Source organism: Streptococcus parasanguinis (genome assembly GCF_016648855.1).
Classification (GTDB): domain Bacteria; phylum Bacillota; class Bacilli; order Lactobacillales; family Streptococcaceae; genus Streptococcus; species Streptococcus parasanguinis_L.
Genome location: NZ_JACLQU010000011.1, coordinates 1 through 57671 on the forward strand (window position 1 = coordinate 1; position 57671 = coordinate 57671).

Here is a 57671-nt window from a genome sequence, read left to right on the forward strand (position 1 = left end):
GGGAGTTTTGAGACCTTAGGCTCAAAACTAAGTCATGGAACTTCTTCGAAGTTCGCTGACGTCCGTACTCACCTAAGGAAAGTTTCTAAGATGGCTTTGTCATTAATCTAAAACAGGACCTCACACGGGGTCCTGTTTCTATAGATTGTCTGTTTGCAGGCCGAGTTGTTTGACTCTGGCGGTGTAGTAGGTCATGATCAAAAAGAGGTTCACTGTGATCAGCCAGATGGCCCATTGGTGAATGAAATGCATGAGGATGGCTACGCTAATAGCTCCTGCAACAAAGCTACCAACAACAATCCCGTAATTCATGGCCTGACGCCGATACTCGTCCAAATCTCCCTTTCCTCGAGTGATTCGGTACAAGGCCGTCAGCATCTTGCGGTAATTTCCAGAAGTCATAAAGATCACATAAGGGTGATTTTCGATGAGGCTCCCTGTAAAGGTCAACATCATCATCCCTGTCCCAAAAGCAATAAAGGGAACTTCTACAGGTGGTATGACAGACACCAAGGGAATCAGGAGTGTCACCATAAACAAAGGAATTAACATCTTGGTCCGCCAAAAGGCTGTCTTGCGATACTCTTTGATATGGAGGGCAACCACAAAGCCGATCGAGAAAAATAAAATAGATGAAAAACGCATGATGGTATTTTCTACACGGGGATCGTGCCAATCAGCGATGAGAAGCAGGAGGTTCCCCGTTTGGGTCGCGACCAAACTCCGGTAGTGCATGTGGCAAAAAACATCAAGGCCCCCTCCGATAAAACCAAGCAGAGCCCCCATCAGTCGTGTATTTTGTGGTAAAATTATTTTTTCTTCCATAGTCTTGTCTCTTTTGATCTCAATTATGTTTATTATACCACTTTGCACACAAGTGGAGCAGGAAAAATCAGAAAAAGCCCTTCCGTTACTATAAGTAAGGGAGGGCTGGTAGAATAAACCCCGCTCGATCTACTGTTTCAGGCGATAGGTCTTGCGTGGTTTTTTCTTAGGTACCCGCTTGACACCCACTTCTTCCACGAATTCTCCGAATTTTACGAGGAAGTTATTGCTAACGATGGGACGTCCAGGATTGATCAGATTGACCAATTCGGTTGCTTCATAAACGGTGAAAGGCTCCTCTAACAGATAGAGGAAGGTTGGATTCCAATCCAGACGCCCCTGAATCCGCTTGATCGATTCTTGAATAATCTGGTAGTGGTCAAAGGCAAAATCAGAAGCAGCTAAGGGTTCTCCATCAAGCAAACACTGGGATTTTTTGAAATCGACATCGAGAAAAACGACTTCCTTGGCATCGTCACCTGCATGGGCTAAGTCTACTGCTTCTGCTGGCAGATAGACCAGATGAGCGATGGTAATGACCCAGCCTCTGGGGTCCCGCCCAGGGGTGGAAACTGTCATGAGCTGTTCCACCTTATTCACTGGCAGATCGAGCCCGACTTCTTCTTTGACTTCTCGGATACAGGCATGAGCCGCATCTTCATCCTTGTTCACAAAGCCCCCCACCAAGGCGAGGCGGTGTTGATAAGGATGGGCCTTGCGGCGAATGGCCAAGAGCTTGAGCTGACCTTCAACAAAACAGTAAGCTACCATGTCCGCTGTGACACTTGGAGTTTCATAAGTTGGCAGGTCTTGCTCCTTGTACCACTTGAGAAAGTCTGCTTCACTAGCGACCGTCTCAAAATACTCTTTCTCCGTCATTCCTGCTGGAATTGAGAGACTTGCCATCTAAGCCACCTCCTTCTTGAGGGCTTTGGTCCATTGGTACCAGCCCACTAAACTATTGAGGGTGTAAACCCAGTACATCCCTTGAATGTGAAGGCTCTGATCCCACCAGAGATAGATACTAAAGACATTGGTCGCAATCCAGAAGATCCATTGTTCCCGGTAAAGGCGGGTCATTAGGAGCTGGCCGACCCCGTTGGTCGCATCGGTGATACTATCACGGAAAGGGCGAGCGCTATGGATGCTCTGATACGCGAAGCCCATACCGATCCAAATCACAGCACACAAGGCCAAGTAGCGCATCCACTCAATCAAGTTCAATTTCTTGGCTTCAAAGTGAGATTCTTCGACCTTACCTTGATCATTGATCCGATTAGAGAGCCAAACATAAAGACCGATCGGTTGCATGATGAAGAAATAAAGAGTTGTCAGAACTTCCCCGTAGAAGTTTTTATTGAGGGCTAAAACGAGGTAGATAGCGGAATTCACTGCTCCAAAGAGGTAGTTACTAGCACGTCCTTCTGCAACCAGAATAACGCAGACAATGCCTGTCCAAGAAGCAAACAATCCTAGCCAATCATGCTGTCCTGTCCGATTGGTCCATTCTAAGAAGAAGGGAACGCTGGAAAGAAGCAGGAGATAGATCCATTGAAAGGCTGTGCGTCCCACAAAAAGGTCCTTCCACAGTAGTTTCATAATATTGACAAAGCCTTGCTTTTTCGCTTCTTGGTGAACATTTCTAAAGTCTTGGCTAAAAGTTGCGAATTTTTGAGATAGGTTTTTCATAAGCTGCTCCTTAGTCGGCTTGGTAGATGGCATCGATCACCTTCTTGGCTTCTTCGTAGTTGCCGAGGTAGTCTGATGCGAGGAAAGTGGTCGGAATGTTTCCTAGGTATTGCTGGCGCAATTGGTCCAGGTAATTTGAAAAGCTGGTGCGGATTTCTTCGTCCGCCATGGTCATATCTCGGAAACCATCATTGACATAAGAACCGATCGGCTGGACAAAGAGGATCAAATCCCATTTTTCTTTGGAGAGAATACTGACAAAGAGGTTGTCAAAGGTATCGGTCATGCTGGTATCCTGGCCTTCGACTTCCATATAGTAGTCGTAGTAACCCTTGGTCACCAGGGAATTGGTATCGGCGATGACCAGACCTCGATTGGCACTACTATCGATGAGCTTAGAGGTTTGATCATACTGTCCTAAGAGTAGGTAATAGTAATCTTTTGGCGTGAGCTCATCATCTCGAACATTGTTCTTGATCTGGTATTCACGGGCATACTCCAGACTAACAGGTGCATCGTAAAAGCGGGCTAAGTCCTTTGCAAGGGTCGTTTTCCCGTTGCTGGCGCTCCCCATGATCAAGACTTTTTTCGTGAACTGGCGACGGAAGGGCTGGGCGATGTATTTCCAGTATTTGCTTGGATTTTCCCGGATCATGGTAGCAGAGATCCCGAAGCGACGCTCTTCTAAGTGAACTTCAAACCCTCTAGCTTCCAACTCTTCCTTGTAAGCTTTCTCCCCTACATAAAAGATCAACTCTTCTATCTCTGTTTGATACTGGATGGTGTCAAGGGCTGTCTGTAACCAAGGCTCCCAGCCCAAGGGATAACGAGGAAGTTCTGTCTCATCTAACTTATAGACTTGGGTCAACTCATCATTAGAGAAGGCTTCGCGGATATACCGGAAGCGTTTTTGTAAGGTCAACCCCACTTCTTCGCCACGATCCCCTTCGTAACCAGAAACGATGACACGAACGCGATCACACTGACGCTTGGCCCGCTGGATCAGGTCAATATGCCCTTGATGAAGAGGCGCAAAGGTTCCAAAAACCAGGGCAATTCTTTCTTTTTTCATATAAGCTCCTTTTTATAATTTTTTATAAATAGATTTTCTTTATGTTTTTATTATAAACTATATTTTCTATCTGTCAATAGTTTTTTATAAAAAAATATATTTTTCTTCAAATCAACAAAAAAAGATCTGAAAAGAGAAGCTTATCCTTTCAGATCTTTCGAATTTTATTCACGAGTGAGGGAGTGGCTAACACCGTCTTTAAGAACCGTCACACTAGATACAGAGCCATCTTTTCCAACTACGATATCTAGAGTCGCCGCAGACCCATCGCCTGCTGAGAGATTAGCATGGTAATGACCATCATCCAAGGTATAGTTATAAGCGCTGATACCATAGGCTACGGGTTGGCCCCCAGGAAGTTGGATGGTCACTTGACCACCTTGGCCAATAGTGACTCCAGTGTCGCGTTTGTCAGACCAATTCCCAGCTGCTGCAGAGAAATCCCCTGCTGCCACAGAATAGACTCCCTTGTATTGGGCATTCTCCGTAGCAGAAGCTTGCTTCTTAGCATGGGCATGGCCGTCTTCTAGACTTGGCAATTTTGCTTTCGCTGGTGTTGCTGGAGTGGCTACTTCTTTTGTTTCTTTTGTTACGGGTGCTGCTGGTGTTGCTTCTTTAGCTGGAGCAGGTGTTTGACTAGCTGCAGCTTGGTTATTTTTGCTACCAACGGTATGACTTTCTTCTGATTTGCTATCAGAGGATGAAGAGGCAATCGGATCTTTACTAGTGATCACTTTTTTCTTAGAAGAAGAACTTGTTTGTTTAACCTGACTGGTCTTTGAACTACTTGCTTCTGAAGTTTTTTCTTCTTTATTCCCACCACAAGCTCCTAGGAAAAGACTAGCTGTAAGAGCTAGCGCTGCTAGAGAAATGATTTTTTTGTTTTTCATAACAGAACCTCTTTTTGTAACATTTGTAATATTTTGTAACATTATTGTAACACTGTTATATGAGGCTGTCAATAGTTTCTCAAATATTTTTCTAATTTGAAAGAAGTTTTAAATAAGCTCCTAAACTTTAGCAAAAAAGAGGCTGGAACAAAAGTCCTAGCCTCTCAATTATTTTTGGATTGTCGAGCAAGACGCAGTGGTTGAGTGGGCTCTACTACGCTGACTTCATCAGCTTTTACAGCCCTACTCAACTGTGCGGAGGTGGGACGACGAAATCGAATTCTAACGAATTACCGATTTCTGTCCCACTCTCTTCTCATTATTTATACACTTCTTGATAGAATTCGATCTTGTCTCCTTTTTTAACGGTGGTTTCAGCAGCACCTTTTGGAGCCATCTCTCCATTAATCTTGTACATCCAGTAAAGGCCTTTGGCTTCATCTTGGCTGTGACCGTCAATCGAGGTGATCAGGCCATTTTTTTCTTCAATCTTGTAGTTGTCTTTGAGCACTTTCATAAGGTTGCTCTCTTCTGCTACTTTCAAGGTTTTTGATTGCGCTTTTTGACCTTCTGGCGTCACGCTAATCGTAATCAAAATTTCGTTTTTCTTGGCAACTTCTGTGCTAGAAGCTGTTGTTTGATGGTTTGTGCTATGAGACGAAGCGCAACTCGCTAAAAGAAGAGCTGCAAGTAAGGTCATCAAGCTAGAAATGGTTTTTTTCAACATAAAATCTCCTAAAGATTTGATAGATAATGGGATAGAAAATGATCGTCGACAGAGCATGGGCAAGGTTAAAACTAAAACCATTGACCAAAGCATAGGTCCACCAAGGAATATGGTATATCAAGGCATAAACACTATCGATCAAGACCCCATAAGCAAAGGACAGTAGGCCCACAAAAAGGATCTGAAGGACAAAGGGCAACCACTTGTAACTGATGCGCCAAATGAGCATCAAACAGCCAAAGGCGACAATCTGAAAGAACACAATCAGGCTCATCCCCAGGAAAAAGGCGGAGACAAACATGGTGATCATCATCACAAGAAAAGCAAAGCTATACCCTTCAAATATCACCAAGAGAAAGAAGATGGCAGAAATAGGTTGGACATTTGGAAAAGGGGCAAAAGCCTGACGTAGAGCGACACAAAGGGCCGCCAAAAGCGAAATACGGGTTAATCGCTGAAGCGTCATGACGTCCTCCTAGACAATCTCGAACTTGATCGTTCCGGCTGTTGTTCCAACCTTGATGGTTTGCCCTTCTTGGACTTGGCCTTTTAGCAATAGCTCTGCTAGTTGATCTTCCACTTCGGTCTGCAAAACGCGACGGAGTGGGCGAGCTCCCATTTCTGGATCGTAGCCTTTGGTTGCTAGCAACTTGAGCGCTGAAGGCTGGAATTTGAGGGTCATGCCTTGTTCTGCCAAGGTCGCAATGAGCGGTTTGACCATGACTTTCACCACCTGCTGCATGTCCTCGCTTGAGAGACTATGGAAGACTACCTTTTCATCAATCCGGTTGATAAACTCTGGACGATAGGTCTTCTTCAACTCTTCAAACATGCGTTTTTCCATATTGGCCTGGTCAAAGCGGATATCTTTGGCACCAAAACCAACTGTCTTATCATCCCGAAGAGCTGTTGCTCCCAGGTTTGAGGTCATGATGATAATGGTATTAGAGAAGTCGATCTTCCGGCCTTTGCTATCGGTTAAGACTCCGTCATCTAAGACTTGCAAAAGGACATTGAAAATGTCTGGGTGGGCTTTTTCCACCTCATCAAATAAGAGGACAGAATACGGTTTGTTGCGGACTTTCTCGGTCAACTCGCCCCCTTCTTCGTAGCCCACATAGCCTGGAGGGGCACCGTTGAGGCGGCTAGCGGCGAATTTTTCCATGTACTCACTCATATCAAAACGGATGAGGGCCGATTCATCATCAAATAAAACTTCCGCCAAGGCTTTGGCTAGCTCCGTTTTTCCGACACCGGTAGGTCCTAGGAACATGAAAGAACCGATCGGACGTTTATTGCTACGGATACCCGATTGATTGCGACGAATAGCCCGACTGATACTCGAAACGGCTTGATCTTGACCAATCACGCGCTTGTGCAATTCTGTTTCTAAGTTTAGGTACTTCTTGGCATCAGTTTGGGTCAGTTTTTGAGTTGGAATACCCGATAATTGGCTCAAGGTCACCAAGACATCTTGGTCAGTGACCTCTTTTTTGTAGACAATGGGAGCAACCTCTACTTGTAAGAGCTGGGCTGCTTTCTTCCACTTGCCATCCATCAAAGCCCGGTCCAAGGCGGTCAACTCTTCTTTTACGTGACCGTTGGAATCGCGGTTTTGTACGGTAGCTGCCGCTTCATCCAAGAGATCAATGGCTGAATCTGGTAATTGACGGCTGGTCAAATAGCGGTGGGAATATTTGACAGCTGTTTCGATCGCTTCATCGGTAATGGTCACATGATGGTGGTCCTGGTAGGTCTCTTTCAAGCCTTGGAGAATTTGGATGCTATCTGCAACACTCGGTTCTTCAATGGTGACTTTCGCAAAACGACGAGAGAGAGCCGCGTCTTTTTCGATATGCTTTTGGTACTCATCTTGAGTCGTAGCACCAACTGTGCGCAAGGTTCCTCGTGCCAGGGCTGGTTTTAGAATATTGGCTGCGTCTAAGGTCGAATCAATACCGGATCCTGAGCCCATAATGGTATGCAGTTCATCGATAAAGAGAATCACGTGACCGTCTTCTTCGATGTCCTGGATGATATTGTTCATCCGTTCTTCGAAGTCCCCACGGAAGCGCGTCCCTGCAACGACATTCATGAGATCCAATTCAAGAACACGCATTTGCGCGATTTCAGCTGGAACATTGCCACTAGCGACACGCTGAGCCAGACCTAATGCAAGAGCGGTTTTTCCGACCCCTGCTTCTCCCACCAATACAGGATTGTTCTTGGTCTTGCGGCTGAGGATTTGGATCATGCGTGAAATCTCTGCATCCCGGCCGATCACAGGCTCAAGCTGGCCTGCACGCGCCATTTCTGTCAAATCACGGGTATAATCTTCAAGACCTCCACTGGTGCTTGGGGGCATGCCCATCATATTTCCCATGGTTTGGCGGTTAGGGTTTTGGGCCCGGTAGAGGCTCCGGATGGCTTTGATATCATTCTTGTCCCAGCCTGCCTTGTCTTCTAAATTCTTGCGAAGGGAGGCAATAGGAACTCCCTTGTCTTGCTCTGTAAAGGCAAAGCCGGCAAACTCCATGACTTGGCTCGCCAAGGTCCCACGGTCTGCTAGAAGAGAGAGGAGCACATGCTCTGTTCCCAAGGTCTTGGCATGAAGGACCTGGGCAATCTCTCTTGCGTGCTTCATAATGGCTTCCATCCGATAAGAAAATGGGAAGATTTCATACCGATTGTCGCTTTGAAAAGCTTGGCCTGTAATATGCTCCGCCGCATCCTGAAACTCATCGATCTGCATAGGATAATCGTTAAGTACAGAACCTGCCACGCTATAGGGATTATTGGCCATAGCCGTCAGGAGATGCCAAGTATCTAAGGTATGTCCCTGATAGTGGCCTGCTAGTATTTGGGCCGCTTCTATACTTTCTAACAGTGCTGTTGAATAGTTCATCTAGTCGGTATTTCCTTTTCTATCTACTTGTTGAATGATTTTTTTCAGCATCGTTGCTCGTAGGATGAGAACATCTCGACCTAGGACCTCATCGGAGGTCGTCGCAAGCAAGAGCTGCGTTTCACGTCTTGTCAATAATTTTTCTTCATAGAGCATCTGGAGGATATCATTGAAGACCTGCTGGCTGATGGTTTCTCCAATATTGGCTGCCAAGTCTTGGAGCATCTGATGGTGATCTGAAAACTGGACCTTGCCAATGCGGATATAGCCACCCCCACCGCGTTTGCTCTCTACAATATAGCCTCGACTCTCGGTAAAACGGGTCTTAATGACATAGTTAATCTGACTGGGTACGACCTGAAAGACATCGGCTAACTCACTTCTTTTGAGCTCTGCCATGCCAGCTTGAGCCAGCAAGGCCTTAATATAAGCTTCGATGCTATCAGATGTGTTCTTATTTGCCATGATGCTCCTTTCTGGCTTGTTTTTTTCTAGATGGATGCTCTGCTCTTTGGCCCATAAAAAATGGCCTTGGAGTGTTCCTTCTCATCATTGACCTTATTTGACTATTATACAATTTTTACGGCTGTAAATAAAGCAAAGACTCTATGGAAATAGGAATCTCTTAAGGAAAGGAGAAAAATAAGGGAGTAGGAAAGAACTCCTGAAATTGAAAACGGTTGAAAAAGTTCCCAAAACCTTTTCAATTTTCCCACCCCACATAACTTCAACAGCCTGAGAGACTGTTGAAGGTTGAGATTGAAGAAAATATTGTTTCTGCCACCATAGGTCGTCTTTGGAACTTGAAAGGTGTACATAAACTTAGGAAACTTGCTTCGCAAGCCCTATCTGCCACCTCAAAAGCGGTGCTTTGAGCACTCAATCATTGCGTCATACAGTTATTTCTATCAAACAGTGAAGGCTGGACAGTTTTTGTCCAGCCTTCACTATCATGCATTTTCGGTTCTTGGTCATCCACTGCTTTGCGATTTTTTGGCAGCTAGTCCTCGTTCATCACTTGGACTGTCAGATCTGGAATAAAACCGACCAGGCTTCCCTGATCTGGATGCAACAATTTGACCTTAAAGTCATAGACATCGTTCGCTTTTCCAACAAAATCAAGGGTTGGGACTTGGACTGTTTTTTCCGTTTCGCCATCTGCGAACTCAAGGGTGACGTTGGTATCTTTGTAGACCTTGCCATGAACCCCTGTTCCTGGTTCTGTGATCAATTTAAGACTGGCACTTCCTTTATAGCCACCTTTTCTCTTGACGACGACTTGCGCTGGGTCGCCTTTCTTAACAGCTAGGGTTGGCTGAGCAAACTCAAAGAGACCCTTTTCTTGGTTATTGAGGGCATAAATCCCTTCCGTTGCGATCGCATCTCCCTTGCTATTGACCAAGGTCAAGGTATGGGAGCCTGCTGCCAAGTCCGGTGTTTCATAGACCTTTTGGCTACGTTTGCGGGTTGGGCTTTGGGTATTGACCGTCGCTAGCTTTTGGCCATCGACATAGATATCCATTTCCCCATGACCAGGGTCGACAGTTGCGACGACATAGGCCTTGGTGCCTTCAAACTGATAGGTCACCGAAGCTCCCTTTTCCTTGGTCCACATAGAGGTGCCTCGAACGCCTTCTCCCTCTTCATTCCATTGGCCATTGGCCCGCTCAGCTGTCCGGTCAGAATAATAAGTCAAACCAAGCGGATAGCCATCGGTTTCTTCAATGCTGGCTGGTGTCTTATAGACAGAGACTCCGTTCAAGATTGGAGTGGCTTGGGCATCGGTGATGGACACCCGGATATAGCGACTATCAACTGGTTGCCCTTTGATCAAACGGCGATACCCTACGGTTGAGCCAGCCCCATAAGGAACCCATTGCCCATTCACTGCCACATCAATGGTGAAACCAGAAATCCGTTGGCCTTTCTCGATGGTTTCTTTGAGCTCTACCACATCAAAGTGTTGCTCTTTTCCAAGATCAAGGACAAAAGAGCCGGTTTTGGCATCATCTGCAGGTGCCCAACTGGTCTTTTCATCGCCATCTGTCAAATGGCTGGCCTTGTAGAGAGGATTGCGCCGTGTCGAGTCAGCTTCTACCAAAGCTCCTGCCGCATAGTTCACACTGTAGAGTTGGTCCAAGGTCTGGCGGAATTCTTTCAAACGGGCCACATCGGCCTCCGCAAATTTTCCGTCTTGATTGGGTGGAATATTAAGCAGAAGCGGGGTGCCACGGCCGACCGATTTGAAGTAAATGTCCATCAATTCGCGCAAGGACTTAGGCTCTTGATTGTCATGGTAGAACCAGCCGGAGCGAATAGAAACATCGGCTTCTCCCACTGAGTATTGCTTCCCTTCCGGATCCCCGTGATTGAGGTAGCTGTTGGATGGATTGTTGCGGATCTTATCTGGATTGACCTTTTGCCAAACCGGATCTCCAGCAATCCCCTTTTCATTTCCAATCCAACGAACATTGGTCGGCTCAGCTGAGAAGATGGCAATATCCCCTTGGGCCTTGCGAATGGCTTCAAACCACTTGTCAAAGGTATAGGTGACTTTTTGAGCCCCATCGCCACGCGCACCATCCATCCAGACTTCTACGAACTTGCCTTTGTTTCCATATTTAGGATCTTCAAGGATTTCTTTGAGCTGGTTGAGGTAGTATTCATTGTATTGGTCCTCTGTATCCACATGGTAGAGAGGGCTGTGAGCATCCCAAGGTGAGAGATAGACCCCCATGTCCATGTCATACTTGCTGGCAGAAGCAGAAACCTCGGCTAGGACATCACCTTTTCCATCTTTCCAACCACTTTTGGCAATGGTATGGTCAGTGTATTTGGATGGGTACAAGAGGAAGCCATCGTGGTGCTTGACGACCATGATCGTCCGTTTAAAGCCAGCATCTTTCAGGGTTTTGATCCACTGATCGGTATCCAGATGCTCTGGATAGAAATAATAAGGATCTTCTTGCCCATCTCCCCACTCACGATCGTAGTAAGTATTCATCCCAAAGTGGATGAAAGCTGCTAGCTCTTCGCGGTGGTATTGCATCTGAGCCTTGCTTGGAAGTGGTCCGTAATCCGCAATCTCAGTCTCCTCGTCTAGAGAAGTGGCTGGTTGGCTTGCTTCTGTCCCTTGACTGACTGTGCGATTTTCTTTCTCACTAGTAGCTGCTGAGGACTGTTCTGATTCTTCTTGGTGCTCGTTCACAGTTTTCTCCTCCTTTCCTTGATCCCCTGCATCGCTCGTTTCAACCCGTTCTTCACGTGGTTCACTCCTCTCAGCTTGTTCCTCTGCGTAACTGGTAGTAGTTCCTAAAAAACAAGTCACTACGACTACCGAGCAGACGCCTACTGAGAGTTTACGAACGCCAAATCGATTTCTCTGATCAACTAATCTTTTTCCCATATTCTATTCCTTTATGTCATCAGGTAAAGAGGGTGGGCTTCCCCATCCTCCTTCTTTTTACCTGTGAACTTTTCACCGTTTTTAGCTAGTTTCTCTAGCTGTTTTATTTGGCCTTTTTGGCTCTTTTTTTCTGATCGTCCAGCACAGCACTGGCAAGGCCTGCCGCTAAGATTCCAGCAACGAGGCTTGCGACGCTTTCTTCCGTTCCTGTATTTGGTAATCTACCTTCGGAAACTGGAGCAGCTGAAACTGCTGGTGTTTGAGTTTCTTTCTCGACTTCCTTCACTACTGCATCTATCCCTTCCTGGCGCACCGCTTTGACCTCAAGAGATGCTTGAGGAGTTGCGATAGCTACTGGTCCTTCTGAAACATGAGGGCGCTCTGGGTTAGGAAGCGGTTGTGGTTCTGGTTCTGGTTCTGGTTGTGGTTGTGGTTGTGGCTGCGGTTGCGGCTGCGGTTGCGGCTGTGGCTCTGGTTGTGGAGTATCTGGAAGTACTTCTTTCGTGCCCACCTCTGTGATTTCTGCCACTGGATCTAGTTCTACAAAGGCATCTAGTTCCTTCCGGCTTTCCACACCATTTTCTTGAGAGACTTCCACCAAGCGCAATTTGCGACCTTTTTGACCTTCTTGAACCACACGTTTCTCACCTTTTGGAAGATCCGCATTTGGACGTTCTAAGCGTTCAAAGTCCATCTCTTCTGGCTCAATCACCAACTCTGGTTTGGTATGGACCAGATTCTTAACCCCTTCTTCAGGAATAGCTGAGCCTGTAGGTGATTTTGCAGAGAGAGAAAGTTGATATACTTTTTCGAGCTTGCCATCTTCTGAGACAACCTTGACAAGAACTGGAGCATTGACACTTTTAGCATCGATTACCGTAACGGCTGTTCCATTCTTGCCTTGTGCTGAAACGATTGGACGTTCTCCCTCATACTCTAGATGATAATCTGTCACATCTGGTTTAAAACCTTCTAGGTCTTTGCCATTCACTTGGATCGTAACGTCAGTTGTTGCCTGGGCCTCTTCTGTTGGAGCATAGGCGCTCAATTCAACGATTCCAATTCCTTTTAGATGTTCATCACGGACCATTCTTAAACGGATGGCTTTCGTTCTGGTTTCGTTGAAGCTGAGGTTAGAGATATAACCAGGTTCAAAGGCATAATCCAAGCTATACGGGATTTCTTCCCAGTTAGAGGCCTGGTTAAATGGATGATCTGGAAGATTTTTCAGATTGCCGTAATCATCTGGGACATCAAAGTCTGGACCAATGTAGCGTTCAAGAACAGTTTTCGTTGGCAGACCTGTTTCCTGATCTGCAAAGAAGTCGACCGCTACTTTATTGACCAAACGCTCTGTTACTTGACCATTTTTCTTGAAGATAAGACCAGCAAATACTTCAGTTTGATCCGGTTCTCTCTTCCAGTTGGTCCAGCGATAGTACTCGTTGTAGCCACCATCATTGATGTAATCGATATAGTCGATTTGATTTGGATCGAGATCATTGGTTTCACTAGCAAATGCCCTGGTATCTTCTGCATTGTAGTCACGGTTCACAGAGAGGTTTTCTCCTGTCTTTTCTGACACCCGGACGGTCAGCTGAGCTGTCAGATCATAGCCAATGACTTTTCCTTCCAGCGTGAAGCTACCTTCGTGAGAAAGCGCATCAGCTGGTAGAGGCTTCCAGTCCACCGTCAGTTCCTTGCGTTCATAGCCTGTATCCCCTTGGAAGTAGACACCTACGGTAGATGGTAGAACCAGATCTTGACCGACTTTCACAAAACGGCTACCTGCTTCCACTGCTACTGGAGTAGCTTGTTTCAGTTTTTCTGCATCGCTTGTGAGATGGAGACGGTATTCTTGTAAGATGGTCCCATCTTCCGCTTTATGGATGACACGGATTGGCTCCCCTTCATGGACGCTTGGCACAACCGTTGCAAGACCGTGATGGCTGGCTGTCGCTTCCACTTGTGGATAAGCCCGATCACGCGCATCGATGTAGTAATCGGTCACACTTGGGTTGACACCTGGTAATACATCGCCATTGACGCGAATGGTCAACTGGCTCTTTTCTTCTGCCGCCACCTTATTGGCAAAGATCTGAATCTCTGAAATAGAGCTTCCACGTTTGCCTTCTGGTGTCTTCATGCGGATCCGAACGGCATAGGTGTCGACTTTATCAAAACTGAAATGATTCATCTTACCAGCTGCTACCGGTTCTTCAACGGTTAGGTTGCTGACTTCTTTCCAGTTAGCTGGATTGTTAAATGGATGGTCTGTTTCGTCTTTAACACGATTTGGATTGCTTGGAACTGTTGGGATTTGTTCCCCTGTATAGTACTCAATCACATATTCACTTGGAGCCCCAACGCCGTGGTCTTCGTGGAAACCAACATGGAGGTTGTCCACTGCTCGCTTGGTCAAGATACCAGAGTCCCCAAACAAGATACCGACAGAATCTTCCGCATTGTCACGACCCCAGTTGGTCCAACGGTTAGCTGGAGCATCGGTAAAGGAGATGACCTTGTCATTGACCTTAGCAACTGGATCTGCATCGTTAGAGTCACTTGCAAAAGCGAGTGGCAAGACAGATCCTGTCCATTGCTCTGCTACATTGGCTCCCTTGACCGTGTTGCTAGAAACACGAATATGAAGACGGGTTGGAAGATCCGTTCCTTCTACACGACCAGAGAGAACAACTTCTCCTTCTTGGGCCAAGAGTTGCGGATCGACCGCATCCCAGGTCACCTTAGCTGTATAGGTCTTACCATTAGAGTGATAGGTCCGCACGCTTTCTGGAAGGGCTGGTTTTTCTCCGACTGGAGTGGTAGTGCTGACTTCTTCTACAGCGATAATGCCTTCAACCGTCACTTGAGCTTGGGCTTCTTTTTCCACACCCTCTACATGACCGGTGACTGTAAAGCTATGGTAATCCTTGACTTGATCTGCGGTTACAGCATCCCAGGTCACGCGTTTTTCTTTAGGGAATCCCTTATCATACTCGACCAAGACGGTCTCTGGAAGAGCTGGCAAAATGTTTCGATCTGTACTAATCCGTACAGGACGCACCTTGACAACCGTCTTTTCTTCAGGATTTGGTGTGATGGTAAAGCTGACTTCTCCCGTTTGTCCTTGGAAGTTGGCTTCTAAATGAACCAATCCTGCTTCTCGCAATTCCAAACCTTTATTGGTTGCGACGGCTTTTCCTTGGCTACCAGCTCTTGTCTTCACATCGATTTGATCTGCTTTGAGACTTGCCTGGCTACCATCTTGGTAATGGGCAATGACTTCAAGTGGTACCGTTTGGTCTTCCTTGAGTTCCTGTCCTTCTGGCAGACGCAATTCTAGGCGCTGGATCTGCGGACTTTCTTCTTGGAATTGAACTACATAGGTCTGTACAGCTCCCGTATCCTTAGCAGTCACAAAAATTTGAGCCTTCAAACCATTTTCACGATTAGCTTGTAGGACCGTCACTTGAGCATTTTCTGCACTTGCTGTGACTTGACCTGGCTCTTGACCATAAGCGAGGGAACGGAAAATGGTATGGTTGCCACTACCAAATTTTGGAAGAGCTACTCCATCTAGCTGAACCGTTGGTTTCTTAGCCTTGGTTACATCTCCTCCTGCAACCACTAGTGTCGCTTGGACCGTTTCCCCATTGCCTAGGAGTCCTGTCGCCTTCAAGCGTGCTCCCGGTGTAGACAATTGATCTTCTTGACCAGCTTCCAAGGTCCATTGATCGACCTCATAGTGGGCAGTGGTCCCATCAGTGAAGACTAATTGCACAGCCTTATCCACTGTTGCTAGATCTGCTCCCTGTGGGATTTGTTTGATGACTGGAAGGACTTGTTCCACGCCGATCACATCGACCAGAGCTTCGACCGTGCGTCCTTGAACATGACCTGTCACACGGACTTGGCCAGCACGGCTATAGTCTGCCGCATCCCATTCAACAGCTTCTTCTTGGGCCTTGCCATCACTATAGACCACATTGACCTTACTTGGCAAGGTTGGTTTTTCTCCTAGATAAGCACTTTGTCGAACAGGTTCCACACCTAATACAGTGCGTTCTGCTTGGTCCTTCTTACCTGTAAAGAGGCTGACCTGGTCTGATTGCAAGCGATCTGAGTCTGCATACAGAGTAAAGGCACCTGCCTGCTCAGTTGATTTGACAATCACAACCCCTTTGCCGTTGAAGGCTTTGCGTTGCCATGAGCCATCTTCCTGCGCTTTGTAGCGTTCACGGCTGGCTTGCTCCCCATTATCGACACCGACAATTTGGCCTTGTCCATGCAAATGGAAATGCACCAAATTATTGGCAGTTGGTACGACACGACCTTCTTCATCGACGATTTCATAGGTAATATAGGTCAAATCCTTACCGTCCGCTGCGATCGCGTGTTCTTCTTTCAACAAACGAACACCCGCAGCCTTGCCGGCTGTTTCGACTTGATCTTTCGCAATCACTTCTCCCGCTTCGTTGCGCGCAATAGCTTCCACCTTACCTGGTACATATGGGACCAACCACTCTAGATAAAGTTCATCCGGATTTGCCCCTTCTTGGTAGGTCCGGCCATCAGCTGTGGTCTTCTTGGTAAAGGTCTTCACTCCTTGTGATTCCCCATTGACAATCAATTCCACACTGTGGGCATTGGAGAAGGTCCGAACAGGAATCCGTCCTTCTTCATCCATGACACGATTGGCTAATTCTGGATTGTCCCAGTTCCAATGTGGCAAGAGATGGACCATTGGATGTTTCTCAGCTGACACCCATTGACTTTGGTAGAGGTAAAAATCATTCTTTGGAAGGCCGGCAGTATCGACAATACCAAAATAAGAACTTTTCACAGGTGTGTCATTTTGGTTGTGCCATGGGGTTGGCTCGCCAATATAGTCCGTACCAGTCCAGATGAATTGTCCTGCATAGCCGGCATGATCACGGTCAAAGGTCCAAGAGGCGGTTGCAGTCCGACCCCAACCAACCCGGTCATTGCCGTAGTCTGATTGTTCATAATGGCGGTCTTCTTGGTTGCTGCCGATCCATTCTCTTTCAGGGTGATAGTAAGAGCCCCGTGTCCGCGTTGCAGAAGAAGTTTCAGAACCATAAATGAGCCAGTTTGGATGTTTGGCCCGTAAGCTTTCATAGTTGGCTTCTGAATAGTTAAATCCAACCGCATCGAGCTCTGCTGCTACCTTTTCATGGCCTCCTGATCCATCGCCAAAGCGGAATTTATCAGCTCCCATGGTGACATAGCGGGTTGCATCCACGTCCTTGATGGTCTTGACCAAGCGACGAACAGTTGCGACAGATTTGTCTGAACCATCTGCTTCACCGACTTCGTTACCGATTGACCACATGACAATGGCTGGATTGTTCTTGCCCCGCTCTACCATGGTTCGTAGATCGTAATCGGACCAAGTATCCCCCTTACGAGCTTCTGGGTGAGTGGCATCCTTTTCAAAGAAACGACCGTAATCGTATTGTTTCTTACCACCATACCAGGTATCAAAAGCTTCTTCTTGAACCATCAAGCCCAACTCAGCAGCAATTTTTAAGGTTTGTTCACTGGCTGGGTTGTGGGTCGTCCGGATGGCATTGACTCCCATGTCCTTCATCTGTTTGAGACGACGGTATTCAGCCTTGTAATTTTCCTCAGCTCCAAGAGCCCCGTGGTCATGGTGAAGGGATACCCCGTGGAATTTCGTCGCCACCCCATTGAGGAAGAAGCCACCTTCTGGTGTCCAGTTGAGATAGCGATAACCAAAGCGTTCCTTTTGCACATCGACCAACTGCGAATCCCGATAAACCCGCGTATACAAGGTATAGAGAGCTGGATGATCCGTTTTCACATCCCAGAGGGTTGGTTTTTCAACATGGAGGGTTTGAGATAGGTTGATCTCTTGACCTGCTAGAACAGCTTGCGCTTCACTGCGCGTTTTTTCGCTCACCACTTGGCCATTTTGATCGACAATTTCATATTCCGCATACACACTATGGGCTTGATCATCCTGGTTGACAATGCGGCTCTTCACCACTGTATCTACTGCCCCATTTTGCTGTTTTTCTAACTGAGGGGTCGTAATCGTAGTCCCATACTGCGCTAAATGAACCTTGTCCGTTACACTCAGCTTAACATCCCGGTAAATTCCGCTACCAGAATACCAACGGCTACTTGGTTGTTGATTGACCACATGAACGGCGATGGTATTCTCGCTTCCATCCGCATTCAAATAAGGAGTAATATCATAAGAAAAGGCATTGTAGCCATTTGGATAATGACCAACGAATTGTCCGTTTACATAGACTTTGGAATCCATATAAACCCCGCCAAATTCCAAGCGGACCTTCTTATCTAGATCCTTGTCGTCCAAACGGAAGGTCTTACGATACCAAGCATCCCCTCCGTTTAATTGCCCCCCTTCATTTTGAGCAGGAGAGTTGTGATCGAAATCAAAGAAAATAGACCAGTCATGAGGAAGATCTAATTTTTTCCAATCCTTGACATCCACTTGACGCCCTTCTGCACCAGGAGCTGCATTTAATTTAAAATACCAATCTTTATTAAAATCACGTTCTCGATCTTGCACAATATCCTCCGCTACACGATTTTGATCTGGAGCAGCTGTTTCTTCCGTTCCTGTAGCACGCTCAGATGAAGCTGAAACGGGCTGGCCTTCGCCTTGAGGCGCCGGCTTTCCCTCAGCTCTGGTAGGGGTGATGACAGCTGGAGCTTCTGAAACCCTTGCACCAGCTTCAGGAACTTCCGTTTCTGAATTTTCCGTTACAACACTTGGTGTCTCCATCGAAGTCGGTTCACTTTCGAGGGCTGGCTTTTCTTCCGCATGGACCCTTGAAAGACCCAAGGCCGAAATCCCAATCACAACAGAACAAGCTCCAACTGAGAGCTTACGAATACTAAAAACAGGACGCTTTTCAAAAAAAGACTTTCCCATAAAAACCTCCTCTTAGGATTAACTATTCAATTTGTAAGCGCTTTCTTATACCTGCGAACGCTTACAGAAAATCACATATTAACTATACCAAAAAAATAGGAGCGATAGGCCTCGATTTCGCTCCAACTATAGTTAGATTAAGAATTCCTTTAATTAGTACAAACAAGCTTTATTTGTTACCTACCCGTAATAAAAATATGATAAAATGGTTCAACTAATGTAAAAAAATGAGGTTTACCTATGAGTGAAAAAATAGAATATAAAAAAGAAAAAATTTCTTATTCCTATTCTATCGTTCCTATAATCGTGATGATTTTAATTTTTCTATTTCAAGCAATCCAATCAGGTTCTCAAGTAAAATCAACTCCCCAAGGGACCTTCTCTAGTTCAAGGCAAGAACTTCACTACTCTTCAACCCAGAATCAAATCACGTCCGCAAGGAATACCGAAGCCTCTCAGCTTTCAAGTTCAAGAAATAATGATGATTTTCTTTTTCTTTTTCTTGTATTCACCGGATTTTCTATCGCTTCCTTCTTACTTATCGCCTGCTACAATGGGATGACAGCAATTGAGCCTCCCCTCCTCACTATCACTGATGATGCTATCTATACTATTGGAAATGCATATCGAAACCAGTTACAGATGAAATATAGCGACATCCATAAAATAGAATACAAAATAAAGACTAGCTCCGCTAACGATGTTACTTATACAGATCGCTTTCTTTATTTTTATGATAAGAAGGACAAACTACTCGACAAGGTGAATTTTTCAAATGCAGAAGGAGCCGATTTTAATACAATACAAAAGCAAATTAAAGAACGCGCACCTCACATCGAATGGATTTATCCTTCCTAAATAAATTTCTACTAATTTTTCCCACTAGAAAAAACACCAAAAAAATAGAAGCCAATGGCTTCTATTTTTTTTATGATCTTATAATCCTGGTTCTTGACCAAGTTCAGCTGCCACCATCCAAATGTTCTTTTCAAGTTCTGCTTTAGCCCCAACAAAGATATCGTTGGTTACATCGTCGCCTTCAGCGTCGGTAACATCCAAAGCTTTTTGGTAAAGACCGTCAAGGTAATGGAAGATTTCAAGAACACGTGTCAAGCTTTCTTCTACATTTTTCGTAAATGTTCCACGGCGTTCTTCAATATTGCTGTGTTCCAAAAATTCAGTCATGCTAGAATATGGCGCGCCACCAAGAGTGATCAAGCGTTCGCTCACTTCATCCAAGGTTGCATCCAAGCTGTCCATGTATTCGTCCATCTTTGGATGCCAAACCATAAAGCCACGTCCACGCATATACCAGTGTACTTGGTGAAGGGCAATGTGAGCGACGTAGAGATCTGCTACGACTTGGTTCAAGAGGGCTTTTGTTTCTGGAAGAGTTTCTTTATTAGAAGGTGCAAAAGTTGCTACATCAGTAGCTGCTTCATGTTTCATAGTTGTCATATCGTTTCTCCTTTTTTATAATGATTCTAATTAACTATGTCTCTATTATATGCTTCCTCCACCAGAAAGTCAAGATAAAAGATTTAAAAAGTTCATTCCAAAGCTGGAATAGTTGTCAATTGAAGGAAGATACGATAGAATGAAGAAGACTAATCGAAAGGCTTGACTAATGAAATATATCTTTACCTTCCTGATCTCCATGGTTCCCCTTGTTGAATTGCGCGGGGCCATCCCTTTTGCCATTGCAAATGGTATTCCCTTATGGACAGCGCTCCTGATCGGAGTGATCGGAAATCTTCTCCCTGTCCCTCTGATCTTCTTCTTCGCCCGCCATATCCTCACTTGGGGCGCAAAAAAACCGATCATCGGAGGCTTTTTTAGCTGGTGTCTCAATAAGGGCCATAGAGGCGGACAAAAATTAGAGAAAGCTGCAGGAGACAAAGGAATCTTCTGGGCCCTACTCCTATTCGTCGGCATTCCTTTACCAGGAACTGGTGCCTGGACCGGAGCTCTTGCAGCTTCTATCCTTGACTGGGACTTCAAACGCAGTAGCCTCGCAGTCATGCTCGGAGTGATCCTAGCCGGCCTCATCATGGGAACCCTGTCCCTGCTTCTAGGAATCGATACCTTCGCACATTAAGCAAAAGACTGAAGCAACGGCTTCAGTTTTTGCATGCAAAAAAGATGCTTCCGTTCCTCTAAGAGTATAGACAAACTATTTTTTTTAAAATCTAATAAATTCTATAAAACAAAAAAATTTATTTATTAGAATTACTCAGTCATCTACTAAAACTTTCCGCTGTGAGAAAAGTGCTAGAAACAATCATGTTTCTAGCACTCGGGAGTTTTGGAACCTTAGGTCCAAAACTAAGTCATGGAACTTCTTTGAAGTTCGCTGACGTCCGTACTCACCTAAGGAAAGTTATTTAGATGAATTTATCTTACAAAAAAGAGGTTTCCTTCGAAACCTCTTATTTTTTATTCTTAGTTGTTAAGAGCTGCTGCCATTGTAGCTGCAACTTCTGCTTCAAAGTCATTTGAAGCTTTTTCAATACCTTCACCAACTTCAAAACGAACGAATTCGATAACTGAAGCATTTACTGATTCAAGGTAAGCTTCAACTGTCTTGCTGTCATCCATGATGTAGACTTGTGCAAGAAGAGTGTAGGCTTGGTCAACTTTTGTGTTGTCCAAGAAGAAGCGATCCATTTTACCTGGGATGATTTTATCCCAGATTTTTTCTGGTTTACCTTCAGCTGCCAATTCAGCTTTGATATCTTCTTCAGCTTGAGCAACTACTTCGTCAGTCAATTGAGCTTTAGAACCAAATTTCAAGTGTGGAAGAGCTGGTTTACCAACCATTGCACGGCTTTCGTTATCTTGGTCGATGACGTGGTTCAATTGTGCCAATTCATCTTTCACGAATTGTTCATCCAATTCTTTGTATGAAAGAACAGTTGGTTTCATTGCAGCGATGTGCATTGAGATTTGTTTAGCAAGTGCTTCGTCTCCACCTTCGATTACAGAGATAACACCGATACGTCCACCATTATGTTGGTAAGCACCGAAGTGTTGTGCATCTGTTTTTTCAAGCAAGGCAAAACGACGGAATGAAATTTTTTCACCGATTGTAGCTGTTGCAGATACGTATGCAGCTTCAAGAGTTTCACCTGAAGGCATTGTCAAAGCAAGAGCTTCTTCGTTGTTAGCTGGTTTACCTTCAGCGATCACTTTCGCTGTTGCGTTTACCAATTCAACGAATTGAGCGTTTTTCGCAACGAAGTCAGTTTCAGCGTTTACTTCAACTACTGCTGCAACGTTACCATTGACATAAACACCAGTCAAACCTTCAGCGGCAACACGGTCAGCTTTCTTAGCTGCTTTAGCCATACCTTTTTCGCGAAGCAATTCGATCGCTTTTTCGATATCACCTTCAACTTCAACCAATGCCTTTTTAGCGTCCATAACACCGGCACCAGATTTTTCACGCAATTCTTTTACAAGCTTAGCTGTAATTTCTGCCATTTTTGTTCTCCTATATTTTTTAATAAAATAAGAGGGTCGGGCTGAGCCCTGCCCTCTTAGGTTCGTTACTTATTGAATGAAATTAAGCGTTGTCGCCTTCTACAACTTCAACGATTTCTTCGATTGAATCAGCTTGACCTTCAGTAGCTGCCAATTCAGCTTCTACTGTAGCAACACTGTCTTCACCTTGACGTCCTTCGATAACAGCGTCAGCCATTTTCGCAGTGATCAATTTAACAGCGCGGATAGCGTCATCGTTCGCTGGGATGATAACATCGATATCATCTGGGTCAGTGTTTGTGTCGACCATCGCTACAACTGGGATACCCAATTTCTTAGCTTCTTTAACAGCGATTTGTTCTTTATGTGGATCCACAACGTACATTACGTCTGGGATACGAGGCATGTCTTCGATACCGCCCAAGAATTTTTCAAGACGAGCGCGTTGTTTGTTCAACAATGCAACTTCTTTCTTAGGAAGAACTTCAAAAGTTCCATCTTCTTCCATGCGTTTGATTTCTTTCAAACGAGCGATACGTTTTTGGATTGTTCCCCAGTTAGTAAGAGTTCCACCCAACCAACGGTGGTTGATGAAGTATTGACCTGCACGAACAGCTTCTTCTGCAACAGCATCAGCAGCTTGTTTCTTAGTACCTACGAACAAGATAACTGCATCGTTTGCAGCTGCATCACGCATGAAGTCGTATGCTTGGTCTGCATATTTTACAGTTTGTTGCAAGTCGATCACGTGGATTCCGTTACGTTCTGTAAAGATGTACTTAGCCATCTTAGGGTTCCAGCGACGAGTTTGGTGACCGAAGTGTACACCAGCCTCAAGAAGTTGTTTCATTGAAATTACTGCCATGAGTAGTTTCTCCTTTTTTGTTTTTTTCTCCTCTCTCAGACGTCAACTTGCAGCACGACCACAAGGGCAACGGTGCCACAATGGATCCGAGATGAGTATTTGCTGTCTTAGACAACTCTATAAGTATAGCAGAAATCCCTAGAATTCGCAAGCTATTTGAGAGATTTTTTCAATCCCTACGATGAAATGGTTTTCTAAAGTTGTTTGACGTAAAAAGTTTTTCTTGACCTATCTTTATTTTTAGGTTACAATATTATATGTTATGGCGGTATAGCCAAGTGGTAAGGCACGGCTCTGCAAAAGCTTGATCGTCGGTTCAAATCCGTCTACCGCCTTGATAATAAAATTTTTTATCATCTTTTATCTTTTAAAAATTCCCCTAGCAATAGGGGGGTTTTTTGTTGCCATTTGCTCCTTTCCTTGATTATTGATATAATAAAACCTCGCCTGATTGGCGAAGCACATTAGAAAGGGTATTTATGAAAAACATTCGTTTCTTTGCGATCGGCCTTCTTTCACTAGTGACACTAGCCGCTTGCTCACCTGCCAATTCTGCGCAACCAGCAAAAACAGCTTCTAGCTCTAGAAAACCGATCAAACAATCTTCTACCAAAACATCATCTAGTAAATCGTCGAGCACTTCTTCAGACAGCAGTAGCTCAGATGATTTTTCAGGCCGCTTCAGCTTGGATCCAGATGATGGCGCATCTCTCCAATATGTGCCAGGAGCTGCATCCATTCCTGAGATCGAAAAGCTCAAGAACCTCCACCCTACCACCGGTTTTGTATTGAGAACCGAAGATGGACAAGAGGTTGGTGGGCCAAAAGAAAGAAGCAGTTACGATGACGTAGTTGCAGCCTTTGGTCAACCCGTAAGTAGTACAGACAGTGCGAATCCTGGCGATGGGGTCAATGTTTGGGCAACAGACAATGGCGATATCATGGCTTTCTTCCGCAATAATGTGTTAACAGATATCACCTTCCGACTAAGAGGGGGCGATGCCAACCACCAGTCTACTGGCAGCATTTCCAAATCCGATACACCAAAAACGGCCCTCGAACGTCTCGGAAAACCCTATGCCATTATGCGTTCAGAAAATGGGACCAGCTATGTCTATAAAGATAGCAACGGAGATGAATCTAGCTTCTCTACACAAGGCAATAAGATCTTCAATGTTACGTCTGCTGCAGAAACCAAGCAGTTAAAAAAGATCACTGGCCTGGATAAAAATCAATAACGATCCATACAAAGAACCCTCCAAGTTTTTCTTGGAGGGTTCTATTTTTCTTACAATTCAGCAATTTGGTTCAAATTCACTTCTGCAACCGTATCGTTACCGAACATAGAAATGACCATTTTCACCTTGTTGTTATCAATTTCAGTGATCTTACCAGTATAGTCTGTGAAGGCACCGTCGATGATACGAACTGTATCGCCCACCTTGACATCCAAGTCAAACTCTTGAACGGTTTGACCCATAGAGAGCAAGATGCTGCGGATTTCTTCTTCCAACAATGGAGTTGGTTTTGAACGGTTCCCGTGTGATCCGACGAAACCAGTAACGTTCGGTGTATTCCGAACGACAAACCAAGCTTCATCTGTCATGACCATTTCTACCAAGACATAACCTGGGAAGCGGTTTTCTTCGATTTCTTTTGTTTTACCGTTTTTCTCAACTTGTACGGTTTGAGTTGGAATCTCTACACGCAAGATGTTTTCTAACATATTGTAAGTTTGCGCACGTTGCAAAAGATTCTCTTTTACCTTGTTTTCATATCCTGAGTAGGTTTGTAGTACAAACCAGCCTTTATCAAAACTGTCCATTTGGGCATCCTTTCTTTCTGTTTAGCCTGCTCGAGCTTTTGTGAACATACTAAAAAAAGCCTCTTGGCTTTCCTTTTCCTAGCTTCATTATACCACATTTTGCAGGAATGCAAAGAGGTTTGCTGATTTATTTTTAAGAAAAGACTACAAAAAGTGGGAGTGGGAAAGAACTCCGGCTGGTTAAAAAGAGTTCGTTTTCCCACCCCCGCACAGTTGATTAGGCCATCTTTGAAGCTTAAAAAGCGAACAAAGATGCCAATCAACCACTGCGTCTTGCAGTTATTCCTATCAAAAATCAAAGGCTGGACAGTTGTTGCCCAGCCTCATGGCTTCTTTTCTTAAAAGAAATTGATCATGTGCAATAGGCCACGTGCAATGACTTTGTCAAACAAATAAATCAATGCAACAAAGAAAGCGGTGTACTCAATCACTGAGATAAAGTTTTTCCATCTTTCCTTGCGATTTGGCCAAGTTGTATCTTTTAGTAAGACGAAAATATCTTTAATGAATTTCACAACTCTCTCCTATCGTGTTTCTTTATGGATGGTATACTTACTGCAATGTTTGCAGAATTTATTGACTTCTAGACGTGTTGGTTTTGGCGTCCCACTCAACTTAATGGAGTAATTGCGTGACCCACAAACCGTACACGCTAGACTTGCTTTTTTTAATGCCATAACGCCTCCGTTCACCCCATTATAGCAAGTTTTCCACGTTTTGACAAGAACAGAAAATCTCCTGTCAAGAAAAAAGCAAATCTAAAGCGTTATCACTCTGGTTTTCTCCTCATTTTTGGTAAAATAAAACAAAAGGAGACGAATATGAAAAGCGATCATCTAAAAGAAAGTAGAAATATCGAAGACCGCCGAGGGCAAAGCTACTCCCAGTCTTCAGGCAACAGTAACCTTGGTGGGGGCATTTTACAAATCTTACTATCGCCGGGGAGCTTCAAAAGTAAGATCGTCCTCATCCTTCTTCTGGTTCTTCTAGGAGGTGGTGGCGCTAGCCTTGGGGGTCTCTTTGGAAATGGGACTTCTTCCCAACCTTACCAGTCCACCCAAGTCACGCGCACCAACAAGACCCATGTCGACGATGCAGATGCCGAGTTCGTCAGCAAGGTCCTTGGAACAACAGAAGATCATTGGCACAAGGTCTTTCAAGCTGAAGGACGTACTTACCATGAGCCCAAACTAGTCTTCTATACCGGACGGACACAGACAGGCTGTGGGGTTGGGCAAGCATCGGCTGGTCCCTTCTACTGTCCGACCGACAAAAAGATTTATTTGGATATGAGCTTCTACAAGGAATTAACAACCAAATACAAGGCTAGCGGGGACTTCGCCATGGCCTACGTGATTGCCCACGAAGTCGGCCACCACGTGCAAAATGAGCTGGGAATCCTTGGTAAATACCATCGGATGCAACAAGGTCTTTCTGAAAAGGAACGAAATGCCATCAGTGTCCGCATTGAGCTACAAGCTGATTATCTAGCCGGTGTCTGGGCCCGCTCCATTCAAGACCGAAACCTTCTAGATATCGGCGATATCGAAGAAGCCATGAATGCAGCCCATGCAGTCGGGGATGACACTCTCCAAGAGCAAGCCTACGGCTACTCGGTGCCAGATAGCTTTACCCACGGAACTTCAGAGCAACGCATGCGCTGGTTCAAACGAGGCTACCAGTACGGGGATCTCCAACACGGCGATACCTTTAGCTTGTCAGATAGTGAACTTTAAATGAAAAACGATTCAGAAATTCTTCTGAATGGATCTTTTTAGAATATAGACAAATTGCATTTTACATAAAACAATCTAAGTAACGTTTAAAAATTAAAATAATTAATACTATTAGGATCATTTCAACAGAAACTTTCCGCTGTGAGAAAAGTGCTAGAAACACTATTGTTTCTAGCACTCGGGAGTTTTGGAACCTTAGGTCCAAAACTAAGTCATGGAACTTCTTCGAAGTTCGCTGACGTCCGTACTCACCTAAGGAAAGTTTCTAAGAAGACTTTGTCTTCAATCTGCAAAAAACGATTCAGAAATTCTTCTGAATCGTTTTTTGATTAGAAACCAAGCCAGCCTTTGAAGGTATCCCAAGCGTTTTTCGCTTTTCCTGGGATATCGGCCTCGTCGATTGCTTTTTTCGCATCATCGACCATATTCGACGCCTTTTCTTTGACATCCTCAAAGAAACCTTTGTCTTCTTTGCTATCTGTTTCTGTCGTTTCTTCTCCGACTGGCGCAATGCCATTTTCAGCATAAGAGTTCTTCACCGAGTCAAACTGAGTACCGTCTGTATAAGGCAGGACACTGTTGGCAACATTGCGGAAGATCTCGGATGCCGTCCCAGCACTACTGTCCGTCAGGTAGTGATTTTCATCGGTCGTTGGGAAACCAAGCCATTGACTGATGACCACATCTGGCGTGTAGCCGATCACCCATTGGTCTCCAGAGAGGTCCTTGTTAAAGCTGGTCTCTGTCGTACCGGTTTTCCCTGCCATGGTATAGCCATAAGGCGCAGCGTTCACCCCTGTACCATTACTGAAGGTACCAAGCATCATATTGGTCATCTTATCTGTCGTTGAACCACTGAGCACTCGGGTTGATTTCTGGCTATGGCTCTTGACCACTTGGCCACTTGCATTTTCGATCTTGGTAATGAGGTGAGCATCATTCATGACCCCGCCGTTAGCAAAGGTGCCATAGGCCTGAGCCATCTGCATCGGATTGGTTGTCACACCAGCTCCCAAGGCAACGGCAAGCGACTTGTCCACCTTGTCCATGTTGAGCCCGAATTTTTTCCCGTACTCAAAGACCGTATCAAGACCCAAATCATTAGCGGTCGCTACGGCTGGAAGGTTAAGGGACTCTGCCAAGGCCTGGTACATCGGTACCGTTGGGCTAGACTGGATTCCCGCGTAGTTATTGACCTCATAGCTTCCATATTGGGTGGTACTATTGTCCAACTCCTTATTGGTCGACCAACCTTCAGCAACAGCTGGGCTATAGACAACCAAAGGTTTGATGGTTGATCCTGGACTTCGAGCAGCCTGGGTCGCGTAGTTGTAGGTACGGAATCCTGGATTTTGATCGCTTCCGACACGCCCTACGAGAGCCCGAACCCCTCCGGTCTTAGGATCGAGGGCGACACTACCAGATTCCGCGCGCGTGCCGTCTTCTGCTACTGGGAAGAGGGCTGTATTGTCATAGATCACCTGCATGCTTGCTTGGTAATTTTGATCCAGCTCGGTGTAGATCCGGTAGCCATTTTTGACAATGTCTTCTTCGGTCAGACCATATTCATTGACCGCTTCATTGATGACCGCATCAAAATAGGATGGGTAGCGATAGTCCTCTGACTTGCCTTCATAGGCATCGACCAGCTGACCATGGATATCCACAGCCGCTGACTGATCAGCTGTTTTCTGGTCAATATAACCAGCTGCCACCATATTTTGGAGGACCGTATTGCGGCGATTGGTCGCATTCTCTACTGAATAGAGCGGGTTATAGATCTCAGGTCCCTTGAGCATACCTGCGAGAACAGCAGACTGATCCAGGCTTAATTGACTGGCTGAAACCCCAAAATACTTCTTGGAAGCATCCTCAATCCCCCAAACCCCATTTCCAAAATAGGCATTGTTGAGGTACATGGTGAGGATTTCTTTTTTACTGTATTTCTTATTGATTTCAAGCGCCAGGAAGAATTCCTTGGCCTTACGCTCCACCGTCTGGTCCTGAGACAGGTAAGCATTCTTGGCTAGCTGCTGGGTGATGGTCGACCCACCACCTGAGCGACCCAGGGTCAAAATCGCTAAAAAGAAGCGACCATAGTTGATCCCGCTATTCTTGTAAAAGCTCCGGTCCTCTGTTGCGACCACGGCATTTTGCAGATTCTCACTAATAGCATCGAGTTCGACATAGGTTCCTTTTTGCCCGGTCAAACTTCCCGCCTGGTCCCCATTCTTATCATAGATAATGGTCGTCGCCTTCAGTGCATTCTGCAAATCCTTGACGTTGGTCGTCTTAGCAAGATAGAAGAGATACCCCCCTGTCAAGAGGCTAAAGCCTAGCCCAATGATCAGGAGAATCTTGGTCAAATGGAAGCGGCGCCAGAAACGACGGAAGGGGTGCTGAGAGAGAGGCTTGCTTCTGTGCTTGCCTGAGCGACTATAGGTCGGCTCTACTGTCTCTTCTGGTAGTTCCGTGTCTGGCACTTCTTCTGCCACCGCTTTAGGCGGATGATCCTTTCTAAAAAAAGTGATCAGGTTTTCAAATAATTCTTTTATTCTATTCATACCTGTTATTGTAACACCTTATCCTTGTCCTAGCAAGAAAAGATAGCTCATCCTCTTCTCCCATTTAGTTTTCTTTAAGCTTAGATTTTGCTACAATAGGGTCATGAACTATCAATTTACCATTCCACAATCCTTTCCCCAGATGACTGTGAAAGAACTGCTTGAGGACTACTTCCTCATTCCCCGTAAGATCCGGCATTTTTTACGAACCAAGAAACACGTCTTGGTCAATGGCGAGACCATCAACTGGCAGAGCCCCGTTCAAAAAGGAGACCAGATCCAGCTGATCTTTGACGCGGACGATTACCCTGAAAAAGAGCTCCTAGCCGGAGACCCGAGTCTGGTCGAAGAGCTCTATCAGGATGAGCATGTCATCATCGTCAATAAGCCTGAAGGCATGAAAACCCATGCTAATGAGCCGACAGAAATTGCTCTTCTTAACCATGTTTCCAGCTATGTTGGATCTACCTGCTACGTCGTGCACCGCTTAGACAAGGAAACCAGCGGAGCAATTTTATTTGCCAAAAATCCTTTTATCCTGCCCATTCTCAACCGCATTTTGGAAGATAAAAACATCCAACGCGAGTACTGGGCCTTGATCCAAGGTAGCTTAGCACAAAAAACCATCGTCTACAAGGATAAAATCGGACGCGATCGCCACGATCGGCGCAAGCGCCTGGTCGATCCGCGCAAAGGGCAGTATGCAGAAACTCAGGTGACGCAACTGAAAAAAATCGGGCGAAATAGCCTGGTCAAATGCCAGCTCAAGACGGGGCGCACCCATCAGATCCGGGTTCATCTCTCCCATCATGGGCACCCGATTGTCGGGGATCCTCTCTATAACCCTGCACGAGGAGAGCGACTCATGCTCCATGCCCACCGCTTGACCTTTACCAATCCATTAACCCTTGAAATCATCCAAGTCGAGGCCCCTTCTAAGAGTTTCGAAGAAAGGTTGAAAGACTAAAAAAGAAGCCTCAGGCTTCTTTTTTTATTATTGATAGCGTGGGGTGGCAAATCCACGGATATTGCCATGTCCGATCCGATAGGTATTGCGACGGACTTGGTTGTTGGAGTTTCCTTCAATGGTGTGAATGATCCCATTTGAGACGCTCTCGACAATTCCGATGTGATCCGCAAAGCCATTGTTTTGTTGGGTATTTTGATCCCAGTTAAAGGTGATGATGTCCCCTGCTTTTGGTGTAGTGGTACCATCTTCATTCCAGATGCCCAAGCGTTTGAAAATCTGGATGTGACGTTCGACTCCACATTCACGGCCAATCAAACCGCTCAAACCTTCCCGCTGGAAGACTGTTGTGACAAAGATATCACACCAGTCATCGGTCGTCTTCACTGCATAACCAACCGGAAGTGGTTTAACACTGTTATAATCATTGACCAATTGATGGTGAGCTGCAGTGCCGCCACGAACGCCCACTAGACTAGCTGCTGCCCGTAAGACACGGTCCCGTTGTCCATTCGTTACACGAGGACTAAAAGCAGTTTGATCTACAGTCGCACGGGGATGAAGGGCTGTTTGACCAAGGTTAAAGCCTTCAACGCCACCATCGACATAATCCACATAGACGTGAGTGGTATAGTTGCCTGATTGGTACTGGTGATTTGCTGCAGAAACCTGCACTTCTGTATGCATACCAGAAGGCGCTGTTGAATACCAGTAGAGATTTTCTTGGTGCGCTTGAGACCAGGCTGCGACACGGATATTCTTAATCCGACGTCCCTGAGGCGCTTGATCCACTGTTACCGTATAGGTTCCAGCACCAGAATTGACATTCTTGATCCCTGTTTGCGTCTTCGTCTGAGCATTTCGGAATTCAACTTCTGTAGTCGTTGAACCGACACCCACACGAGAACCATCATTTTGAATATAGTAAAGGTGAATATGGTACTTACCAGTAGAGTTCTTATGATCGCTCGCTTTGACGGATACCTTGTAGTCTCCATTTGATTGGCGAGTCGCTTCATACCAGCGAATATCGTCTTGGCCGTCCTTATCAGACCAAGTAGGGACTTGCACAGTTCGCACACCTTTAGGATTGTAGACATCCTTAATGAGGATATCAAAGGTACCCGCATCCTTGTTGTTGTTTTGGATTAAGAGACTAGCAGTTGGACGTGATTGATTTTTGAAATCAATAAAGTCTTTCTTGACAAACTTGTTTTGTCCTTTGGCATCCACATAGAAGACTTGCGCTTCATACTGACCATCAGCGTTTTCGTGGTCACTAGCTTTGGCTGTTACAGTATATGAACCGTCTACCTGGCGAGTTGGAGTGTACCAGATGATGTCTTTCATCCCATTGGCATGAGACCAGAATGGAATCTTCACTTCTTTATAACCATCGAAACCTTGAAGGTTCTTAGCTGTAATAGTGAAAGTACCGTCTTTTTCTGATTTTGTAATGGTCAGATCGGCTGATGGTTTAGGAGCTGTGTAGTCAATAAAGGCTTTCTTGACAAACTTGTTTTGTCCGTTAGCATCCACATAGAAAACTTGCGCTTCGTATTTGCCATCAGCATTTTCGTGGTCACTGGCTTTGGCTGTTACAGTATATGAACCATCTGCTTGACGACTTGGAGTGTACCAGATGATATCTTTCATCCCATTGGCATGAGACCAGAATGGAATCTTCACTTCCTTGTAGCTATCGAAGCCTTGAAGGTTCTTAGCCGTAATGGTAAAGGTGCCGTCTGACTCTGATTTCGTAATGGTTAGATCAGCAGATGGTTTAGGAGCTGTGTAGTCAATAAAGGCTTTCTTGACAAACTTGTTTTGGCCTTTGGCATCCACATAGAAGACTTGCGCTTCGTACTTGCCATCCGCGTTTTCGTGGTCACTGGCTTTGGCTGTTACGGTATAAGAACCATCTGCTTGACGATTTGGAGTGTACCAGATGATGTCTTTCATCCCATTGGCATGAGACCAGAATGGAATCTTCACTTCTTCATAACCATCCAAGCCTTGAAGATTCTTAGCCGTAATGGTAAAGGTGCCGTCTGACTCTGATTTTGCAATAGTCAAATCTGCGGAAACCGGAGATTCCTGTTGAGGAACACTCTCATTTCTTGCTGCTACCACTCGTGCGCGTGCGCCATATGGTGCACGACTAGCTACCACAGCTGGTGCTGGTTGCTCTGATACAACCTTGTCGCTAGTGCCCTTGTCAGAAGACTGGTTATTGCTAAGAGTCGGTGTGACAGGTGCTGCCTCTGTTGCAACGGTATTTTCTGTCTGAATACCTTTCTCAACTCCCACTTCTTCGCTCGCGGTATTCTGTGCTTCTGATGAAGTTGTTGTTGCAACGATAGCTGATGTATTTTCTGGTGTTTGATCAGACGCATGTTGCTCATCGGCTTTGACTTGTTGTGTCGAAAAAGCCAACAAAACGGCTGTCCCAGCATAAAAAATAAGATCTTTCTTTTTCATGTATCTTCCTTACAATTTTTTATACGGTTGTACCCACATAGTAGTATTATAGCACAAACCGCCGGATCAAGAAACAATATCATGAGAAGAATCCTATTTTTAAAGAAAACAGAAGGCCAGATTGGCCTTCTGATTAGCTTATGCAAAAATTGAGAAGAAAGGTGCTCCAAGCTTGTTATCCATCGGGTCCTTACTCTTAATAGAGTGAAGATAATTGATGGAGTACCAGCCGTTGTTGCCGCTATTATATGGATCGCGAACATAGGTTCTTCCATTGTCATAACCATGCAAGACCAATTCATGAGTATAAGGATCACTAGTAAATTGGCTATTACCTACTGCAGCAAGTACATGCTTGCCAGCCATGAGGGCTTCTGCAATGCCTCCAGCTCCATTAATCAATTGGCTCTTCAAGCCCCAGTTACGAGTGGCAGCTACAATCCCATCAGAATCTGTTCCTGCTTCACCTTTGTTGAATGAATCAGTATTGTTGTAGAGATAATCAGCTACTGTTGTTGGCAAAATAGTTCTACCAAGGATATCTGTGAAGGTCATAGCAAGAGAGGTTGGCACACAACCTGACTGATCGACATTGCTCACACCATAATATTTCCCAGCCCAACGAGGATCCCGTTGAGAATAATAGGTTGTTTGTGGATTCACCTTTTGATTTCGTGGAGACAAGGCTGTCTGACCGAGGTTAAAACCTTCAACTCCCCCATCTTTGTAGTCTACATAGACGTGAGTGGTATAGCTGCCCGCTTCGTTACCGTGATTATTGGTAGAGACAGTGATCTCTGTGTGCATACCTGTCGGTGTTGCGGAATACCAGTAAAGATTTTCTTGATGAGCTTTAGACCAAGCTGCGACACGAATATTCTTAATCTGACGTCCCTGAGGCGCTTGATCTACAGCTACTGTATAAGTCCCGTTCGTTGCATTGACATTCTTGATAGAAGCCTGCGTCTTAGTCATGGCATTTCTAACTTCTACGTCTGTTGTTGTGGTACCAATACCAATCCGAGAACCATCATTTTGAATGTAATAGAGGTGAACATGGTACTTACCAGTAGAGTTTTTGTGGTCACTAGCTTTTACAGATACCTTGTAATCTCCGTTCGCTTGGCGTGTTGCTTCATACCAGCGAATATCGTCTTGGCCGTCCTTATCAGACCAAGTAGGAACTTGCACAGTCTGCACCCCTTTAGGGCTGTAGACATCCTTGATGATGACATCAAATGTCCCCGTATCCTTGTTGTTGTTTTGAATCAAGAGAGTGCCGGTTGGACGAGATTGATTTTTGTAATCAATAAAGGCTTTCTTGACAAACTTGTTTTGGCCTTGAGCGTCCACATAGAAGACCTGCGCTTCGTACTTGCCATCAGCGTTTTCGTGGTCACTGGCTTTGGCTGTTACAGTATATGAACCGTCTGCCTGGAGAGTTGGCGTGTACCAGATGATATCTTTCATCCCATTGGCATGAGACCAGAATGGAATCTTCACTTCCTTGTAGCCATCGAAGCCTTGAAGGTTCTTGGCTGTGATGGTGAAGGTCCCATCTTTTTCTGATTTTGTAATGGTCAGATCAGCAGATGGCTTAGAAGCTGTGTAATCGATAAAGACTTTCTTGACAAACTTATTTTGGCCTTTAGCATCCACATAGAAGACCTGAGCTTCATACTTGCCATCAGCGTTTTCGTGGTCACTAGCCTTAGCCGTTACAGTATATGAACCGTCTGCCTGGCGAGTCGGAGTATACCAGATGATATCTTTCATCCCATTGGCATGAGACCAGAATGGAATCTTCACTTCCTTGTAGCCGTCGAAGCCTTGAAGATTCTTAGCCGTGATAGTGAAGGTGCCGTCTTTTTCTGATTTTGTAATGGTCAGATCAGCTGCGACAGCATTGGCCGGTTTTGTCGCCGTATAATCGATAAAGGCCTTTTTCACAAATTTGTTTTGACCTTGGGCGTCTACATAGAAGACCTGCGCTTCGTATTTGCCATCAGCATTTTCGTGGTCACTGGCTTTGGCTGTTACAGTATAAGAACCGTCTGCCTGGCGAGTCGGAGTATACCAGATGATGTCTTTCATCCCATTCGCATGAGACCAGAATGGAATCTTCACTTCCTTGTAGCCATCGAAGCCTTGAAGGTTCTTAGCTGTAATGGTGAAGGTACCGTCTTTTTCTGATTTTGCAATAGTCAAATCAGCTGACACTGGTGTCTGATTTTTCTTTCCAATGGCTACTGTCGTCGTTGTTCCGCCCACACCCGTCATTTGTCCATTGTTCTGAACATAGTAAAGGTGAACATTATAAAGACCGGTTGAGTTTTTATGATCGGACGCTTTTACATTAACAGTATAGGTTCCGTTTGCTTGACGGTTGGCTGTATACCAAACAAGGTCATCTTGACCACCTGTTTCTGACCAGATCGGTACAGAAACACTTCGAACTCCATTTGGTGCCTTAACATTTGAGATGACAACGTCAAAGCGGCCCGTCATAGTATCGTTATTGACAATGTCAATCTTCCCACTTAAGCTGCCTTCTGTTGGATCCGCTGCAGGTTTTGCGTTCGCTGTAAAGCGACCGGTATAGTCCACACTGTGGTCAAAGAGGTGTTTTCCTGGAAGCAATTCCGCTTGAGAAGTAAACTGCCACGCGCCAGCTTTCCCATTGTAACGCAAGCTTTTCGCATCGTTTACAGACAGTTTTGGAGAAGGGTATTGAGCAACCCAGAAATTCTGAAGCCCAAATTGAGCGGTGTTAACAGGACCTTTCTTGCGAAGGTTGTTTTCATCCAACCAGCTAGCACTGGTGTAGAACATCAAGTTGGTGTAGCCATTTTTGCGCATTTCGTCAGCCCAAGCTTGGGTGTTGCGGTTAATGTTTGGCTGCATCTTGGCATCCTCAAAGTCATTGACCATGAGGGTATTCTTTGGCAAACTCAAACGTTGTGCAGCTGCAATGTAGAATCGCGCTTCTGCACGCGCTGCTTCCTCAGAAGTATAGCGTGAGAAGTGGTAGGTCGATACTTGCAGACCCGCAGCTTGTGCATTACGAATTTGGTTCTCCGCATTCGGGTTCTTGTACCAAGTGTCTTCTGTCAATTTGACAACGACACCGCCCACGCCTTTATTAGCTAGGGTACGGTAGTCTCCAATACTAATGTCTCCGTTATGGCTACTCACATCAACGAATGATTTTGGCTGAACCGCCACATCTGTTGAACGACCAGCTGGAGCGTGAGCGCCTGTGTTAAAGAAGGTCGTGCTTCCTGTATTAGACTGAAGAGGAGTTTCTTCTTTCTCAGTAGTCGATGCTTCTGTAGCTTTCTCTACAGATGGAGCCCCACTTTCTGAAGCCGCGACCTTGTTCACAGGTGCTACAGGCTGTTCGGTCACATTTGCTGGTGCTGCATAGTTGCTTGCGACAGGTGTTACCGACTTTTCAGCAACGGCCACTTCTGGCGCTTTTTCAGCTTGGACTTGGTTGCCTTCAGTAGTAGCGGCCTCGTTTGAAACCAGCTCATCTGCACTGACTCCCTGAGCAGATACAGCCATCAAGACTGCCGCTCCGGCATAAAAAATAAGATCTTTCTTTTTCATATAAACTTCCCTTTATACAAATTTTATACGTTAATCATTTTACCACACGGTTTCAGCGATGAAAAGTTTTATAAGGCAAATTTTTAAAATTAGTGATATTTTTTTAAAAAACTAAAAAAAGAAGTCCGTCTGACTTCTTTTGATCTTATGCTAAACGCTTTAAGGCCGTCTTTAAGTAGTGACCATCTCGGATTTCTTGGCCAACACGCTTGGTATTGTCTACCAAATCTTGGTAATCGGCATCTGAAAGATTGTCGATTGTCTCCTTCAAGTCATGAAGCGACTCTACTGCAATCCCACAGCCCTTCTCAAGCACAAAGTGAGATAAGGCTGACTGTTTCCACACTACAAGCGGGAAGCCCGATGCTAGATAAAGCGACGCCTTGTGAGAGTTGTTGTAGCGAAGGTACTCGCCAAAAACACCACTACAGGTTTCCGCACTATCCCCATCCCAGACAAGTCCAAAACCACCCTCAAGGGCTGCAGGAAGCTCATCCGGTAGGAAGGAGCCAAAGTAAGTTTCATTCTCTAAAGCTCTACTTTCATCAAAACCAACACCATAGAGGTTATAGGCAGGTTCTGCAGGAAGACCATAGAGATATCCAGCTTTTTCCTGGGCCAAATTACCTGCCACAATCATCGGCTGGTCTTTTGTTTGGCCACTCTTCTCTTGGAAATTTGGAATCAAATAGTCGAAAATGCCCAGGCTAACAATCTTATCTTCCGCAATCCCTTTATCCACCAAAACAGATTTCATCACCGGGTTGTGGGCAATGATCCCATCAGCCGCTTTGAGAAAACTTGCTTCTTGAAGGAACATCCGAATTCTGTGTTTTAAAGGTAGTGACGTCATATTGGCATGGCGGAGCACTTCTAGGTCATGAATCAAGAGATAGACTTTAATCCCTCTTTTTTGTGCTTTTTTAACCAAATGGGTTGAGAAAAAACTATGGTGAAGCATTGGAAACTGGATCAGCAACTCATCTCCTTGCTTTAGTTGATCCAAGGCTTGACCGAAAGCCTTCGCCTTATGGCGTTGAGCCGCAAGGGTACTCATCTGATACCAATTGTCGACAGAAAGGACCAAAGGATGATAGCCTTCTTCTTTCACAATACTTTCTACGTCATTGCGTGCTTTATTTCCTGCGTTCTTTGCGTTGACATCATGCAGGAATTCTTCTTTTAAGTAGTATTTCATAGATTATGGTTTCTTTCAATCAAACTCATTTGCTACGACTTCTAGAGCACGCTCAATGACCACGTGCATGTCGTAGTATTTATAGTCTGCTAGCCGTCCACAGAAGATGACCTTATCATTTTTAGCTGCTTCTTCTTGGTACTTGGCAAACATAGCGTTGTTCTTTTCATCATTGATTGGATAGTAGGGTTCATCTCCTCGTTTCCAGTCAGCTGGGTATTCGCGGGTGATAACTGTCTTGGGTTGTGTACCATACTCGAAGTGCTTGTGCTCAATGATACGAGTATAAGGAATCTCACGCTCTGTATAGTTGACGACCGCATTCCCTTGATGATTTTCTTCATCTAAGATTTCGTGTTCAAAACGAAGACTACGGTACTCCAACTCCCCATGTTTGTAGTCAAAGTACTGGTCAATCATTCCTGTAAAGACAACTTTATCAGCTGAAGCTTCTAGCTCTTCACGATTGGCAAAGAAGTCAACACCAAGTTCTACTTCTACATCGCCCAACATATTTTCAATGATGACGTTGTAACCACCGATTGGAATTCCTTGGTAACGGTCATTAAAGTAGTTATTATCAAAGGTCAAACGAACTGGTAGACGTTTGATGATAAATGGTGGAAGATCTGTGGCAGAACGCCCCCATTGTTTTTCAGTGTAGCCCTTAATCAACTTTTCATAGATATCTGGACCGATCAATTTGATAGCTTGTTCTTCCAAGTTCTTCGGTTCAACATCTTTCATGTCAGCTGTCTGCTCGGCAATCTTGTCCTTGACTTCTTGAGGAGTCTTGGTGCCCCACATAGCATAAAAAGTATTCATGTTGAAGGGAAGATTGTACAGACTGCCCTTGTAGTTAGCTACTGGTGAGTTGATATAGTTGTTGAATTCAGCGAACTGGTTGACATAATCCCACACTTTTTTGTTGGAGGTATGGAAAATGTGGGCACCGTACTTATGGACGTTGATGCCTTCAACATCCTCGCAGTAGATATTTCCACCGATGTGATCTCGCTTGTCAATCACTTTTACTTTTTTACCACGTTTTGTAGCTTCATGTGCGAAAATGGCTCCAGACAAACCAGCACCAACAATCAGATAATCGTACATAGTAGACTCCATTATTTTTCTATTTTAAAATATATCTAAACTCTCGGCCATATCATAGTCTCATTACTATAAATTAGACCTTCAAATCCCCCCAATTTCCTCACTATAAGAGAGGGAATTGGCCGGCTTTTTCTTGACAACTTCTGTCGCAAAGAGTGTGAACATAAAGATGTTATAAGTCGGTACAAACCAAAATGCTTCAATCATACAGTTAATCGCAATGAGGGACAAAATTGCAACAAATAAATAACGCCCCTTCTTGAATTCATATTTTGAAACAATGACATAAATACCGACTAATAAAGCAACCGGTACGATACCATATGTAAATAACATCTGAACATAAGACGAATCGACATAATTATAATTGAGGACAGACTCTGTGCTTCCTCCGGATCCAATAAACTGAACCTCTCTTGTTCCGAACCAATTCAAGGGGTATAAATTAAAAGCATTTTTACCCAGGGCTAACCGACCTGTAATGAATTGATTAATTTGAACATAAAGTGGAGATGACCAGGAGAAATGATAGGTCAAGTAGATCATTCCACTTGAAAAAAGGATGACCGAATAGGGCAACAAGTGATACAACTTCAGCTTCTTCTCCTTTGTGAAATAGAAGAAGAGAAAGAGCAAGACAGCGACCAAAAGCGAGATCGCATTCATACGAGCGTCACAGAACTTGATAATAAAGAGAGCTAGAAGAACGCCACTCAGAGATCGTAAGCCAATATACCGATCTTTTAGCAAATAGGAGATTGCGACATAAAGGTAGAAACAATGGGCTGCGAAATCTGTTGGATAGATAAACCCAAATGAATTACGGATAACAGCACCCCGACTATATTGTAAGTTTGGAACTACCTTTAACAGTGACAATAGAAATACTGCAAGGACTATCGTACCTGCAACACCTACATAAGTTTTTAAAATGACTTTCCTATCCGCATTGACCAGTAAAACCATTAAGAGAGAATAAACTAAGAAATTTAACTTATCCGTCTTGAAATAAACCATAACAGCTACCATCAATAACATGGCAGACAAGATTAGATAATGATAGGGAATCGAGATTTTATTAAAAAAACGAAGCAATAAGAGAGCTACAACCACTAAAAGGGAGCTCGCACCAACATGCAAAAAGCCCTTATTTAACATCGTAGTGGATATTGTATTAAAGAAGATCACAATCGAGACGACAAAACCAACCAGTAGATCGTCAAATTTCATTTTTATCATTAAATTACCTGATAAAGAATTTTTAAAGAAAAGCTCATTCTGTTTAGATTAGAATGCCTGCTTAGGGAACACCCCTGCTATAGCATTCTTTTCTAAAGATTTTGTTTACTTAAAAATTCATATCCTTCCTTTCTACTCTCTACTGTTTATTTAAAAATTGTTGTTTTAATTCTTTCACATCTACCACTCTCAGAGATAGGATAGCGATCAGATAAATGATCCCACCAAGCACCGCATACACGAGTACGTTCAGCGTAGGGGTGAAATGTAGGAATGGTTTTACAAGTAGCAAGAGGCCATACATCACAGCAGATGCAAAAATAATTTTTGTCATAGACCCGATAATTGGAACTTCCTTGAGGTAATGACGGGTATAGTACAATTGAATCAGCCATACTAAGGATTCAGTTAAGACGGATACAATGGCTGCACCGATAAAACCAAAATGAGGTAAGAAGAGTACATTCAACCCGACACTGACGATAGCAGGAATCGTGGTTGACAGCATAAATTCCTTGTTCTTATCATGCGGGATGAGAATTTGAATCCCCATGATATTGGTCCATCCGATGAAGAACATACGGAAGATCATGATAGCGATGGCATAGCGAGCATCTTGGAAATCCTTCCCTAAGAAGAATCGAACAAAGTCATCGTTGACGATCAGCATACCCGCAATGATTGGGAAAATGACCAAATTATAGATCAAAAAGGACATTTGGTGCATTTTATTAACAGCCTTGTGATCTCCGGAAGCCAAGAGACTCGCCACGCGCGGAAGCATGACACTTCCTAAAGACGTCACAAGGGTCAGCAAAATATTAACCAATTTCAAGGCCTGGTCGTAAATCCCTACATCCTTTGTAGAGGCGAGAGCTCCCAGCATGGTCCGGTCCAAGGTGACATAGAGGGAAATAGCAATCTGCGGTAAAAAGAGCAGAATGACCGGTTTTAAGTGCACCCGTGCATAGGCCATATCAAAATGGGCTTTCCCAATGAATTCCTGAGCAGGTAGCCACATACTGAGCTGACCTAAGAGCTCAAAGATAGTGAGTAAGAATACATATAGATACAGATCATTAGCAGATTTGACAAACAAGAAGATGGAGATGACTCCAACCAGTTTGACCGTGATATTCCGAACCGTAATCTTGCGGAAGTCCTCTAACCCCTGAAAAAGCCAGGAGATATCGAGTCCCTTTGAAACCAAACTGAGCCCTAAGATATAGGCAACAGGGTTTTGCATGGAAGGAAGCGCCAAGCACAGCAAGACATAGAGTAGGATGGACACAAATGTCGCTCCTAACTGGAGGGTATAAATCCCCCAGAAATTCTTTTGAATGTCTTTGCGGTGTCCTGAGATCTCCTTGGTCCCGTAGTTAGCCACTCCCAAGGTCGCCAAAAGGATAAAATAGGTGACGATGGAGTTGAAATAGCCATAGGTCCCCAAGTCATTCGAGCTAAAGACCCGCGTCACATACGGAGTGGTAATAATCGGTAAGATAATCACCAGCAACTGGTAGGAGAGATTATAGGCGTAATTTTTTAACACTTTCATGACTGTCTACAATCCCCACTTGAAGACCGTTTTAAACGGTGTGATCAAATCCGTCGCAAAAGCTCGATGAATATCTGGAATGGTTTGAACTTCTCCATCAACGTGGATAATGTTTTTCAAACGGCTTTGGACCCGACGATTAGCCAGCATCTCTACAGCCCGCTCAAAATCCTCACGACCTGAGCGAGAAGATCCTACAAAAGTCAAGCCCTTTTCAAGTACATCTCTTGTATTAACTGCGACCCGGTTATCACTAACCCCCATTAACATCACAGTTCCTTGGGGCTTGATATGATCGATAATGTCATTGATGGCCGGTTCACTTCCTTGGCCACCAGTACACTCAAAGGCGTGATCAAACCGTTGATCGTCTGTCAACTCGCTGGTTAAAATGGCCTGATGAATGAAATTAAACAATTGTAGTTTATCACTATTACGCCCAACAACTGTAATCTTCAGCTCTGGATAAAGATAGTGCAAAGAAGTCGCAACCACATATGAAAGACTCCCATCTCCTAAAATCAAAACAGACTCTCTTCGTTGATGGGCAATGAGATCAAAGCGATGAATGGCATGCATGGCAACACTACTAAATTCCGCTAAGGCTGTCACAGGGCCCCGAACTTCCTCTGGATAAGCCACTACACGATCCAGTGGCAAAGCAACGACTTCTTGCATAAAACCATTAAAGCCACTAGACAAGAAGTGCGTCCCCTCCAAATAATTTTCAAAGAAGACACCCTCTGTTTGATGAGGAGGTTGATTGGGAACCATGGCCACAATCTGTCCTGGTTGATAGGTTCCCGTAGGATCCGCTACCACGATACCAGACGACTCATGGATCAGGGCCATGGGTAATTTCTTTTTAAGCACCTTAGGATCCCGTTTCCCTTGATAGTAACGTTGGTCCGCATGACAAATAGCCATGTAATAGGGGCGTATTAACACCTTGTCTCCACGGCTCATGTCTTCTTCTTGGTATTTGATGGTGATATTTTTCGGCTGGGTCAGCTGAAAGATTTGGTTCAACATATTAATTGTCCTCAATCATACCGCGTGCAATTTTCAAATCTGTAATCGTCGTAATTTTAATATTGGAATATTCCCCTTTTGCAAGGGCAACTTTTTTACCATTGATGACAAAGATCTTGCAGGCATCTGTCAAGACTTCTTTTTGTTGGTCACTTAAATCATGATACAAGGCAAGAAAGTCTTTCATTTTGAAGGTTTGAGGGGTTTGACCCTGATAGAGGTATTGGCGTTCAGGAATATCCGTGATAAAGGTATTGTCCAAGCTTTGAACAATGGTATCCGTCGCTTCGACCACTGTATCCACAACATCATGGCTCTTGGCCAATTCAATGTTTTCTTGGATAGTTTTTAGGCTAACAAAGGGACGAACCGAATCATGGGTGACGATAATATCCTCATCTGTCAAAGGCTGCAGCTCATCGATAGCTGTGATAATGTTTTCGATGGTAGAGTTGCGGTCACTTCCTCCCTCTACAGCCAAGATCCGATCCTTATAAGAAGCCAAGTACTTGTCGACCAGATCTTCCGTATAGGTCACCCAGTCCGGATGAATCCCCAATACAATCTTTTGAATCTCATGGACCAATAAGAACTTCTCAACCGTGTGGATTAAAATAGGACGTCCACCCAAATCCAAAAATTGTTTGGGCATATCCGTAATCCCCATCCGTGAGCCTGTTCCACCTGCTAAAATCCCTGCATAAATCATCCTAAACCTCCTGATGTTGTCTCTTTTTCCTTCTCTAGAACATGGCTATTTAGCAATCTAGCCTAGTTTTGCTCTCACCTTTTGATACAAATGAGGAGAAAGGAGCAAAAGAAGGTATTTGAGTTTATTTTTTCTTGTAATATGTGAATTGATTAGAATATCTTTCCAATAGCGACGATACTCTTTGCGAATTTTGTTAACCTGATCATACATATGAGAACCCAGCATAGCATGGACCACATGCAAGCCATTAAAGACATAGCGGGTATTGAGCGCTTTTTTCATTTCCGGATCATCAGGATAGTCTCTCTCGACATAGGCTCTGTTCCATTCCATGGCCTTGTAGAAATCCAAGAGCCGATCGCTATAAGAAGAATTGACGATACTCCCTGGTCTTCGATAGTATTTATAAAGATTTAGATCGCTAACTGCAATTTCCTCACAACAAGCAATATGTTCATAAGCAACAGCCAAATCTTCATAAATCATTCCTTCTGGATAGGGATGTTGGAGTAAGATCTCTTTCTTGTAGAGTTTACCTCCTGAATGGGTCCCAACGTGGTGACCATAGAACATTTCTTTGAGGGCTGTATGACGATCTAATTTCCTTGAACTTTTTTCATTTAGATCTCCTGAAAAATCTTTGTCCTCATGATTTCTGACTTCAATAACCGGTGTCGATACAAGGTCAACTTTATACTGTTCTTTTAAGCTAACCAAATATTCGACTGTTCTAATGTCATAATAATCATCTGAATCAAGGAAGATAATCCAGTCAGTTGTCGCAGCTTTCACTCCTGTATTTCGAGCATTAGACAATCCTCCATTTTGAAGATGGAGCACTCGAATACGGTCATCTTCCTGAGCATACTGGTCGCAAATTTCTCCTGATCGATCAGTCGATCCATCATCGACTAGGATGATTTCGATATTTGAATAGGTCTGTTGTCTAAGACTACCGACACTATACTGTAAATACTCCTCGACATTATAGACCGGTATGACAATCGAAACCTTTTCCATTATGCTAATCCCTTCATGATAATTTCTACAATCTGTTGACAAGCCGTTCCATCCCCATAAGGATTACTTGCCTGGCTCATCTTCTCGTATTCATCTTGGTCTTCCAGAAGGAGCTTGAAGTTGCGATAGATGTTTTCTTCTTCTGTTCCGACCAATTTCAAAGTCCCTGCAGCCACACCTTCTGGACGCTCTGTCGTATCACGCATGACAAGGACGGGTTTTCCTAAAGAAGGTGCTTCTTCTTGGACACCACCTGAGTCTGTCAAGATCATATAGCTTTGGTTCATGAAATTATGAAAATCAATCACTTCCAAAGGCTCAATGATTTTCATTCGCTCATTCTCTCCAAAAATCTTGCTAGCCAATTCTCTGACCTTTGGATTTTTGTGAATAGGATAGACTACCTTGACATCTTCAAACTCTTCTAAAATCCGGTTGACCGCACGGAACATGTGCTCCATGGGTTCTCCAAGATTTTCTCGACGGTGGGCCGTCAACATGATGAGCTTGCTTCCTTTCGCCCATTCCAAAATAGGGTGGTCGTAGTCTTCTTGGACTGTAGTTTTTAAGGCATCAATAACGGTATTTCCCGTAACGAAAATATTTGTCCGTCCTTCTTTTTGAAGATTCTCTTTTGAAACCTGGGTTGGAGCAAAATTGTAATCTGCCACTATGGAAGTAGCTTGACGGTTAAACTCTTCAGGATATGGGCTTTGAAGATTGTAAGTCCGAAGCCCTGCCTCCACATGCCCCACTTTGATGCCCATATAAAAGGCCGCCAAAGCTGTTGCAAAGGTGGTTGTGGTATCTCCATGGACGAGGACAATATCAGGTTTTTCTTGCTCCAAGACTGGTTGGATTTTTTCCAAGATAGAGGTCGTAATAGTAAACAAGGTTTGATTGGCCTTCATAATGCCAAGATTATAGTCTGGAACAACACGAAAAACGTCTAACACTTGGTCCAGCATTTCCTTGTGCTGCCCTGTTACACAGACTACAGTTTCAATGGTATCGTGTTGTTTGAGTTCATTGACCAAAGGACACATTTTAATGGCTTCTGGACGCGTCCCAAACACTAACATTACTTTTTTCATTTTGAACCCTTCCTCATCGATTGGTAAAAGTTCCGATAGTTGTCTAAAAAGATCGGATAGCTAAACTTGTTATCATAATCTCTTTTTGCTCGAGCAGCTAAAGAGGCTCTTTTCTCAGGATCCTCTGCCAATTTTTTAATTGCTTGAGCTAAGGCCTGCGGATCCTCAGCTGGGACGAGGATCCCATTGCCAGAATTCACCACTTCGTTCACACCTGGAATATCTGTTGCAATCATCGTTTTGCCGTTCATAAAGGCCTCGATTGCAACCAATCCAAATCCTTCAAAGATCGATGGAAGAACACAAAAGTCAAAGCTATTGATACACTCTACCACGTCACTACGGTAGCCCAAAAAATGAATTCTTTCTTCCAGATTCAACTCTTTTGTTTGATTTATCAAATCATTTTTTAATTCTCCGTCACCGATAAGAAACAAGGATACACTTGGATTTGTCACAAGTGACATGGCTTGGATCAGATAGGGTAACCCTTTTTGTTCGGACAGGCGAGCGATACAGCCTATTTTGATACCGTCACACTGAGTAATTTCATTTACTGTATGCTCACTTTGTTTCATTTTCACTCCATTATAAATCACAATAGAGTTTTTTGACCCTACATCATTAAGGATATTTCCCTGGACAGCTTGACTGACAGCAACCGTTCGAGCCTTTCCTAGGGCGAATTTATAAAGTGGTAATTTATCCTTGAAAACATTATGGGCTGTATAGACATGGATCAATTTTGGATGGCGCATCTGCAGCAAACGAATATAGAAAGCAGCCATCCGGTGATGGGTGTGAACAATAGTGATCTCATTTTCTTTGATGATCTTGGAAAGACTAGCAAGAATCTTGAGGACAGTAGCTGGCTGTTTGCTATCGACATCTAGAATCCGATGGTGTTGAATCCCATTCTCTGCTAGTTTTTCTTCCCACAATCCACCAGTAGACGCAACATGAACCTGGTCAAATTCATCCTTGAGGTCTGTCGCCAACTGATAGACAATGCGCTCTGCCCCACCGATATCCATGGTCCGCGAAATGTGCAGAATATTATTTTTTTGCTTTCCGTTTTTCATGTACTACTCTCTTAATAAAAGTGGCATTTCCTACAAAATAGCGCTTAAAGAGGCGTTTTGGTTCATTGGCCACACGGAACAACCATTCCAGATTGGCCTTTTGCATCCACATAGGTGCCCGCTTGATATGACCTGATAGGACATCAAAGCTTCCTCCCACTCCCATAAAGACAGAGTTCACCCCATTGTCCATAAACTTCTGGATCAAGTACTCCTTTTTAGGAGAGGTAATCCCGACAAAGACAAAATCTGGATTCTTCTCACGGATATCTTCTTGGATAGTCTCCTCTTCTTCAGTGGAGAAATAGCCATTGCGATGTCCCACTACTCGGAGATTCGGATAATCCTTTTTAAAGATGGTCAGCATATCTGTCAAGACTTCCTCTTTTGCCCCGAAGAAGTAGACAGAGTAACCTTTTTCATTGGCCAAATGGAGCAATTCCTGCATCAAATCGATGCCTGCCACGCGCTCTGGCACAGAATAGCCCAAATAGCGCGCAGCGAGAACAACAGAAGCACCATCTGCATTGATGATTTCAGACTCATTGACAATCTTCTTGATAGCCTCATCTGTCGCACATTGATTGAGCTTATCTGCGTTGACCCCCATCAAATGGAGTGGTTTTTTATCTCGTACGAATTGTTCTGTAGCAGCAACGGTTTCAGCCATTGTTAAAGGGTCAATTCTGACCCCCATCATTGTAAAACTTTTCAAGCTTATTCTCCCCAAGTTGATTCAAAGTGACCTTTTTGCTCTGATTCTTCAGGCAACTTCATATAATCGCCATAAATTTTTGTCAGATAAGCATCCGGATCAGCATGACCACTGATTTTAATGGTTTCAAAATCAAGGAGTTGTGGCTCCCCAAATACCTCTTTGTAGGCCAATTCTCTCTCGCGATAGGATCCTAAGACATTTCCGACAAGAGCACTTGTCTCAAAGTCATAGCGTTTAATCGTATTCTGTAATTTCTGATTGATTTTTTCTGTATTTAATAATTTGTCCAAGTGAAGGATCTTAGAAACCTTCACAATTGAATTTTCAAAGAAGCCTCGGTCGCGATTGTGCAATCGATTGATGACAGATATTTTTGAAAGGGCACGGTAATACTTGATTTTATTGGTGTGCAAGAAATAGTGGAAACCATCTGATGGGTAACCATCTAAAGGAAACACATCGATAAAAGGACTACACACAACCCCACCAAATTCAATTTGAAGGGAAGTATCCATGATAGAGGTATTGCCTAAATTATCATCATGGATTCTCAAGATGACATTGCTTGGTAATTCGTTTTGGCAAATTTCCAGAAACTTTTCATAGTCTTTTCTAGGCATGCCCAAATCCATATCGTCATCCCAAGGGATAAAGCCTTTGTGACGAATGGCTCCCAATAAAGTGCCCCCTAAAGCATAGTATCGAAGATTGTGTTTTCTGCAAATTTCAATATACTTTTCTAGTAAGGATAATTCTCCTAATTGAATCTGTCTAACTTTACTCACAGGCTACTTCGCTCCTTCTTTTCTAAGTACAACCTTCACGGTCTTGAGCAAGATCTGAATATCTCTCCAGATCGTCCAATCATCCATGTACGCAACGTCCAGTTTGACCACTTCGTCAAAATCCTTGATTTCACTGCGTCCGCTCACTTGCCAAAGTCCGGTAATACCTGGTTTGAAGCTGAGTCGGCGTTTTTGGGCTGGCGTATATTCTTGGTATTCGTCAACCGTTGGGGGACGAGTCCCGACCAGACTCATATCACCGATCAGAACATTGTAAAATTGTGGCAATTCATCGAGACTGGTCTTACGGATAAAGCGTCCGATTGGCGTTACCCGCGGATCATTTTCCATCTTGAACATGCCACCTGTCATGGTATTTTGTGCCATGAGATCTTTCTTAATTTCTTCGGCATCCACACGCATGGAGCGGAATTTATAGAAGTTGAAATACCGTCCGTTCTTTCCGACCCGTTTTTGTACAAAGAAGGCAGGTCCGCCATCCTTACGAATCAGAGGGACTAAGACGATACTCACTAGTCCACAAATCAAGAGACCAAAGAGGGCTCCTGCAATGTCTAAGAGACGTTTAGCAAACACGTGACTCGGCTTGTAGAAATTGGTTGAGAAAGTAACGACACTTAGTCCTCCGACTTCTCGAACCCGTTTATTACCTAAGGACGCGAAGTTAAAGGCATTGAGATTGACCGATACATCGATCCCCATACTCTCAAACTCCGAGACCAAGTCACTAATATTGTAGTCCTCACTTGGCAGATTGATAAACACTTCATCCACCACTTCCTTGGTCACAAAGTTCATCATTTGATCTGGCTGCACCACCCGTACACCTGAATGAGCAAAATCCGTATCGTCCATGACAGTGACACCGATTAGTTCTCCATGATAAAGGCTGGGCGAATGCAGAATATCAAACACTTTTTCCATCCGACTGGTCGCTGTGATCAGGAAAATCTTTCTCGAGCTTTTCCGCCGTGGGGAAACAGACTTCCGGTATCTCTTCAGCAAGAGATCCATGACATAGACAGAAAAAGTATTCAAAAGAAAGAAGTAGATCATCCCCCGACGAGAGATGGAAAAGACCCCATCGAGCATAAAAGAGGTAAAGGTGATCCCAACAGCGAAAAACACATTGTATTTCAAGACCTGAAAGAGCTCATCCAGGTAACCCCTGCTATAAAAACGATAGGCAATATTGCTAATGTAGAAGGCTACAAAATGTAAGAGATAGAGAATGGCGATCGTCTGTGATGTGTATTCTGCATCCTTAAAAAGACTCACAATGTAAGCCGAAAATAGGACAGCTAAACTTTGAAAGAGAACAATATTTAGTTTTTCCAGTTCGATTCTTTCTTCTCCCATTTTCCCTCAATCCTATTCTTTACTTTTTCCCATACTCTCCGTAGGCTCCGTATCCTCCATACGAACCATACTCAGCAGCTTTAATGTTAAATTTATTGAGCACTACTCCCAAGAAAGGGGTGCCTGTTTGTTCTAATTGGTCTTTAGCTTTTTGGACAGCCTTGCGTCCATTGGCCCCAGATTCTGTGATCAAGACAGTTCCATCACAGCGTTGAGCAATAATGGCCGCATCAATCACGACCCCAATTGGAGGAGTATCGACAATGATATAGTCAAAATGCTCACGTAGGGCATCCATCATCACAGTGAAGTTCTTGCTTTGCAAGAGACCCGTTGGGTTTGGTGCTACCTGTCCAGACTCGATGATATCCAAGTTTGGAAAATCAGTCGCATACAAGATTTGGTCCAATTGGCTACGACCAGATAAGAAGTCGGTCAACCCTTGAATCTTATCCCGGCTACGGAAAATCCCTGTCATGACAGAGTTCCGGATATCACAGTCGACCAAAAGGGTCTTGTAACCCGCACGCGCAAAGGCAACGGCCAAGTTGGTTGAAGTGGTTGATTTTCCTTCATTTTCTTGAACAGATGAGATGGCGATGACTTTCAAGTCCACCCCACTCAATTGGATATTCGTCGCAAGGGCATTGAAGTACTCTTCTGCCTTCCGAATTTCTTGTAATTTGTTTTTTGAAATTTCTAACGTATTCATGCGATCCCCAGTCTACAGTTTCTTAATATCTGGCACAATACCAAGTAAGGTGAAGCCCATCAATTCTTCGATATCCTCTGGTCTCTTGACACGATCGTCCAAGACTTCTACTACGACCATGAGAACCACCATAAGGCCTGCTCCAGCAATAAAGCCAAGAAGGACATTGCGTCGGATATTTGGTGAAGAAGGTGATTGAGGCACTTCTGCTTCATCCAAAGTCGTAACATCTGACACCTTGGTCACAGAGATGATCTTTTCAGCTGCTACATTTCGAAGGCCATTGGCAATGCGGGCCGCTTCTTTTGGATTTCCATCCTTAGCCGTGATCGAAAGGATACGAGTATCTGTCGGAACGGATACACTGATCTTTTTCGACAACTCACCAGGTGTCATATCGAGTTTCAATTCTTCGATGGCTTGGCTCAAGACATTTTGAGAAAGAATGATCTCACGGTAGTCCTTAACCAAGTAAGAACCAGCCTGCAAATCAGAGTTTGTCAAGGCATTGTTGTCTTGGTTTTGACGACTGACCACGTAGATCCGGCTAGTACTTTGGTATTCTTTCTTGGCTAAAAAGGCACTATAGCCAAATGCTGCGATGGCAAAGACAAGAGCGACCAAAACGATCGAAAACTTGCGTTTCCATAGGGTCTTCAGCATAGCGAAAACATCAATTTCCACTGCTTGATTTTCTTGATTGTTCATTTCCTAATTACTCCTTCATGTGGATCTCTCCACCTGTTTCCTGGTTAGATTAATTCATCCGCTAACAAGAGTTCTTGATTGCCGACAAAGAGAGCTTGTGCTCGTCGTTCTCCGTATTCTTCCTTGATCAAGCGATAGGCTTCTGCCATATAAGGCGGTCGTTTATCCACATTGTGCATATCACTAGCCACAAAGTGCACCAAGTCTTTTTCTAAGAAGTATCGAGCTCGTTTTTTCAGTTGTTTTTGCTCATCCCCAAAGAGGCGAGGTTTGAGAACGCTGGAACTATTGATCTGCATGTAGCAGCCCATGTCAATCATCTCTTGCACACGCTCCTCATTTTTCTCCAAGCACTTGTAGCGCTCGATATGGGCCACCACTGGTGTCACACCTAGATGGAGCAAACGGTCCAAGGCGGTATGAATCTCCTTGTAAGATGTTCCCATACTGAATTCAATCAGCGCAAAGCGTGTCTCAGCCAAACGTGGAATGACCTTTTCTTCCAGTTTTTTCAAGACATCATTCGTAAAGTAGATCTCTGCCCCGTAATGAATCGTTAAATCTGGTGCGACCTCTGCCGCAATTTTTTTCACTTCTTGAAAATTTTCAGAAATCTTTTCTTCGGGAGTTTCAAACATTCCCTTGCGACGATGAGAAGTGGAGATAATGGTCCGTACCCCTTGGCGATAACTTTCTTCCAATAAGGTACGCGTATCTTCTCTTGTCTTTGGTCCATCATCCACATCAAAGACGATGTGCGAGTGGATATCAATCATTTTTCTTTTCCTTCCATTACTTTTTGAATGGTTTCCTTAGCCTTAGTCAAGCTCGCTTGATCCAACTCCATGACATAGAGGTTGTAACCAGGCATGGCATAAGACGGCAAGTCATTTCGCCCTTGACCGGTGATCGCTTGTGAAGTCACCTCATAAGAGCCACCCGTTTCTAGCTGGGTATTGATCAAGTTCATCATAGTTGGCAACTGCATATTGGTTTGGACAGAATCTTGGAGGTTCCCGATAATCTCATTGTAGTTGCTTAAGACCTTAGTAGAGGTCAACTTTTTGATAATGGCCGCAATGACTTTTTCTTGGTTTTTCCCACGGTCATTGTCACCACCTTGAAGAGAGTAGCGTTCTCGGACAAAACCAAGCGCTTGCTCTGAATTCAAATGGACCTTTCCTACTGGGAAATGGAACTTCCCGTGCAGGCTCGTGAATTCTTGGTCATTTTCCACATCGATCCCCCCTAGAAGGTCAATCAACTTGAGGAAGGACGTGAAATTGAGACGAACATAGTAGTTGAGCTTGATATCATAGAGATTCTCAAGGGTATGAATGGAAGCATCCACACCGTAGATCCCCGCATGGGTCAACTTATCATTTTGGTTGTTACCACCATCTGCAATCGGTACATAGGCATCCCGCGGCGTCGTTGTCAACAGAACTTGCTTGGTCTTCCGATTGACGGTCATGATGATATTGACATCTGATCGAGAAACCGAGGTTACTGGGCCATAGGTATCGATCCCGCTGACATAGATGTTAAAGACATCCGCATTGGCAGACACCTTGCTCGTCGCTGCCACTTCTTTTCGAATCTTGTAGGAATAGATTTTCTTCAACTTCTTCGCATAGTCGGCATCTTCAGCAGCGATAGTATCTTCAAAGGTACTGTTGAGCACCATGGCAGAAGCATTCCCTTCTTGCAGGCTCTTATAGGCATCTAGATAAGTCGGTGCATCCACTACAGAAATTTCCTGACCCTTGGTCTTTTTGATATTGTCCAAGAGGGCCGTGAGATTGGCTTCATTATTGTTGCCCTTTGGTGCCACCACTTCCTTGATTTCTTTGATGTCTTTGATGTCACTATCTTTCTTGACATAGACAGCCATCTCAAACTCTGTATAGTTAGAATGGCCGTTGACATTACTGGTCAGATTTAGCAGCTGTTGACTAGCAAACAAAACTCCCGAACTAGCCAATAAGCCGACAAGAAGCAAGACCAAAGTTGTCTTTTTGGCCTGATTTTTGATCACAAACCAAGCTGATAAGAGCAAGAGAAGAGCTAGTAGTGCAATCACGAGAACATTGACATAGCGAAAAGCCAAGATGTTATTGGCCAACATAGTATAGGTCGCCCAACTTGCAGTCATAAGCAAAAAAATAAGCAATACGGAATTAATGATTCGCAATTGCCCCCACTTATGTTCTGAACGACGACTCCGTCTCCTTTGTGACATAAATACCTCCAATTAGTCCTAATCATGTTTATTGTAACATATTTTTAGCAAAAAATGCATTAATTATCACTTTTTTGTCCATTATGGACATTTGGAAAGTAAGCGTTTTCAAAAACAAGCAAAATCCCTTGTATACTTATGCAGAGAATCCAAAAAAACCGGGTGAAAAACCCGGTTTTTTTGAGGATCCTACAAAAGATCGTCCCGTTTGACCTGCTCAAAACTTTCCTTGCCATCATTGAGCTTGTCCCAGATGACGACTTTTCCTTCTTTGAGGGATTTTTGAACATCAATAATCCGCTGGTTAGAAGACCCTCGGAACTGCAACATGAGGTTGCGTTTGCTCTTATCATAGCGACCATCAACCAGAATATCAATCAGCGAGAGAAGCTCTAGTTTGTCTGGCGTCTCTAGCATCATTTCTTCCCAAGTGTAGCCAGTCCAAGACCAAATGTCTTTGTCGGGCAACTCTTTCCGAATGCGTTTAACGAGAGGCAAAAGAATTCCAGTATTCAGGAATGGCTCCCCCCCAAGCAGGGTCAAGCCCTGGACATAAGGTTGGGCCAGATCAGCCATGATCTGTTCTTCCAACTCTTTGGTGTAGGGAATACCCGCCTTGAAAGACCAGGTCGCTACATTGTAACAGCCCTCACAGTGAAACATGCAACCTGAAACATAAAGCGAATTGCGCACCCCTTCGCCATCGACAAAGTTAAAAGCCTTGTAATCAATGATGCGCCCTTGACTCAGTTCCTCACTCTTCCATTCGCCTGGTTTAGGTGTATTCCATGTCATCCTTCTACTCCACTTCTATCCAATAACGCTCCGTTCCATTTCGAACATCTTCAAATTGACCGCCATTAGCTAAGATAACCGCTCGACTGGCCGGATTTTCCGTGCTACATGTCACCAGAGCACGATGGATGTTCTTTTCCTTAGCAACTCGCAGACCTTGACGGAGAGCTTCCTTGGCATAACCCTTGCCTCTTTCAGAGGGACGGATGGAGTAGCCAATATGGCCAGCATAATTCAGCAATCCCTCATTTAGTCTCAACCGTAAATTTAAAAAACCTAAAGCATGGCCTGATTCATCAAACAATACGAACTGAATTGATGGAACGCGATTTTCAGGCAATCCTATTCCCATTTCTTTATTAAGGTTAGTTTCTAGCCACTCCTCATAATCAAAGTTCTCAGCATCCCAAAAGCCACCGTCGTGAGCTGATCGGGTCGCTTCAAACTCTGCCATCATGTCTAATACAGTTTCTTTATCCGCTAGAGTTGGTCTACGTAATTTCATCTTTACCTCCCCATAAGAGAAAAGTGAGAGCGGACTCTCACTTTTTCTTATTCTTATTTAAAAATTGTTCTCTCAGGCTAGCTACTCGGTCTTTTTTATTGATTCCACCCTTTGAATGCTTCTCGTGGAATCGTTGAACCTGAGCCTTGCCCTTATCGTCTAATTGGTATTTTCCCATAATGTCCTTTTCTAATCTGTCACTTGGTGTCCAGCTGATTTGATAGTAGATCCATTCATGTGTTTGACCCGCGCAGCGATTTCCTTATGACGGCCATTGACCATCGGACGAGCTTGCGGGTTTCCTAGATAACCACAGGTCCGTTTGACTACATCAACCGTTTTCGGATCGCTATTGCCACAGTTTGGACAAGCAAATCCGCGCTCAGTCGGTGTGAAATCTCCTTCAAAATCACACTTGTAACAACGGTCAATCGGCGTATTGGTACCGAGATAACCGACCCGGTCATAGGCATAATCCCAAACCGCCTCAAGGGCTTTTGGATTTTGTTGGAGCACAGGGTATTCACAGTAGTGGATAAAGCCACCAGAAGCTCCAGCTTCAGGATAAACTTTTTCAAAATCCAACTTTTCAAATGGCGTTGGGTTCTTACGAACATCGTAGTGGAAACTATTGGTGTAGTATTCCTTGTCTGTGATATCCGGAACCTTACCAAATTTCTCCGTATCTAGGCGACAGAAGCGGTCTGTCAAGCTTTCTGACGGAGTCGAATAGATAGAGAAGTGGTAATCATACTGGTCAGACCATTCTTCCACGCGCGCTTTCATATCCTTGATGATATCGATCGTGAATTGTTTGGCTTCTGAATTGTGTTCCCAATTTGGACCATAAAAGACGGTTGCGACTTCATAGAGTCCGATATAGCCAAGAGAAACGGTCGCTCTGCGATGACGGAAGAGCTGATCTACCTGGTCATATTTACCCAAGCGTTTCCCGAAAGCCCCATATTGGTAGAGAATCGGCGCATTGGCTGGTGTCGCTTCTTTGGTACGTTCCACGCGGTAAACCAAGGCATCTTCAGCAATGTTCATCCGTTCATTAAAGATTTGCCAGAACTTCTCCTTGTCTCCGCCCGATTCCAAGGCAATCCGAGGTAAATTGACTGTCACAACCCCTAGATTCATCCGGCCAGAATTAACTTCCACACCATTCTCGTCCTTCCAACCTTGAAGGAAAGAGCGACATCCCATCGGAACCTTGAAGGAGCCTGTTAATTCGACAATCTTGTCATAAGACAAAACGTCCGGATACATGCGCTTCGTCGCACATTCCAAGGCCAATTGCTTGATATCATAGTTAGGAGTTCCAGGTTCTAGGTTGAGACCCCGCTTAAGGGTAAAGATCAGTTTTGGAAAGATAGCGGTCCGATGTTCCGATCCAAGTCCCTTGATTCTGATTTCCAAAATCGCCTTTTGGATTTCCCGCTCGAAGCGATTGGTCCCAAGACCAAAACCAAGCGAAGTAAAGGGAGTTTGTCCGTTCGAGGTAAAGAGCGTATTGATCTCATATTCCAGCGATTGCATGGCATCATAGATATCTTTTTGAGTCTTGCTCCAAGCATAGTCCTCTTGCTTTTCAGGAAGCACCCACTCTTTGGCATCTGCCAAGTGTTTTTGGTAGTTCTTTTCTGCATAAGGGGCCAAGACTTCATCGATCCGGTCAGCCGAGCAACCCCCATACTGACTAGAAGCTACATTGGCAATAATCTGCGAGATTTGAGCCGTTGCAGTTTGGATAGACTTAGGACTTTCTACTTCTGCATTCCCAATCTTAAAGCCATTTCTGAGCATGCCTTCAAAATCGATCAAACAGCAGTTAGTCATCGGTGTATAAGGGCTATAGTCCAAATCATGGTAGTGAATATCCCCTTTTTGGTGGGCATTGGCTACGTGTTTAGGCAACATTTTGAGACCAATAGATTTACCGACAATCCCCGCCGTCAAATCCCGTTGCGTATTAAAGACATCACTGTCCTTATTAGCATTTTCATTGACAACGGCTTGGTCCTTATTGAGGAGTTTTCCAATCGTAAAGTTGATATCCGTCGCTTTTGAGCGCTCAAAATCCCGCTGAGTCCGATAAGTAATATAGCTCTCAGCAATCGCATATTCGTTGGCTTGAAGCAATTCATGTTCAACAACGTTTTGGATCTCATAGATCTTCACGCCATTTGGAAAACGTTCCAAGATCTCTGCGATCACACGATCGACAATAGCTTCTAGTTTGGCTTCCATCACTGGAGTGAGAGAAGTCACTTCTTCTGTCGCCTTCAACAAGGCTTTATAAATTTTTTCAACATCGAATTGAACACGGCGGCCATCTCGTTTTTCAACAAAAATATCCGGGGCCATTCTCAGTTTTTCTTCTCTCAAGGTGATCATACCAAACATGCCTCTCTTCATTTATTTACATACAAGTTGTATTATACCACTCCAAAAATAAAAATCAATATCTTGTGGTGAAAATTCTAAAAAACTTTCTAAAACACAAGATATTGATTTTCTTAAGAGCGTTGATAGAGTTTGAAATGACGGTATTTCTTCTCAACTAGACGATAATTTTCTTTGAGCAAGTCCTTCATATTGGAGGTCAACTCTACCTGATTGTTGACCACAATATACTTAGGTTCAGACCGATCGATTTGTTGGATCACATTGGTCCGATTTTCATTAATTCCCAGATAAGACGTCGGAGTCAATAAGGCAGAAGCTGCCAAACGATCGCTATCTTGATAGAGAGTAGCTGTCGTATCCCAAGCATAAATGGTATCTTTCGACTTGGTGTGATTTTTAATGTAGCTGGCAATAGCGCTCCGTTCACTGGATTGACCAGACTGAAGCACGACATCTTGAACCACTGGATTCGCCAAGAGATAGACGAGGGCTACTAGCGGTAAGAAAACTTGGCTCGTAAAGTAAGCGGCCCAAACTTCCTTGTTTTTCTTCTTCCGACCACGACGTTCAATCCCGTCGTTTTCTTCCCCATCTCGTGAGAACCAGATCGCAAACAAAGGAAGAACAAATGGCAACATCGGTAACAATTGGTAAGCTCCCTGTTCAGGAAGACCAATCGACACAATGAGGACCACCAAGCTACCTGCCCATCCCATAAAGCGGAAGATCCGGCGAGCACTGCTATTTTGCTTGGTAAAGGACATCAAAAAGGCAGAGACCAGACCAAAGGCGAGCGCCAATAGTCCATAATAAATGGCATTACTGAAGGTCTGTCCATTGCTAAAATTCAAGGCATTAAAGACATAGGTCACTTGGTTAATGGCATAGCCAAAAGTCTGATTCAAAACGGTGATATAGCCAATTGGATAAAAGACAAGTGAAAAACCAAGGAGAGCTGCTAGCAGTTGATAAAAGCCACGCGCCCATCTCTTCTGCTTGATATTAAAAGCTGTTAATCCAAGGAAAGCCAACAAATAAAACAGGGCACTGGTCATCGGATCAATCAAGAAAGCCACAGCTGCAATCGCACCATAAAGGATAAAGCCTTCATCCTTACGATGTCCAATCAGATAAGCCAAAATGAAATTCATGCTGGCAAATAGGATTGGAAGGCTAAAGAGAGTCACATAAGTCCCTCCAAAACCAAGGCCTAACACCAAGAAATAAAAGAGTAACTGGACATTCTTCGCTGTATCTTTATCAGACACCAGCAAGCGCACAACCCGATAGAGGTAAGTACCCGCAAAGAAGAGGGCAATCGCTTGGAGAATCATCAAGATCCAATGTCCACCAGCTAAACTTCCCAA

At 44.3% G+C, this 57671-nt stretch carries 46 protein-coding genes and 1 tRNA gene (1 of these 47 running past the window's edge); 6 read left to right on the forward strand and 41 right to left on the reverse strand.

Features of this window, described 5'->3' with window-relative positions; all coding sequences use genetic code 11:
* Positions 1 to 138: 138 nt before the first annotated feature.
* From H7T92_RS07350 to H7T92_RS07400, 11 genes are all read right to left on the reverse strand, one after another.
* Positions 139 to 825, reverse strand: a complete 687-nt coding sequence (locus tag H7T92_RS07350; RefSeq protein WP_201037422.1) for a YoaK family protein — start codon at positions 823 to 825, stop codon at positions 139 to 141.
* 129 nt (positions 826 to 954) lie between these two features.
* A complete protein-coding gene (locus H7T92_RS07355; RefSeq protein WP_201037423.1) occupies positions 955 to 1731 on the reverse strand; it encodes an NUDIX domain-containing protein in 777 nt (258 codons plus the stop codon).
* Positions 1732 to 2514 carry a nicotinamide riboside transporter PnuC gene (gene pnuC, locus H7T92_RS07360; protein WP_045759990.1) on the reverse strand — a complete coding sequence of 261 codons (783 nt, stop codon included), beginning with the start codon at positions 2512 to 2514 and terminating at the stop codon, positions 1732 to 1734.
* 10 nt (positions 2515 to 2524) lie between these two features.
* Positions 2525 to 3586 carry an AAA family ATPase gene (locus tag H7T92_RS07365; RefSeq protein ID WP_155199109.1) on the reverse strand — a complete coding sequence of 354 codons (1062 nt, stop codon included), beginning with the start codon at positions 3584 to 3586 and terminating at the stop codon, positions 2525 to 2527.
* A 164-nt stretch (positions 3587 to 3750) separates the two neighbouring features.
* On the reverse strand, positions 3751 to 4476 hold the full coding sequence (locus H7T92_RS07370; protein ID WP_023919822.1) for a hypothetical protein: 726 nt from the start codon (positions 4474 to 4476) through the stop codon (positions 3751 to 3753).
* A gap of 319 nt (positions 4477 to 4795) precedes the next feature.
* A complete protein-coding gene (locus H7T92_RS07375; RefSeq protein ID WP_023919823.1) occupies positions 4796 to 5203 on the reverse strand; it encodes a DUF4430 domain-containing protein in 408 nt (135 codons plus the stop codon).
* Positions 5181 to 5669 (reverse strand): hypothetical protein, encoded by a 489-nt coding sequence (locus tag H7T92_RS07380; protein WP_003002175.1) that lies wholly within the window; start codon positions 5667 to 5669, stop codon positions 5181 to 5183. Before H7T92_RS07380 ends, H7T92_RS07375 begins: the two co-directional genes overlap by 23 nt.
* Positions 5670 to 5678: 9 nt before the next feature.
* Positions 5679 to 8108, reverse strand: a complete 2430-nt coding sequence (locus tag H7T92_RS07385) for an ATP-dependent Clp protease ATP-binding subunit (RefSeq protein ID WP_023919826.1) — start codon at positions 8106 to 8108, stop codon at positions 5679 to 5681.
* Entirely contained in the window at positions 8109 to 8573 is a 465-nt protein-coding gene (locus tag H7T92_RS07390; protein WP_021154058.1) for a CtsR family transcriptional regulator, read from the reverse strand.
* 535 nt (positions 8574 to 9108) lie between these two features.
* A complete protein-coding gene (locus H7T92_RS07395) occupies positions 9109 to 11514 on the reverse strand; it encodes an alpha-L-fucosidase (protein ID WP_463260737.1) in 2406 nt (801 codons plus the stop codon).
* A gap of 103 nt (positions 11515 to 11617) precedes the next feature.
* Positions 11618 to 18466: an Ig-like domain-containing protein gene (locus H7T92_RS07400; protein ID WP_201037424.1), complete on the reverse strand. Its 6849-nt coding sequence runs from the start codon at positions 18464 to 18466 to the stop codon at positions 11618 to 11620.
* Positions 18467 to 18706: 240 nt separating this feature from the next.
* Between H7T92_RS07400 and H7T92_RS07405 the strand changes: the two genes are divergently transcribed.
* Positions 18707 to 19324 carry a hypothetical protein gene (locus tag H7T92_RS07405; RefSeq protein WP_049474192.1) on the forward strand — a complete coding sequence of 206 codons (618 nt, stop codon included), beginning with the start codon at positions 18707 to 18709 and terminating at the stop codon, positions 19322 to 19324.
* 78 nt (positions 19325 to 19402) lie between these two features.
* Here H7T92_RS07405 and H7T92_RS07410 read toward each other — a convergent pair whose 3' ends face one another.
* A complete protein-coding gene (locus H7T92_RS07410; RefSeq protein WP_003001978.1) occupies positions 19403 to 19924 on the reverse strand; it encodes a Dps family protein in 522 nt (173 codons plus the stop codon).
* A 169-nt stretch (positions 19925 to 20093) separates the two neighbouring features.
* Between H7T92_RS07410 and H7T92_RS07415 the strand changes: the two genes are divergently transcribed.
* Positions 20094 to 20564 (forward strand): COG2426 family protein, encoded by a 471-nt coding sequence (locus H7T92_RS07415; protein WP_003002130.1) that lies wholly within the window; start codon positions 20094 to 20096, stop codon positions 20562 to 20564.
* 344 nt (positions 20565 to 20908) lie between these two features.
* Here the strand turns inward: H7T92_RS07415 and tsf are convergent, their stop codons facing one another.
* Together tsf and rpsB are read right to left on the reverse strand one after the other, a co-directional pair.
* Complete coding sequence (tsf, locus tag H7T92_RS07420) at positions 20909 to 21949, reverse strand: translation elongation factor Ts (RefSeq protein WP_003001949.1); 1041 nt, start codon at positions 21947 to 21949, stop codon at positions 20909 to 20911.
* An 82-nt stretch (positions 21950 to 22031) separates the two neighbouring features.
* A complete protein-coding gene (rpsB, locus tag H7T92_RS07425) occupies positions 22032 to 22814 on the reverse strand; it encodes a 30S ribosomal protein S2 (protein ID WP_003002189.1) in 783 nt (260 codons plus the stop codon).
* A 264-nt stretch (positions 22815 to 23078) separates the two neighbouring features.
* Here rpsB and H7T92_RS07430 point away from each other — a divergent pair.
* Both H7T92_RS07430 and H7T92_RS07435 read left to right on the forward strand, forming a co-directional pair.
* Positions 23079 to 23149: transfer RNA gene (locus H7T92_RS07430), tRNA-Cys, on the forward strand.
* Positions 23150 to 23293: 144 nt separating this feature from the next.
* A complete protein-coding gene (locus H7T92_RS07435) occupies positions 23294 to 24052 on the forward strand; it encodes a hypothetical protein (protein WP_201037425.1) in 759 nt (252 codons plus the stop codon).
* A 50-nt stretch (positions 24053 to 24102) separates the two neighbouring features.
* Here H7T92_RS07435 and nusG read toward each other — a convergent pair whose 3' ends face one another.
* The 3 genes from nusG to rpmG all read right to left on the reverse strand — a co-directional run bounded on the left by nusG (position 24103) and on the right by rpmG (position 25316).
* Complete coding sequence (gene nusG / locus H7T92_RS07440) at positions 24103 to 24639, reverse strand: transcription termination/antitermination protein NusG (protein WP_003002077.1); 537 nt, start codon at positions 24637 to 24639, stop codon at positions 24103 to 24105.
* Positions 24640 to 24977: 338 nt separating this feature from the next.
* A complete protein-coding gene (gene secE / locus H7T92_RS07445; protein ID WP_003002261.1) occupies positions 24978 to 25154 on the reverse strand; it encodes a preprotein translocase subunit SecE in 177 nt (58 codons plus the stop codon).
* Positions 25155 to 25163: 9 nt separating this feature from the next.
* Entirely contained in the window at positions 25164 to 25316 is a 153-nt protein-coding gene (gene rpmG, locus H7T92_RS07450) for a 50S ribosomal protein L33 (protein WP_003009043.1), read from the reverse strand.
* A gap of 144 nt (positions 25317 to 25460) precedes the next feature.
* On the opposite strand from rpmG, the gene ypfJ reads away from it, so the two are divergent.
* The gene (gene ypfJ, locus H7T92_RS07455; RefSeq protein ID WP_049472712.1) at positions 25461 to 26375 is read left to right on the forward strand and encodes a KPN_02809 family neutral zinc metallopeptidase; all 915 of its coding nucleotides are present in this window, start codon (positions 25461 to 25463) and stop codon (positions 26373 to 26375) included.
* Between the two features lie 329 nt (positions 26376 to 26704).
* Here ypfJ and pbp2a read toward each other — a convergent pair whose 3' ends face one another.
* The gene (pbp2a, locus tag H7T92_RS07460) at positions 26705 to 28939 is read right to left on the reverse strand and encodes a penicillin-binding protein PBP2A (protein ID WP_023919836.1); all 2235 of its coding nucleotides are present in this window, start codon (positions 28937 to 28939) and stop codon (positions 26705 to 26707) included.
* 103 nt (positions 28940 to 29042) lie between these two features.
* On the opposite strand from pbp2a, the gene H7T92_RS07465 reads away from it, so the two are divergent.
* Complete coding sequence (locus tag H7T92_RS07465) at positions 29043 to 29906, forward strand: RluA family pseudouridine synthase (RefSeq protein ID WP_201037426.1); 864 nt, start codon at positions 29043 to 29045, stop codon at positions 29904 to 29906.
* Positions 29907 to 29933: 27 nt separating this feature from the next.
* Here H7T92_RS07465 and H7T92_RS07470 read toward each other — a convergent pair whose 3' ends face one another.
* The 23 genes from H7T92_RS07470 to H7T92_RS07580 all read right to left on the reverse strand — a co-directional run.
* Positions 29934 to 32387: a GBS Bsp-like repeat-containing protein gene (locus H7T92_RS07470; RefSeq protein WP_201037427.1), complete on the reverse strand. Its 2454-nt coding sequence runs from the start codon at positions 32385 to 32387 to the stop codon at positions 29934 to 29936.
* Between the two features lie 138 nt (positions 32388 to 32525).
* Positions 32526 to 35999 carry a GBS Bsp-like repeat-containing protein gene (locus H7T92_RS07475; RefSeq protein WP_201037428.1) on the reverse strand — a complete coding sequence of 1158 codons (3474 nt, stop codon included), beginning with the start codon at positions 35997 to 35999 and terminating at the stop codon, positions 32526 to 32528.
* A 145-nt stretch (positions 36000 to 36144) separates the two neighbouring features.
* A complete protein-coding gene (locus H7T92_RS07480; RefSeq protein ID WP_201037429.1) occupies positions 36145 to 37197 on the reverse strand; it encodes a sugar transferase in 1053 nt (350 codons plus the stop codon).
* 15 nt (positions 37198 to 37212) lie between these two features.
* Entirely contained in the window at positions 37213 to 38310 is a 1098-nt protein-coding gene (gene glf, locus H7T92_RS07485; RefSeq protein ID WP_201037430.1) for a UDP-galactopyranose mutase, read from the reverse strand.
* Positions 38311 to 38391: 81 nt separating this feature from the next.
* Entirely contained in the window at positions 38392 to 39549 is a 1158-nt protein-coding gene (locus H7T92_RS07490; protein WP_201037431.1) for a polysaccharide polymerase, read from the reverse strand.
* Positions 39550 to 39688: 139 nt separating this feature from the next.
* Positions 39689 to 41107, reverse strand: a complete 1419-nt coding sequence (locus H7T92_RS07495; protein WP_201037432.1) for a flippase — start codon at positions 41105 to 41107, stop codon at positions 39689 to 39691.
* Between the two features lie 6 nt (positions 41108 to 41113).
* Entirely contained in the window at positions 41114 to 42139 is a 1026-nt protein-coding gene (locus H7T92_RS07500) for a zinc-binding dehydrogenase (RefSeq protein WP_023919850.1), read from the reverse strand.
* A gap of 1 nt (position 42140) precedes the next feature.
* Entirely contained in the window at positions 42141 to 42848 is a 708-nt protein-coding gene (locus tag H7T92_RS07505) for an IspD/TarI family cytidylyltransferase (protein ID WP_201037433.1), read from the reverse strand.
* A gap of 57 nt (positions 42849 to 42905) precedes the next feature.
* Entirely contained in the window at positions 42906 to 43871 is a 966-nt protein-coding gene (locus H7T92_RS07510; RefSeq protein ID WP_049492596.1) for a glycosyltransferase family 2 protein, read from the reverse strand.
* Positions 43871 to 44965 (reverse strand): non-hydrolyzing UDP-N-acetylglucosamine 2-epimerase, encoded by a 1095-nt coding sequence (gene wecB / locus H7T92_RS07515; protein WP_201037434.1) that lies wholly within the window; start codon positions 44963 to 44965, stop codon positions 43871 to 43873. The genes H7T92_RS07510 and wecB overlap by 1 nt, the downstream gene beginning before the upstream one ends.
* Entirely contained in the window at positions 44962 to 46047 is a 1086-nt protein-coding gene (locus H7T92_RS07520; protein WP_023919857.1) for a glycosyltransferase family 4 protein, read from the reverse strand. Before H7T92_RS07520 ends, wecB begins: the two co-directional genes overlap by 4 nt.
* Positions 46022 to 46747 carry a WecB/TagA/CpsF family glycosyltransferase gene (locus H7T92_RS07525; RefSeq protein WP_375788532.1) on the reverse strand — a complete coding sequence of 242 codons (726 nt, stop codon included), beginning with the start codon at positions 46745 to 46747 and terminating at the stop codon, positions 46022 to 46024. The genes H7T92_RS07520 and H7T92_RS07525 overlap by 26 nt, the downstream gene beginning before the upstream one ends.
* 17 nt (positions 46748 to 46764) lie before the next feature.
* Positions 46765 to 47550, reverse strand: coding sequence for a LicD family protein (locus tag H7T92_RS07530; RefSeq protein ID WP_201037435.1), 786 nt, complete (start codon positions 47548 to 47550; stop codon positions 46765 to 46767).
* 3 nt (positions 47551 to 47553) lie between these two features.
* Positions 47554 to 48930, reverse strand: a complete 1377-nt coding sequence (locus H7T92_RS07535; protein ID WP_201037436.1) for a sugar transferase — start codon at positions 48928 to 48930, stop codon at positions 47554 to 47556.
* 19 nt (positions 48931 to 48949) lie between these two features.
* Positions 48950 to 49642: a tyrosine-protein kinase gene (locus H7T92_RS07540; protein WP_201037437.1), complete on the reverse strand. Its 693-nt coding sequence runs from the start codon at positions 49640 to 49642 to the stop codon at positions 48950 to 48952.
* 12 nt (positions 49643 to 49654) lie between these two features.
* Positions 49655 to 50350: a Wzz/FepE/Etk N-terminal domain-containing protein gene (locus H7T92_RS07545; RefSeq protein WP_201037438.1), complete on the reverse strand. Its 696-nt coding sequence runs from the start codon at positions 50348 to 50350 to the stop codon at positions 49655 to 49657.
* A gap of 44 nt (positions 50351 to 50394) precedes the next feature.
* Positions 50395 to 51126, reverse strand: coding sequence for a capsular polysaccharide biosynthesis protein Cps4B (gene cps4B, locus H7T92_RS07550; protein ID WP_201037439.1), 732 nt, complete (start codon positions 51124 to 51126; stop codon positions 50395 to 50397).
* Positions 51123 to 52592 (reverse strand): LCP family glycopolymer transferase CpsA, encoded by a 1470-nt coding sequence (gene cpsA, locus H7T92_RS07555; protein WP_024055170.1) that lies wholly within the window; start codon positions 52590 to 52592, stop codon positions 51123 to 51125. Before cpsA ends, cps4B begins: the two co-directional genes overlap by 4 nt.
* A gap of 189 nt (positions 52593 to 52781) precedes the next feature.
* Positions 52782 to 53387 carry an anaerobic ribonucleoside-triphosphate reductase activating protein gene (gene nrdG / locus H7T92_RS07560; RefSeq protein WP_201037440.1) on the reverse strand — a complete coding sequence of 202 codons (606 nt, stop codon included), beginning with the start codon at positions 53385 to 53387 and terminating at the stop codon, positions 52782 to 52784.
* 4 nt (positions 53388 to 53391) lie between these two features.
* Positions 53392 to 53892, reverse strand: coding sequence for a GNAT family N-acetyltransferase (locus tag H7T92_RS07565; RefSeq protein ID WP_201037441.1), 501 nt, complete (start codon positions 53890 to 53892; stop codon positions 53392 to 53394).
* Between the two features lie 37 nt (positions 53893 to 53929).
* The gene (locus H7T92_RS07570) at positions 53930 to 54070 is read right to left on the reverse strand and encodes a hypothetical protein (RefSeq protein ID WP_003002079.1); all 141 of its coding nucleotides are present in this window, start codon (positions 54068 to 54070) and stop codon (positions 53930 to 53932) included.
* Between the two features lie 11 nt (positions 54071 to 54081).
* Positions 54082 to 56292 carry an anaerobic ribonucleoside-triphosphate reductase gene (nrdD, locus tag H7T92_RS07575; RefSeq protein ID WP_118396785.1) on the reverse strand — a complete coding sequence of 737 codons (2211 nt, stop codon included), beginning with the start codon at positions 56290 to 56292 and terminating at the stop codon, positions 54082 to 54084.
* A gap of 122 nt (positions 56293 to 56414) precedes the next feature.
* Positions 56415 to 57671, reverse strand: the 3' portion of a protein-coding gene (locus H7T92_RS07580; RefSeq protein ID WP_201037442.1) for an MFS transporter. The gene runs 582 nt beyond the window's last position; only the last 1257 of its 1839 coding nucleotides appear in the window; the start codon falls outside the window, past its right edge; its stop codon occupies positions 56415 to 56417.

What these genes read in the sequence shown, in the direction of transcription:
- H7T92_RS07540 (WP_201037437.1), bottom strand. Translation starts at nt 49,642, where the DNA reads ATGAATACGTTAGAAATTTCAAAAAACAAATTACAAGAAATTCGGAAG.
- H7T92_RS07365 (WP_155199109.1), bottom strand. Translation starts at nt 3,586, where the DNA reads ATGAAAAAAGAAAGAATTGCCCTGGTTTTTGGAACCTTTGCGCCTCTT.
- H7T92_RS07495 (WP_201037432.1), bottom strand. Translation starts at nt 41,107, where the DNA reads ATGAAAGTGTTAAAAAATTACGCCTATAATCTCTCCTACCAGTTGCTG.
- H7T92_RS07475 (WP_201037428.1), bottom strand. Translation starts at nt 35,999, where the DNA reads ATGAAAAAGAAAGATCTTATTTTTTATGCCGGAGCGGCAGTCTTGATG.
- nrdD (WP_118396785.1), bottom strand. Translation starts at nt 56,292, where the DNA reads ATGATCACCTTGAGAGAAGAAAAACTGAGAATGGCCCCGGATATTTTT.
- H7T92_RS07350 (WP_201037422.1), bottom strand. Translation starts at nt 825, where the DNA reads ATGGAAGAAAAAATAATTTTACCACAAAATACACGACTGATGGGGGCT.
- H7T92_RS07405 (WP_049474192.1), top strand. Translation starts at nt 18,707, where the DNA reads ATGAGTGAAAAAATAGAATATAAAAAAGAAAAAATTTCTTATTCCTAT.
- H7T92_RS07390 (WP_021154058.1), bottom strand. Translation starts at nt 8,573, where the DNA reads ATGGCAAATAAGAACACATCTGATAGCATCGAAGCTTATATTAAGGCC.
- pbp2a (WP_023919836.1), bottom strand. Translation starts at nt 28,939, where the DNA reads ATGAATAGAATAAAAGAATTATTTGAAAACCTGATCACTTTTTTTAGA.
- H7T92_RS07510 (WP_049492596.1), bottom strand. Translation starts at nt 43,871, where the DNA reads ATGGAAAAGGTTTCGATTGTCATACCGGTCTATAATGTCGAGGAGTAT.
- H7T92_RS07520 (WP_023919857.1), bottom strand. Translation starts at nt 46,047, where the DNA reads ATGAAAAACGGAAAGCAAAAAAATAATATTCTGCACATTTCGCGGACC.
- H7T92_RS07385 (WP_023919826.1), bottom strand. Translation starts at nt 8,108, where the DNA reads ATGAACTATTCAACAGCACTGTTAGAAAGTATAGAAGCGGCCCAAATA.
- cpsA (WP_024055170.1), bottom strand. Translation starts at nt 52,592, where the DNA reads ATGTCACAAAGGAGACGGAGTCGTCGTTCAGAACATAAGTGGGGGCAA.
- H7T92_RS07565 (WP_201037441.1), bottom strand. Translation starts at nt 53,892, where the DNA reads ATGAAATTACGTAGACCAACTCTAGCGGATAAAGAAACTGTATTAGAC.
- H7T92_RS07490 (WP_201037431.1), bottom strand. Translation starts at nt 39,549, where the DNA reads ATGATAAAAATGAAATTTGACGATCTACTGGTTGGTTTTGTCGTCTCG.
- tsf (WP_003001949.1), bottom strand. Translation starts at nt 21,949, where the DNA reads ATGGCAGAAATTACAGCTAAGCTTGTAAAAGAATTGCGTGAAAAATCT.
- H7T92_RS07545 (WP_201037438.1), bottom strand. Translation starts at nt 50,350, where the DNA reads ATGAACAATCAAGAAAATCAAGCAGTGGAAATTGATGTTTTCGCTATG.
- H7T92_RS07525 (WP_375788532.1), bottom strand. Translation starts at nt 46,747, where the DNA reads ATGATGGGGGTCAGAATTGACCCTTTAACAATGGCTGAAACCGTTGCT.
- H7T92_RS07395 (WP_463260737.1), bottom strand. Translation starts at nt 11,514, where the DNA reads ATGGGAAAAAGATTAGTTGATCAGAGAAATCGATTTGGCGTTCGTAAA.
- H7T92_RS07500 (WP_023919850.1), bottom strand. Translation starts at nt 42,139, where the DNA reads ATGTTGAACCAAATCTTTCAGCTGACCCAGCCGAAAAATATCACCATC.
- H7T92_RS07375 (WP_023919823.1), bottom strand. Translation starts at nt 5,203, where the DNA reads ATGTTGAAAAAAACCATTTCTAGCTTGATGACCTTACTTGCAGCTCTT.
- ypfJ (WP_049472712.1), top strand. Translation starts at nt 25,461, where the DNA reads ATGAAAAGCGATCATCTAAAAGAAAGTAGAAATATCGAAGACCGCCGA.
- H7T92_RS07505 (WP_201037433.1), bottom strand. Translation starts at nt 42,848, where the DNA reads ATGATTTATGCAGGGATTTTAGCAGGTGGAACAGGCTCACGGATGGGG.
- glf (WP_201037430.1), bottom strand. Translation starts at nt 38,310, where the DNA reads ATGTACGATTATCTGATTGTTGGTGCTGGTTTGTCTGGAGCCATTTTC.
- H7T92_RS07355 (WP_201037423.1), bottom strand. Translation starts at nt 1,731, where the DNA reads ATGGCAAGTCTCTCAATTCCAGCAGGAATGACGGAGAAAGAGTATTTT.
- H7T92_RS07380 (WP_003002175.1), bottom strand. Translation starts at nt 5,669, where the DNA reads ATGACGCTTCAGCGATTAACCCGTATTTCGCTTTTGGCGGCCCTTTGT.
- nrdG (WP_201037440.1), bottom strand. Translation starts at nt 53,387, where the DNA reads ATGACATGGAATACACCTAAACCAGGCGAATGGAAGAGTGAGGAACTG.
- wecB (WP_201037434.1), bottom strand. Translation starts at nt 44,965, where the DNA reads ATGAAAAAAGTAATGTTAGTGTTTGGGACGCGTCCAGAAGCCATTAAA.
- H7T92_RS07465 (WP_201037426.1), top strand. Translation starts at nt 29,043, where the DNA reads ATGAACTATCAATTTACCATTCCACAATCCTTTCCCCAGATGACTGTG.
- H7T92_RS07535 (WP_201037436.1), bottom strand. Translation starts at nt 48,930, where the DNA reads ATGGGAGAAGAAAGAATCGAACTGGAAAAACTAAATATTGTTCTCTTT.
- H7T92_RS07415 (WP_003002130.1), top strand. Translation starts at nt 20,094, where the DNA reads ATGAAATATATCTTTACCTTCCTGATCTCCATGGTTCCCCTTGTTGAA.
- H7T92_RS07370 (WP_023919822.1), bottom strand. Translation starts at nt 4,476, where the DNA reads ATGAAAAACAAAAAAATCATTTCTCTAGCAGCGCTAGCTCTTACAGCT.
- H7T92_RS07410 (WP_003001978.1), bottom strand. Translation starts at nt 19,924, where the DNA reads ATGACAACTATGAAACATGAAGCAGCTACTGATGTAGCAACTTTTGCA.
- H7T92_RS07570 (WP_003002079.1), bottom strand. Translation starts at nt 54,070, where the DNA reads ATGGGAAAATACCAATTAGACGATAAGGGCAAGGCTCAGGTTCAACGA.
- H7T92_RS07480 (WP_201037429.1), bottom strand. Translation starts at nt 37,197, where the DNA reads ATGAAATACTACTTAAAAGAAGAATTCCTGCATGATGTCAACGCAAAG.
- cps4B (WP_201037439.1), bottom strand. Translation starts at nt 51,126, where the DNA reads ATGATTGATATCCACTCGCACATCGTCTTTGATGTGGATGATGGACCA.
- rpmG (WP_003009043.1), bottom strand. Translation starts at nt 25,316, where the DNA reads ATGGCATTAAAAAAAGCAAGTCTAGCGTGTACGGTTTGTGGGTCACGC.
- H7T92_RS07470 (WP_201037427.1), bottom strand. Translation starts at nt 32,387, where the DNA reads ATGAAAAAGAAAGATCTTATTTTTTATGCTGGGACAGCCGTTTTGTTG.
- pnuC (WP_045759990.1), bottom strand. Translation starts at nt 2,514, where the DNA reads ATGAAAAACCTATCTCAAAAATTCGCAACTTTTAGCCAAGACTTTAGA.
- H7T92_RS07435 (WP_201037425.1), top strand. Translation starts at nt 23,294, where the DNA reads ATGAAAAACATTCGTTTCTTTGCGATCGGCCTTCTTTCACTAGTGACA.
- H7T92_RS07400 (WP_201037424.1), bottom strand. Translation starts at nt 18,466, where the DNA reads ATGGGAAAGTCTTTTTTTGAAAAGCGTCCTGTTTTTAGTATTCGTAAG.
- rpsB (WP_003002189.1), bottom strand. Translation starts at nt 22,814, where the DNA reads ATGGCAGTAATTTCAATGAAACAACTTCTTGAGGCTGGTGTACACTTC.
- nusG (WP_003002077.1), bottom strand. Translation starts at nt 24,639, where the DNA reads ATGGACAGTTTTGATAAAGGCTGGTTTGTACTACAAACCTACTCAGGA.